Annotated in this window: 54 protein-coding genes and 1 pseudogene (2 of these 55 only partly in view); 27 read left to right on the top strand and 28 right to left on the bottom strand. The window is 73.2% G+C overall.

All coding sequences use genetic code 11. The features are described from left to right. Positions 1-447: the 5' portion of an alpha/beta fold hydrolase gene (locus IE287_RS14010; protein WP_189849346.1), read on the bottom strand. 390 nt of this gene lie to the left of the window's left edge; only the first 447 of its 837 coding nucleotides appear in the window; the start codon lies at positions 445-447; its stop codon lies off the left edge, out of view. A gap of 354 nt (positions 448-801) precedes the next feature. Here IE287_RS14010 and IE287_RS14015 point away from each other — a divergent pair, with 354 nt between their 5' ends. After that, positions 802-1,542 (top strand): GntR family transcriptional regulator, encoded by a 741-nt coding sequence (locus IE287_RS14015; RefSeq protein ID WP_189849347.1) that lies wholly within the window; start codon positions 802-804, stop codon positions 1,540-1,542. 286 nt (positions 1,543-1,828) lie between these two features. Here IE287_RS14015 and IE287_RS14020 read toward each other — a convergent pair whose 3' ends face one another. Then, the gene (locus IE287_RS14020; RefSeq protein ID WP_189849348.1) at positions 1,829-2,986 is read right to left on the bottom strand and encodes an ROK family transcriptional regulator; all 1,158 of its coding nucleotides are present in this window, start codon (positions 2,984-2,986) and stop codon (positions 1,829-1,831) included. A 189-nt stretch (positions 2,987-3,175) separates the two neighbouring features. On the opposite strand from IE287_RS14020, the gene IE287_RS14025 reads away from it, so the two are divergent. After that, positions 3,176-3,613 carry a hypothetical protein gene (locus tag IE287_RS14025; protein WP_189849349.1) on the top strand — a complete coding sequence of 146 codons (438 nt, stop codon included), beginning with the start codon at positions 3,176-3,178 and terminating at the stop codon, positions 3,611-3,613. A 99-nt stretch (positions 3,614-3,712) separates the two neighbouring features. On the opposite strand, the gene mug is transcribed toward IE287_RS14025, so the two are convergent. From mug to IE287_RS14040, 3 genes are all read right to left on the bottom strand, one after another. Next, positions 3,713-4,222, bottom strand: coding sequence for a G/U mismatch-specific DNA glycosylase (mug, locus tag IE287_RS14030; protein WP_189849350.1), 510 nt, complete (start codon positions 4,220-4,222; stop codon positions 3,713-3,715). Between the two features lie 62 nt (positions 4,223-4,284). After that, complete coding sequence (purB, locus tag IE287_RS14035; protein WP_189849351.1) at positions 4,285-5,727, bottom strand: adenylosuccinate lyase; 1,443 nt, start codon at positions 5,725-5,727, stop codon at positions 4,285-4,287. A 98-nt stretch (positions 5,728-5,825) separates the two neighbouring features. Further along, positions 5,826-6,608, bottom strand: coding sequence for an SGNH/GDSL hydrolase family protein (locus IE287_RS14040; RefSeq protein WP_189849352.1), 783 nt, complete (start codon positions 6,606-6,608; stop codon positions 5,826-5,828). A gap of 64 nt (positions 6,609-6,672) precedes the next feature. Here IE287_RS14040 and IE287_RS14045 point away from each other — a divergent pair, with 64 nt between their 5' ends. Next, complete coding sequence (locus IE287_RS14045; protein ID WP_189849353.1) at positions 6,673-7,692, top strand: maleylpyruvate isomerase N-terminal domain-containing protein; 1,020 nt, start codon at positions 6,673-6,675, stop codon at positions 7,690-7,692. A gap of 242 nt (positions 7,693-7,934) precedes the next feature. Here IE287_RS14045 and IE287_RS14050 read toward each other — a convergent pair whose 3' ends face one another. The 7 genes from IE287_RS14050 to bioB form a co-directional block, all read right to left on the bottom strand. Next, a complete protein-coding gene (locus IE287_RS14050; RefSeq protein ID WP_189849354.1) occupies positions 7,935-8,954 on the bottom strand; it encodes a hemolysin family protein in 1,020 nt (339 codons plus the stop codon). Next, on the bottom strand, positions 8,951-10,291 hold the full coding sequence (locus tag IE287_RS14055; protein ID WP_189849355.1) for a hemolysin family protein: 1,341 nt from the start codon (positions 10,289-10,291) through the stop codon (positions 8,951-8,953). Before IE287_RS14055 ends, IE287_RS14050 begins: the two co-directional genes overlap by 4 nt. Positions 10,292-10,518: 227 nt before the next feature. Continuing rightward, positions 10,519-10,944, bottom strand: coding sequence for a GNAT family N-acetyltransferase (locus IE287_RS14060; RefSeq protein ID WP_229883478.1), 426 nt, complete (start codon positions 10,942-10,944; stop codon positions 10,519-10,521). 80 nt (positions 10,945-11,024) lie between these two features. Then, the gene (locus IE287_RS14065; RefSeq protein ID WP_189849357.1) at positions 11,025-11,369 is read right to left on the bottom strand and encodes a VOC family protein; all 345 of its coding nucleotides are present in this window, start codon (positions 11,367-11,369) and stop codon (positions 11,025-11,027) included. A gap of 143 nt (positions 11,370-11,512) precedes the next feature. Further along, on the bottom strand, positions 11,513-12,250 hold the full coding sequence (gene bioD / locus IE287_RS14070; RefSeq protein ID WP_189849358.1) for a dethiobiotin synthase: 738 nt from the start codon (positions 12,248-12,250) through the stop codon (positions 11,513-11,515). 64 nt (positions 12,251-12,314) lie between these two features. Further along, positions 12,315-13,595 (bottom strand): adenosylmethionine--8-amino-7-oxononanoate transaminase, encoded by a 1,281-nt coding sequence (locus IE287_RS14075; protein ID WP_189849542.1) that lies wholly within the window; start codon positions 13,593-13,595, stop codon positions 12,315-12,317. A 2-nt stretch (positions 13,596-13,597) separates the two neighbouring features. After that, a complete protein-coding gene (gene bioB / locus IE287_RS14080) occupies positions 13,598-14,869 on the bottom strand; it encodes a biotin synthase BioB (RefSeq protein WP_189849359.1) in 1,272 nt (423 codons plus the stop codon). A gap of 156 nt (positions 14,870-15,025) precedes the next feature. On the opposite strand from bioB, the gene IE287_RS14085 reads away from it, so the two are divergent. Next, positions 15,026-16,231: an 8-amino-7-oxononanoate synthase gene (locus IE287_RS14085; protein ID WP_189849360.1), complete on the top strand. Its 1,206-nt coding sequence runs from the start codon at positions 15,026-15,028 to the stop codon at positions 16,229-16,231. 432 nt (positions 16,232-16,663) lie between these two features. Further along, the gene (locus tag IE287_RS14090) at positions 16,664-17,101 is read left to right on the top strand and encodes an ATP-binding protein (RefSeq protein ID WP_189849361.1); all 438 of its coding nucleotides are present in this window, start codon (positions 16,664-16,666) and stop codon (positions 17,099-17,101) included. Between the two features lie 695 nt (positions 17,102-17,796). Here the strand turns inward: IE287_RS14090 and IE287_RS14095 are convergent. From IE287_RS14095 to IE287_RS14105, 3 genes are all read right to left on the bottom strand, one after another. Then, entirely contained in the window at positions 17,797-18,273 is a 477-nt protein-coding gene (locus IE287_RS14095; protein ID WP_189849362.1) for a C40 family peptidase, read from the bottom strand. Positions 18,274-18,797: 524 nt separating this feature from the next. Further along, complete coding sequence (locus tag IE287_RS14100; RefSeq protein WP_189849363.1) at positions 18,798-19,103, bottom strand: hypothetical protein; 306 nt, start codon at positions 19,101-19,103, stop codon at positions 18,798-18,800. Between the two features lie 7 nt (positions 19,104-19,110). After that, a complete protein-coding gene (locus IE287_RS14105; protein ID WP_189849364.1) occupies positions 19,111-19,734 on the bottom strand; it encodes an ATP-dependent Clp protease proteolytic subunit in 624 nt (207 codons plus the stop codon). Between the two features lie 58 nt (positions 19,735-19,792). Between IE287_RS14105 and IE287_RS14110 the strand changes: the two genes are divergently transcribed. Then, positions 19,793-20,092, top strand: a complete 300-nt coding sequence (locus IE287_RS14110) for a type II toxin-antitoxin system Phd/YefM family antitoxin (RefSeq protein WP_189849365.1) — start codon at positions 19,793-19,795, stop codon at positions 20,090-20,092. A gap of 339 nt (positions 20,093-20,431) precedes the next feature. Here the strand turns inward: IE287_RS14110 and IE287_RS14115 are convergent, their stop codons facing one another. Next, entirely contained in the window at positions 20,432-21,499 is a 1,068-nt protein-coding gene (locus IE287_RS14115; RefSeq protein WP_229883479.1) for an ABC transporter permease, read from the bottom strand. Positions 21,500-21,782: 283 nt separating this feature from the next. Between IE287_RS14115 and IE287_RS14120 the strand changes: the two genes are divergently transcribed. The 8 genes and pseudogenes from IE287_RS14120 (at position 21,783) to IE287_RS14155 (ending at position 28,825) form a co-directional block, all read left to right on the top strand. Then, positions 21,783-22,415 carry a TetR/AcrR family transcriptional regulator gene (locus tag IE287_RS14120; protein WP_189849366.1) on the top strand — a complete coding sequence of 211 codons (633 nt, stop codon included), beginning with the start codon at positions 21,783-21,785 and terminating at the stop codon, positions 22,413-22,415. 162 nt (positions 22,416-22,577) lie between these two features. After that, the gene (locus tag IE287_RS14125) at positions 22,578-22,880 is read left to right on the top strand and encodes an urease subunit gamma (RefSeq protein WP_189849367.1); all 303 of its coding nucleotides are present in this window, start codon (positions 22,578-22,580) and stop codon (positions 22,878-22,880) included. A gap of 15 nt (positions 22,881-22,895) precedes the next feature. Further along, positions 22,896-23,288: an urease subunit beta gene (locus IE287_RS14130; RefSeq protein WP_229883480.1), complete on the top strand. Its 393-nt coding sequence runs from the start codon at positions 22,896-22,898 to the stop codon at positions 23,286-23,288. Then, positions 23,281-24,977: pseudogene (locus IE287_RS14135) on the top strand (urease subunit alpha). Before IE287_RS14130 ends, IE287_RS14135 begins: the two are co-directional and overlap by 8 nt. Continuing rightward, positions 24,977-25,645: an urease accessory protein UreF gene (locus IE287_RS14140; protein ID WP_189849368.1), complete on the top strand. Its 669-nt coding sequence runs from the start codon at positions 24,977-24,979 to the stop codon at positions 25,643-25,645. The pseudogene IE287_RS14135 and the gene IE287_RS14140 overlap by 1 nt, the downstream one beginning before the upstream one ends. 15 nt (positions 25,646-25,660) lie before the next feature. Beyond that, positions 25,661-26,356, top strand: coding sequence for an urease accessory protein UreG (gene ureG / locus IE287_RS14145; protein ID WP_189849369.1), 696 nt, complete (start codon positions 25,661-25,663; stop codon positions 26,354-26,356). Then, positions 26,353-27,099: an urease accessory protein UreD gene (locus IE287_RS14150; protein ID WP_189849370.1), complete on the top strand. Its 747-nt coding sequence runs from the start codon at positions 26,353-26,355 to the stop codon at positions 27,097-27,099. Before ureG ends, IE287_RS14150 begins: the two co-directional genes overlap by 4 nt. 139 nt (positions 27,100-27,238) lie before the next feature. Continuing rightward, complete coding sequence (locus IE287_RS14155; protein ID WP_229883481.1) at positions 27,239-28,825, top strand: alpha/beta hydrolase; 1,587 nt, start codon at positions 27,239-27,241, stop codon at positions 28,823-28,825. A gap of 51 nt (positions 28,826-28,876) precedes the next feature. Here the strand turns inward: IE287_RS14155 and IE287_RS14160 are convergent, their stop codons facing one another. Continuing rightward, the gene (locus IE287_RS14160) at positions 28,877-29,554 is read right to left on the bottom strand and encodes a lysophospholipid acyltransferase family protein (RefSeq protein WP_189849371.1); all 678 of its coding nucleotides are present in this window, start codon (positions 29,552-29,554) and stop codon (positions 28,877-28,879) included. 95 nt (positions 29,555-29,649) lie between these two features. On the opposite strand from IE287_RS14160, the gene IE287_RS14165 reads away from it, so the two are divergent. Further along, complete coding sequence (locus IE287_RS14165) at positions 29,650-30,651, top strand: DUF3048 domain-containing protein (protein ID WP_189849372.1); 1,002 nt, start codon at positions 29,650-29,652, stop codon at positions 30,649-30,651. 143 nt (positions 30,652-30,794) lie between these two features. Here the strand turns inward: IE287_RS14165 and IE287_RS14170 are convergent, their stop codons facing one another. The 5 genes from IE287_RS14170 to IE287_RS14190 form a co-directional block, all read right to left on the bottom strand. Next, positions 30,795-31,010 (bottom strand): hypothetical protein, encoded by a 216-nt coding sequence (locus IE287_RS14170; RefSeq protein WP_189849373.1) that lies wholly within the window; start codon positions 31,008-31,010, stop codon positions 30,795-30,797. Positions 31,011-31,171: 161 nt separating this feature from the next. Next, positions 31,172-32,119 carry a cytochrome c oxidase assembly protein gene (locus IE287_RS14175; RefSeq protein ID WP_189849374.1) on the bottom strand — a complete coding sequence of 316 codons (948 nt, stop codon included), beginning with the start codon at positions 32,117-32,119 and terminating at the stop codon, positions 31,172-31,174. Between the two features lie 172 nt (positions 32,120-32,291). Next, positions 32,292-33,320, bottom strand: a complete 1,029-nt coding sequence (locus tag IE287_RS14180) for a 6-phosphofructokinase (protein WP_189849375.1) — start codon at positions 33,318-33,320, stop codon at positions 32,292-32,294. Positions 33,321-33,508: 188 nt separating this feature from the next. Beyond that, positions 33,509-34,237, bottom strand: a complete 729-nt coding sequence (locus tag IE287_RS14185) for a type 1 glutamine amidotransferase (RefSeq protein WP_189849376.1) — start codon at positions 34,235-34,237, stop codon at positions 33,509-33,511. A 31-nt stretch (positions 34,238-34,268) separates the two neighbouring features. Then, positions 34,269-35,516 carry a Mur ligase family protein gene (locus tag IE287_RS14190; protein WP_189849377.1) on the bottom strand — a complete coding sequence of 416 codons (1,248 nt, stop codon included), beginning with the start codon at positions 35,514-35,516 and terminating at the stop codon, positions 34,269-34,271. A gap of 124 nt (positions 35,517-35,640) precedes the next feature. Here IE287_RS14190 and def point away from each other — a divergent pair, with 124 nt between their 5' ends. Continuing rightward, on the top strand, positions 35,641-36,207 hold the full coding sequence (def, locus tag IE287_RS14195; RefSeq protein WP_189849378.1) for a peptide deformylase: 567 nt from the start codon (positions 35,641-35,643) through the stop codon (positions 36,205-36,207). A gap of 134 nt (positions 36,208-36,341) precedes the next feature. Here the strand turns inward: def and IE287_RS14200 are convergent, their stop codons facing one another. Then, positions 36,342-36,989, bottom strand: coding sequence for a TetR/AcrR family transcriptional regulator (locus IE287_RS14200; RefSeq protein ID WP_189849379.1), 648 nt, complete (start codon positions 36,987-36,989; stop codon positions 36,342-36,344). 172 nt (positions 36,990-37,161) lie between these two features. Between IE287_RS14200 and IE287_RS14205 the strand changes: the two genes are divergently transcribed. Then, entirely contained in the window at positions 37,162-38,379 is a 1,218-nt protein-coding gene (locus tag IE287_RS14205) for an acyl-CoA dehydrogenase family protein (RefSeq protein ID WP_189849380.1), read from the top strand. A gap of 56 nt (positions 38,380-38,435) precedes the next feature. Here IE287_RS14205 and IE287_RS14210 read toward each other — a convergent pair whose 3' ends face one another. Next, on the bottom strand, positions 38,436-38,921 hold the full coding sequence (locus tag IE287_RS14210; RefSeq protein ID WP_189849381.1) for a VOC family protein: 486 nt from the start codon (positions 38,919-38,921) through the stop codon (positions 38,436-38,438). Positions 38,922-39,062: 141 nt separating this feature from the next. Here IE287_RS14210 and IE287_RS14215 point away from each other — a divergent pair, with 141 nt between their 5' ends. Next, entirely contained in the window at positions 39,063-40,436 is a 1,374-nt protein-coding gene (locus tag IE287_RS14215) for a cytochrome P450 (protein WP_189849382.1), read from the top strand. Here IE287_RS14215 and IE287_RS14220 read toward each other — a convergent pair. From IE287_RS14220 to IE287_RS14235, 4 genes are all read right to left on the bottom strand, one after another. After that, on the bottom strand, positions 40,433-41,665 hold the full coding sequence (locus IE287_RS14220; protein WP_189849383.1) for a PucR family transcriptional regulator: 1,233 nt from the start codon (positions 41,663-41,665) through the stop codon (positions 40,433-40,435). The genes IE287_RS14215 and IE287_RS14220 overlap by 4 nt on opposite strands. 215 nt (positions 41,666-41,880) lie before the next feature. Next, a complete protein-coding gene (locus IE287_RS14225; protein WP_189849384.1) occupies positions 41,881-42,825 on the bottom strand; it encodes a hypothetical protein in 945 nt (314 codons plus the stop codon). Positions 42,826-42,911: 86 nt separating this feature from the next. Further along, positions 42,912-44,576 (bottom strand): DUF6801 domain-containing protein, encoded by a 1,665-nt coding sequence (locus IE287_RS14230; RefSeq protein WP_189849385.1) that lies wholly within the window; start codon positions 44,574-44,576, stop codon positions 42,912-42,914. 90 nt (positions 44,577-44,666) lie between these two features. Next, positions 44,667-45,296: a hypothetical protein gene (locus IE287_RS14235; protein WP_189849386.1), complete on the bottom strand. Its 630-nt coding sequence runs from the start codon at positions 45,294-45,296 to the stop codon at positions 44,667-44,669. Positions 45,297-45,911: 615 nt separating this feature from the next. On the opposite strand from IE287_RS14235, the gene IE287_RS14240 reads away from it, so the two are divergent. The 9 genes in view from IE287_RS14240 to IE287_RS14280 are tightly spaced (at most 5 nt apart) and all read left to right on the top strand, a layout consistent with a single transcriptional unit that may run on beyond the window. After that, positions 45,912-46,925 (top strand): ABC transporter ATP-binding protein, encoded by a 1,014-nt coding sequence (locus IE287_RS14240; protein WP_189849387.1) that lies wholly within the window; start codon positions 45,912-45,914, stop codon positions 46,923-46,925. Further along, a complete protein-coding gene (locus tag IE287_RS14245; RefSeq protein WP_189849388.1) occupies positions 46,922-47,683 on the top strand; it encodes an MlaE family ABC transporter permease in 762 nt (253 codons plus the stop codon). Before IE287_RS14240 ends, IE287_RS14245 begins: the two co-directional genes overlap by 4 nt. 5 nt (positions 47,684-47,688) lie before the next feature. Beyond that, a complete protein-coding gene (locus tag IE287_RS14250) occupies positions 47,689-48,495 on the top strand; it encodes an MlaE family ABC transporter permease (protein ID WP_189849389.1) in 807 nt (268 codons plus the stop codon). Between the two features lies 1 nt (position 48,496). Further along, positions 48,497-49,750 (top strand): MCE family protein, encoded by a 1,254-nt coding sequence (locus IE287_RS14255; protein WP_189849390.1) that lies wholly within the window; start codon positions 48,497-48,499, stop codon positions 49,748-49,750. Further along, complete coding sequence (locus IE287_RS14260) at positions 49,747-50,802, top strand: MCE family protein (RefSeq protein ID WP_189849391.1); 1,056 nt, start codon at positions 49,747-49,749, stop codon at positions 50,800-50,802. The genes IE287_RS14255 and IE287_RS14260 overlap by 4 nt, the downstream gene beginning before the upstream one ends. Beyond that, positions 50,799-51,845, top strand: coding sequence for an MCE family protein (locus tag IE287_RS14265; protein ID WP_189849392.1), 1,047 nt, complete (start codon positions 50,799-50,801; stop codon positions 51,843-51,845). Before IE287_RS14260 ends, IE287_RS14265 begins: the two co-directional genes overlap by 4 nt. Then, positions 51,842-52,879, top strand: coding sequence for an MCE family protein (locus IE287_RS14270; protein WP_189849393.1), 1,038 nt, complete (start codon positions 51,842-51,844; stop codon positions 52,877-52,879). Before IE287_RS14265 ends, IE287_RS14270 begins: the two co-directional genes overlap by 4 nt. Next, on the top strand, positions 52,876-54,147 hold the full coding sequence (locus tag IE287_RS14275) for an MCE family protein (RefSeq protein ID WP_189849394.1): 1,272 nt from the start codon (positions 52,876-52,878) through the stop codon (positions 54,145-54,147). The genes IE287_RS14270 and IE287_RS14275 overlap by 4 nt, the downstream gene beginning before the upstream one ends. Further along, positions 54,144-55,108, top strand: the 5' portion of a protein-coding gene (locus IE287_RS14280; RefSeq protein WP_189849395.1) for an MCE family protein. It continues 304 nt past the right edge of the window; only the first 965 of its 1,269 coding nucleotides appear in the window; it begins with the start codon at positions 54,144-54,146; the stop codon falls past the right edge of the window. Before IE287_RS14275 ends, IE287_RS14280 begins: the two co-directional genes overlap by 4 nt.

Raw genomic sequence — 55,108 nt, forward strand, 5'->3', positions numbered from 1 at the left:
CGCGCCGCGCAGGGCGCGCAGCGTGCCGAAGGCGTACCGGCGCTCGCTCTCGGTCCAGAAGCCGGCGGGGGAGAGGGCGGTGACCGAGCGGACGGCCTTCTCGCGGCCGAGCTGGAGGGCGAGCAGTCCGCCGAGCGAGTTGCCCGCCACGTGGGGCCGCTCGACACCGAGGGCCGCGCAGAAGGCGGCGAGCGCGGGCGTGACGGTCGTCAGGTCGTAGGCGCAGTCCGGCGGCAGTCCGTCGGAGGCGCCGAAGCCGGGGAGGTCGACGGCGATGACGTCGCGTTCGGTGGCGAGGACGCCGAGGACCGGCTCCCATGCCTGCCAATGGTGTCCGATGCCGTGGAGCAGGAGCAGCGGCTCGCCCGCTCCCCGGCGCTCGTACGCCAGGGACGTGGCGCGGCGACCCTGCGGGGTCTCGAACTCGAACGTGATCCGTGCGGGCATGGAGGCTCCCTCGTACATCCTCTTAGATGTTCTGTCAGCAAGAATTACTGGTCGGTAGGTACGAGTTCAAGAGCCCTGCGGAAAGTGGGGCCGCCGGATCTCGGCCGTCCTCCCCCGCAGCCCGAAGCCCCGCCCCCGGAACCGGTGGGCGGGGCTTCGGGCTGCTCGCGCCTCACGAAGGTGCGAACGTCCTGTGAACGATCAAGGTCAGAGGGTCACATTTCCGGACGTTCGACGGAGGATTGGTCTTGACCAAGGGGGTGGCTCGCCTTATGGTCGCAGAGTTAGTGCAGGAACCTTTAATAAACAAGGGCGCGGAAACGCCGCGGGACACGGCGAATTGCGGAGGACAGGGTGGGGACCACGCAGCTGGAATCGGTCCAGGAACCGAAGTACCAGCACCTCAAGACGGTAATCGGCGAAGCTCTCGACTCCGACTTCGCGGTCGGCGAGATCCTGCCCAACGAGCGCGAGCTCGCGGCCCGCTTCGGCGTCGCCCGAGCCACGCTCCGGCAGGCACTGGAGCAGCTGGAGCTCGAAGGACGCCTTCAGCGCCGGCGCGGCGTCGGTACCACGGTCGCGCCTCCGCGCGTGGGCGTCGACGTCTCGACCACGCAGCAGGCATGGCCCGGCGTCGGCGACGACGCCTGGGAGGCCCAGGACTCCGTCCTCGGTACGGCGCCCGCCGCCGTCACGCGCCAGCTGGAGACCCCGGTCGGCGAGGACGTGCACATCGTGCGCCGGGTGCGGCTCGGCCAGGGCCAGGCCGTCGCCGCCGAACTCCTGTACGTGCCCGCGGCCTCGGTCGCCGGGCTCGGCGCCGTCGACGCCCTTGCCGGACCCGCGGGCGCCCGCGCCGTGCTGCGCGAGCTCCAGCACCTCGCCCTCGACGGCCAGGACCGCTCGGTCGAGCTGGGATCCGCGCGCGCGGACGACGCCAAGGAGCTGGACCGCCTGCCGGGATCGCCGGTGCTGGTCGTCACGACCCGCTACCTCTCGGGCGGTCGTACCGCGGCCGTCTCCGTCGCCACCTACCGGGCCGACACCTGCCGCCTCACCTTCGGCGACTCCGTCGACCTGGCGATGGCCTCCTGACCCGCACCGCCGCGACCGGCCCCTGAGGGCCGCCGGAGCGCAGCCCGAAGACCCGGCCTCCCGAGGCCGGGTCTTCCGCATTCCGTACGCATGCCTTCCGCATTCCGTGCGCGTCCCATGCGCGTCCCGTGCGCAGGGCCTCGCGCAGAGGGCGAGGCCGACGCACCCGGAGCCGGTGCGTGACGTTCTGAGCACGGAGCACGGCGAAGGGCCGTGGCGGCCTTGCGCCGGCCGGTGTGCGCTGCCCGGGGTCGTGACACCCGAGCCGGGGCGGTACCGCTCCGGTCTAGCGCCGGGCCGTCACGCTGCCCTCGACGGCGAACAGCTGCTCCTCGACGTGGTCGAGGGCGAGCCGCAGCGCGCCCGTGCCGACGGCGGCCTCGCCGAGCAGCGAGAGGACCACGCGCGGCGGGCGGAGGCAGAAACGCGCCAGTTCCTCGCGGAGCGGCTGGAGCACCCCGTCCAGGCCGGCCGCCCAGCCGCCGACCACCACCAACTCGGGATCGAGTGCCAGGACGAGGGCGCCGACGTCGTGCACCAGCCTCTGGATGAACCGCTCCACGGCCGCCTCGGCCCGCGCGTCACCCTTCCTCGCCAGCGCGAAGACCTCCGCCACCGCCTGCTCGTCGAGCGGGTGCAGGGGTTCGTCGGTCGTCGACAGCAGGTGTTCCGGCGTGACGCCGCGGCCCAGCAGGTGCAGCGCACCGATCTCGCCCGCCGCGCCGCCGTAACCGCGGTGCAGCCGGCCGCCGATCAGCGAACCGGCGCCGGGGCTCAGCCCGGCGAGGACGAAGACGATGTCGTCGGAGTCGGTCGCGGCGCCCTTCCAGTGCTCGGCGACGGCGGCCGCGTTGGCGTCGTTCTCGACGATCACGGGGCAGCGGAAGGAGCGGCGCAGGCGCTCGCCGAGCGCGAGACCCGTCCAGCCGGGCAGTGCGGTGCCGAGCCGCACCGTCCCGTCGGCCTCCACGATGCCGGGGGTGCCGACGCCGACGGCCCGCAGGTTCGACCGGGGCACGCCGGCCCGGCGCAGCACGTCGGCGACGACCGTACGCACCTTGTCCAGGCGCTCGTCCTCGGGAGCGGTCTCCGCGACCTCGCGCGCGCCGGCGCCGATGATCCGGCCGTCGAGGCCGGAGAGGAGGGCGGCGACGCGGTGCGGGCCGATCTCGATCCCGAGGAGGTGGCCGGCCTCGGCGCGGAAGCGGAACCTCCGGGCGGGGCGGCCCTGGCGCCGGGCCTCGCCCTCCTCGGGCGCGGTCTCGACGACGAGACCGCCCTCGATGAGACCCTCGACGACGCCCTCGACGGTCGGCCGGGACAGGCCCGTGATCCGGGTCAGATCGGTGAGCGTCCGCGCGTCGGAGCCGCGCAGCGCATGGAGTACCACCGCGGAATTGATCCGCCGCAGTAGAGACGGATCCCCGCCGGTCAGCCGCCCCACCGTGTGTCCTCCCAGCTCGTGCCCGTCTCAGCCGGATGGTACTCAATGGTTCCGGAAGCGGCGAGGGCCGCCCCCGGCCCGTGTCCGGGCCGTGTCCGCGCCGAGACCCGCGGCGGCCCGGCGCCTCCCGGGTGCCGACGGCGAACTGACGTGGCGCCAACTGTCGGTGGTGACCGCTTCACTGGATCCATGACCACGTCACGCCTTTTGTCGGATCTCGACTCGTTGCGGTCGAAGGAGTTCCCGGCGGTGCCGGAGCGCTCCGGCCTCCGCGACAGCGGGCCGGGCTTCCACGTCGCCGCGCTGGCCTTCAGCGAGGACTTCTGGGAGGACGACGGCAGCCGCCGGGAGGCGGTCGAGGAGCGGTACGAGGCGGATCGGGACGGACTGGCCGCCCGGCTCGCCGTCCGCTGGGGCGAGCCGGACCGGCTCGCCCTGTGGTCGCTGCACGAACGGAGCATGTCGGGGGAGGAGCTGCCGGAGCCCTGGGCCGGCCTGTGCGCGCACGTGCCGAACCTCGTGCTGTGGCGGGTGGACGACGGATGGGTCGGACTGGGCGTCTCGCAGTGGGACAAGGAGCTGCCGTTCCAGCTCCTCGCCGTCGTCACGGACGTGGGTCCGCCGTAGGACGACCGGGGTGGGGCCACCGAAGGCAGCCACGCCCGGGAGCGGGTACCGGGGGCCGCGGACTGGGTCGGGGCCAGGGACCGGCACCGGGTCGCGGGCCTACGGGCCGGGCTGCGCGGGCGGTCGACCGGCGGCCTCGCGGAGGCGCGCGTACTCCTCGGCCATCGTCGCCGCCGTCCAGTGCGCGTTGAGGCCGCTCGGATTGGGCAGCGCCCAGACCCGCGTCGCGCCGATCGTCCGCTCCTGCGGGCCGATCGCCGCCTTGGGCTCGCCGAAGGCGGTGCGGTACGCGGTGACGCCGACGACCGCGAGCCAGCGGGGCTCCAGCCGCCGGACCTTCTCGGTGAGGAGACGGCCGCCCTCGACGTACTCCTCACGGCTCAGCTCGTCGGCGCGCGCGGTCGGCCGGGCGACCACGTTGGTGATGCCGAGGCCGTACGAGAGCAGCTCGCCCTGCTCGTCGGGGCGCAGCAGCCGCGGGGTGAAGCCGGAGAGGTGGAGCACCGGCCAGAAGCGGTTGCCGGGGCGGGCGAAGTGGTGACCGGTCGCCGCGGTCATCAGCCCCGGGTTGATGCCGCAGAAGAGAACGGCGAGGCCGCCCTCGGCCACGTCGGGGACGACGCGGTCGCGGGCGGCCTCCAGTTCCTCGCGGGTGAACCGGCGGGTCCGGGTCAGAGGATCGCCCCGGGCGTGTAGGCGGCGGCCTCCGGGTGCTGCTTGACGAGCTCCTCGATCCGGGACACCACGGTGGCGACCTGGTCGGCGGCGGCGCCGGTGAAGGAGAGCTTGTCCGCCATCAGCTCGTCGAGCTGCGCGCGGTCCAGCGGGATGCGGTCGTCGGCGGCGAGCTTGTCGAGCAGCTCGTTGCGCTCCGCGCCCTGCTCGCGCATGGCGAGGGCCGAGGCGACCGCGTTCTCCTTGATCGCCTCGTGGGCGAGCTCACGGCCGACGCCGGCGCGGACCGAGGCCATGAGGACCTTGGTGGTGGCGAGGAAGGGGAGGTAGCGGTCGAGCTCGCGGGCGACGACGGCCGGGAAGGCGCCGAACTCGTCGAGCACGGTGAGGAAGGTCTCCAGCAGGCCGTCGAGCGCGAAGAACGCGTCCGGCAGGGCCACGCGGCGGACCACGGAGCAGGAGACGTCGCCCTCGTTCCACTGGTCGCCCGCGAGCTCGCCGGTCATCGAGGCGTAGCCGCGCAGGATGACCATGAGGCCGTTGACGCGCTCGCAGGAGCGGGTGTTCATCTTGTGCGGCATCGCGGAGGAGCCGACCTGGCCGGGCTTGAAGCCCTCGGTGACCAGCTCGTGGCCGGCCATCAGGCGGATCGTCTTGGCGATCGACGACGGGCCTGCGGCCAGCTGCACCAGGGCGGTGACCACGTCGTAGTCGAGCGAGCGGGGGTAGACCTGACCGACCGAGGTGAAGGCGTGCGCGAAGCCGAGGTGACCGGCGATCCGCTGCTCCAGCTCGGCGAGCTTGCCGGCGTCGCCGCCGAGCAGGTCGAGCATGTCCTGGGCGGTGCCGACCGGGCCCTTGATGCCGCGCAGCGGGTAGCGGCCGAGCAGCTCCTCCAGGCGGGTGAACGCCACGAGCAGCTCGTCCGCGGTGGTCGCGAAGCGCTTGCCGAGCGTGGTGGCCTGCGCGGCGACGTTGTGCGAACGCCCAGCCATGACCAGCTCGCCGTACTCGGCGGACAGCTTGCCGAGGCGGGTCAGGACGGCGACCGTGCGGTCCCGCACCAGCTCCAGGGAGAGGCGGATCTGGAGCTGCTCGACGTTCTCCGTGAGGTCGCGCGAGGTCATGCCCTTGTGCACGTGCTCATGGCCGGCGAGGGCGTTGAACTCCTCGATGCGGGCCTTCACGTCGTGCCGGGTGACCTTCTCGCGCTCGGCGATGGAACCGAGGTCGACCTGGTCGAGGACGCGCTCGTAGTCGGCGATCGCCGCGTCCGGAACCTCGATCCCGAGGTCCTTCTGGGCACGCAGCACGGCGAGCCACAGCTGGCGCTCCAGCTTGACCTTCTGCTCGGGGGACCAGAGGACGGCGAGCTCCGCGGAGGCGTAGCGGCCGGCCAGGACGTTGGGGATACGGGGCTTCACAGTCGCAGCAGTCACGTGTCGAGAGTTTACTGGTGATTTCTGCAGGCCAGCGCCGTGGCCCGGGCTGGACTTTGCTACGAGACGCAGGTCACGCGGCGGGTGCCCGCCGCTGGTCAGACCTCGGACCGCGTCTCGTACGGCAGCAGCTCGGGACGCTTCGGCGGGCGGCCGTCGCCGGAGGAGCGGCCGGTGAGGCGGCGGCCGATCCAGGGGCCCAGGTGCTCCCGGGCGAAGCGGGCGTCCGCGGTGCGGCGCGTCATCCAGCCGGGTCGCGCGGTGGCGGGCAGCGGCTCCTGCCAGTCGTGCTCCCGGGCGAGTCCCAGGGTCTGCCACACCGCCTCGGCCACCCGCCGGTGACCGTCGGCGGTGAGGTGCAGCCGGTCCACGTCCCACATGCGGGGATCGGCCAGGACGGGCGCGCCGTACAGGTCGACGACGAGGGCGCCGTGCCGGGCGGCGAGCTCGTCGATGTGGGCGAAGAGCTCCTCCATCCGGGGGCGGAAACGATCCAGCACCGGACCGTTCCGGCCGGGGCTGCGCATCAGGACGAGCTGTCCGCAGGAAGGTGTGAGGTGTTCCACGGCCTCGGTCAGGAGGTCCTTCACCCGCACCATGTCGACCTTGGGGCGGAGGGTGTCGTTGAGGCCGCCGACGAGGGTCACCACGTCGGCCTTCATCCCTGCGGCCAGGGCGACTTGCTCCTCGACGATCTGTCCGATGAGCTTCCCGCGCACCGCGAGGTTCGCGTAGCGGAAGCCCGGCGTGCGGGCCGCGAGCCGGCCGGCGAGGACGTCGGCCCACCCCCGGTAGGAACCGTCGGGCCTCAGGTCCGACATACCCTCGGTGAAGCTGTCTCCGACGGCGACGAGACTGTTGTACGTGGCATTGATCTCCATGGCGGACCCGATCATACCGTGCGGTATGCGCGGGTGCCGTGGAGAACCCGGGAGGGGAAACCCGATGAGCGACGCGCTCCTGAACGCCCTGGCCGAAGCACTGGCCGGGCTGGTGACCGCGGTCGAGACCAGCGACGAGGACATCCTCGACCCCGACACCGCCGTGGAGTGGCTGGAAGGGACCGGGCACGTCCTCGCCGGACTCGGAGCCGCGGACCGGCAGGCCCTCGACGGGCTCTTCCGCGCGGCCGCGATGCGCCGTCCACCCGGTGCCGGGCGCGAGGAGCTGCTCCTCGTCTCCGCCGGCTTCGGGCTCGACGAGGACACCCACCTCGCCGCCGTCGACGCCGTCGCCGACCACGCCCGGCGGTACGCGGACACCGTCCGCGGCGCCGACCCGGCGACGCCCGTCCCGGCCTGCCCCGGCTGGACGCTCGGCGACCTGACCCACCACCTCGGCACCGTCCACGGCTGGGCCGAGCACCTCGTGACCGCCCGTCCCGCCACGCGCGTCCGCGCCGGGGACCTCGCCCTCGACCCGCCGGGCGACCCGTCCTCGTACCGCGACTGGTTCGCCGCGCGCGCCGAGGGCTTCGCCGCCGCCGCGAGGACCGCCGACCCGGAGGCGCCGGTGTGGTCGCCGGGCGCGGACCCGCACGTGCGCCACTACCCGCGCCACGTCCTGGCCGAGACGGTCGTCCACCTCGCCGACGCCGAGATCGCGCTCACCGGCACGGCGCGGCCGATCGACCCGGGCACGGCCGCCGACGCGCTCGACCACTTCCTCACCACGGCCCCCTACATCCCCTGGATCGCCGAGCCCCTCGCCCACCTCGACCGCGACGGCGCCGTCCTGAGCCTGGTCGCGCGCGACAGCGGCGTCACGTGGACGCTGGTGCTCGGGGCGGGCGGATTCGCCTGGAGCCGGGGTGGCGGAGGCACCGAGCCGACCGCGCGCGTGACGGCGGACGCGGGCGAACTGCTGCTCCTGCTGCACCGCCGGTACGCGGCCGACGACCCGCGCTTCACCCTCACCGGAGACCGCGACCTCCTCGACGACTGGCTGGCGGCGACCGTGCTCTGACCCGCGGCGGCGGAAGCCCGCGCGACCGCAGCGCTGCGTCAACCGTCCGTAAGCCGCCACCCGCCTCCACCCACGCACTCGCCCGTACGCCGTCGAGCGCGCGCGAGCCGTCAACCGTACGCGAGCCGTCACCCTTCGCCGGAATGCGGCCGGGTCCGTCCCTCCGCGCAGAGACGCGGGGCAGGAAACGGGGAAGGGCCCCGGGATCGTGGATCCCGGGGCCCTTCCTCACGAGGGCGGCGTCACGGTGCCGCCGAGCGTCCCACCAGCTCGCGCAGGACGTCCTCCATCGTCACGAGGCCGGCGAGCTTGCCGTCCTCGTCGAGGACGGCGGCGAGGTGCGTACGGCTGCGGCGCATCGCCGTCAGCACGTCGTCCAGCGGCGTCGCCGCCCGCACGCGGGCGATCGGCCGCAGCGCCGAGACCGGGAACGGCAGGTCGCGCGGGGTGATGTCCAGGGCGTCCTTCACGTGGAGGTAGCCCAGGATCCGGCGGTCGGAGTCCACGACCGGGAAGCGGGAGAAGCCCGACTCCGCGGACAGCGCCTCCAGCTCCTCCGGCGTGGTGCCCACCTGCGCGTACATCACCTTCTCCACCGGCATGACCACGTCCCGCACCGGGCGGCGGCCCAGCTCCAGAGCGTCGTGCAGCCGCTCGGTCGCGCGGTCGTCGAGCAGGCCGGCGTCACTCGCGTCGGTGACCATCCGGGCCAGCTCGTCGTCCGAGAACGTCGCCGACACCTCGTCCTTCGCCTCCACCCGCAACAGCTTGAGCAGGGCGTTGGCGAACGCGTTGATGGTGAAGATGACCGGGCGCAGCGCGCGGGCCAGGGCCACCAGCGGCGGGCCGAGGAGCAGCGCGCTCTTGGCCGGTTCGGCGAGCGCGATGTTCTTCGGGACCATCTCGCCCAGCAGCATGTGCAGGTAGGTGGCCACGGTCAGCGCGATCACGAAGGAGATCGGGTGGACCAGGCCGTGCGGCACGCCGACGGCGTCGAAGACGGGTTCCAGCAGGTGCGCGATGGCCGGCTCGGCCACGATGCCGAGCACCAGGGTGCACAGTGTGATGCCGAGCTGCGCGGCTGCGAGCAGCGCGGAGACGTGCTCCAGACCCCAGACGACGCTGCGGGCCCGTCGGTCGCCGGCCTCGGCGAGCGGCTCGATCTGGCTGCGCCGGACCGAGATCAGCGCGAACTCGGCGCCGACGAAGAAGGCGTTCACGACGAGCGTGAGCAGACCGATCAGCAACTGGACGGCGATCATCGGCGGGCCTCCCCGGTCTCGTCCTCGTCCTGGGGGAGCGGCGCGTGCAGCAGGACGCGCGCGGCGCGGCGCCCGGAGGCGTCGACGACGTCGAGGCGCCAGCCGCCCAGTTCGACGGTGTCACCGACGGCCGGGATCCGGCCCAGGTCGGTCGCGAGGACGCCGGCGAGGGTCTCGTACGGGCCGTCCGGCACCTTCAGGCCGATGCGTTCCAACTGGTCGGTACGGGCGGCGCCGTCGGCGGACCACAGCGCGCGGCCGTCCTCGTCCTCACCCGCGCGGGCGAGGTCGGGCGTCTCGTGCGGGTCGTGCTCGTCGCGCACCTCGCCGACGACCTCCTCGACGATGTCCTCCAGGGTCGCGACGCCGGCCGTGCCGCCGTACTCGTCGATGACGACGGCCATCGTCTGCTTCCCGGACAGCCGGTCGAGCAGCTTGTCCACGGTCAGCGTCTCGGGCACGAGCAGCGGCTCGCGCGCGATGTCGCCGACGCGGCGCAGGCGCCGTTCGTCGGCCGGTATGGCGAGGACGTCCTTGATGTGCGCGATGCCCACGACCGTGTCGAGGTTGCCCCGGTAGACGGGGAAGCGGGAGAGGCCGGTGGCGCGCGTGGCGTTGGCGACGTCCTCGGCGGTGGCCTGCACCTCCAGGGCGGTCATCTGGACGCGCGGGGTCATCACGTTCTCGGCGGTCAGCTCCGCGAGGTTCAGTGTGCGAACGAACAATTCGGCCGTGTCGGCCTCCAGCGCGCCCTCCTTCGCCGAGTGGCGTGCGAGCGCCACCAGCTCCTGGGGGGAACGCGCGGAGGCGAGCTCCTCGGCCGGCTCCATGCCGAGACGGCGCAGGATGCGGTTGGCGGTGTTGTTGAGGTGGCTGATCAGCGGCTTGAAGGCGGCGGTGAACACGCGCTGGGGCGTGGCCACGACCTTGGCGACCGCGAGCGGAGAGGAGATCGCCCAGTTCTTGGGGACCAGCTCGCCGACGACCATGAGGACCACGGTCGAGACGGCGGTGCCGAGGACCAGGGCGATCGACGAGGCGACCGTGGGGGAGAGGCCGAGCGCCTCGACCGGTCCCTGGATCAGCTTGGAGATGGAGGGCTCGGAGAGCATGCCGACGACCAGGTTGGTGACGGTGATGCCGAGCTGGGCGCCGGAGAGCTGGAACGTGAGGGACCTGACGGCCTTGAGGGCACTCGCCGCACCGCGCTCGCCGCGCTCCGCGGCCGCTTCCAGCTCGCCCCGCTCGACGGTCGTCAGCGAGAACTCCGCCGCCACGAACGCGCCGCACGCGAGCGAGAGCAGCAGCGCCACCAGGAGCAGAAGCACTTCGGTCATCGGTTCACCTCCGTCCCATGATCAGTCAGGGGGGCACGGAACGCGCGATGTCGATGTCGATCGCCGGAATCGGGACCGGTGCTCGCGGAGGAGGGGGCATCGGTGCCGGAGAAGGAAGCACCAGTGCTACTGGGAGGCTCGCCCATGGGCGGACGTTCACACCTTTCGGTCGTCTCGGTCGTTTGAAGGAGATCTCATGGTAAAGGATCGGCAAAACGGCGGGTCGATCACCCCGTGACCGGCTTCACCCAGCGTCGCCACTGGTCCTGCCGCTCATACCCCGCCGCGGTCCACACATGATGGGCCCGCTCGTTCGCTTCCAGAACCATGGCGTCCACGCGCCGCCCGCCCAGCGAGGCGAACCGTTCCTCCGCCGCCTTCAGCAGGGCCTTCGAGAGACCGCGCCTCCGGTACGAGGGGAGGACCGCGAGCCGGTAGAGCGAGGCGCGCCAGCCGTCCCAGCCGGCGATCACGGAGCCCACGATCCGCTCGCCGTCCACGGCGAGGATCAGCGCCTCGGGGTCGCGGTCGAGGAGCTGCTTCACCCCGGCGACGTCGTCGGAGACGGAGGTTCCCTCGGCGGACTCGCGCCAGAAGGCGAGGACGGACTCGGCGTCTGCGGGCACGGCGGCCCGGAACTGTATGTCGATCACGGGCAGATCCCACCACGCGGGTACCGGCGCGGCCAGCACATTCCGCACCGTGGACCCCGAGGCGGCCGTCCGCGGGGACGTCATCCCGTGACGAAGCAGAACTCGTTGCCCTCCGGGTCCCGCATCACCTGGAACGACCCCTGTTCGTCGGTGACCGGACCGCCGACGCGGACCGCGCCGCGCGGCTCGGCCTCGTCGGCCGCCGCCTCCGGATCCGGCACCTCCAGGTCGAGGTGGAGCCGGTTCTTCGCGGTCTTGCCCTCGGGCACCCGCTGGAAGGCGATGCGGACGAAGCCGGGCGGTTCGACATATGCCCAATCGGGGCTCCGTTCGACGGGCTCCCCGCCGAGGAGCCCCGCCCAGAAACGGACCAGCGCGGCCGGATCACCGCAGTCGAAGACGAGCTCCTGTACCTGTGCGCGCATCCCCTCACTCTACGGAGCGAGGGGACACGACTCCACGGAGCGGAGGGACGCGGCCGCGCGGATCGACCGGACGCGGCTTGCGAGGCGGCGCGGCCGGCACGGTCCCTCGTGGCGAGGACGCGCCGACGGACTGTGCAGATGCCTCAGGCCCCGGCCTCGTGGGGGAGCGCCCGGGCGCCGTCCGCGAATCCGTCCGCGTCCCACGTGCCGCCCAGCACAGGGGCGAGCCAGCCGCCCGCCGCCGCGCGGAACGCCGCGGGGTCCAGCGCGCCGGAACCCTCCGGCACCGCACCGAGCAGCGGGGCGCCCGCCGCCTCCGGCAGATCGGCGAGATTGCACCGCGCCGCCAGGTCCGGGGCCGCCGGCCAGCTGCCGACGACCACCCCGAGCTGCTCGATCCCGCGCGCCCGCAGCGCCTCCGCCGTGAGCGCGGTCGAGTTCAGCGTCCCGAGTCCGGCCGGTACGACCACGAGGACGGGCGCGCCGAGCAGCCGGGCGACGTCGGCGAGGGTGTGGCCGTCCTGGTCGAAGCGGACGAGCAGCCCGCCCGCGCCCTCGACGAGCACCAGGTCGTGCTCCTCCGCGAGAGCCCGGGCGGCCTCCGCGACCCGCTCGGGGCCGACTGGTGCCATACCGGCGCGCCGGGCGGCCGTGTCCGGGGCGAGCGGCTCGGGGTAGCGGGCCAGCTCGGCGGCGGTCTTCGCGCCCGAGAGCCGTACCACCTCGTCCGCGTCGCCCCGCTCCGCGGGCGCGAGCCCGGTCTGCGCGGGCTTGAGGACGGCGACCGTGCGCCCGGCGGCGACGGCCGCGGCGGCGACGGCCGCCGTGACCACGGTCTTGCCGATCTCCGTCCCCGTCCCGCTGACGACGACGATGCTCATACTGTTCCTTTCCCTCCGGCGGCGCGTGCGCGTCGACCGGTTCGTCCGTCACCGTCGGGCGTGCTCAGCCCGCGGTCGCCGCCGCCCGCACCGCCGCGCAGATCCGGGCGAGGTCGGCGTCCTCCGTCACGTACGGCGGCATCGTGTAGACGAGGTCGCGGAACGGGCGCAGCCACACGCCCTCCCGGACCGCCGCCCGCGTCGCCGCCGCCATGTCGACCTCGTGGTCGAGCTGGACGACGCCGATCGCGCCGAGCACGCGCACGTCGCGCACGCCCGGCAGGTCCTCGGTGCCGGCGAGGCCGTCGCGCAGTCCGGCCTCGATCCGCTTGACCTCGCGCGCCCAGTCCTGGGAGAGCAGCAGGTCGATGGAGGCGCAGGCGACGGCGGAGGCGAGCGGGTTGCCCATGAACGTCGGCCCGTGCGCGAGCACCGGGACCTCGCCCTGGGAGATGCCGTCGGCCACTGTGCCGGTGCACAGGGTCGCCGCCATCGACAGGTAGCCGCCCGTCAGCGCCTTGCCCAGGCACATCACGTCGGGGGAGACCCCGGCCTGGTCCGCGGCGAACAGGGTGCCCGTGCGGCCGAAGCCCGTCGCGATCTCGTCGAAGACGAGGAGCACGCCGTGCGCGTCGCACGCCTCGCGCAGCACCCGCAGGTACGCGGGGTCGTGGAAGCGCATGCCGCCCGCGCCTTGCACCACCGGCTCCACGATCACCGCGGCGAGTTCGTCCGCGTGGCGCGCGACGGTGGTGCGGAGCAGTTCGGCGTACGACTCCTCGTACGCGGCCGGCGGCTCGTCCACGAAGACCTGCTGCTGGAGGACGCCGGACCACAGCTGGTGCATCCCGCCCTCGGGGTCGCACACCGACATCGGCTGCCAGGTGTCGCCGTGGTAGCCGCCGCGCCAGGTCAGCAGCCGCCGCTTGTCGGGGCGGCCGAGCGAACGCCAGTACTGCAGGCACATCTTGGCCGCGACCTCGACCGCGACGGAGCCGGAGTCGCTGAGGAAGACGTGCCGCAGCGGCTCGGGCGTGATCTCCACGAGCCGGGCGGCGAGGCGCACCGCCGGCTCGTGGGTGAGCCCGCCGAACATGACGTGACTCATCCGGTCGAGCTGACCGCGCGCGGCCTCGTTGAGCACCGGGTGGTTGTAGCCGTGCACAGCCGACCACCACGACGACATGCCGTCGATCAGCTCGGTCCGTCCCTCGGAGGGCTCGGCGAGGTGCAGACGCACACCGGACGCGGACGCGACCACGAGCGGCTCCGCACGGCCCGGCATGGGGCCGTACGGATGCCACACGTGCGCCCGGTCCAGGGCGAGGAGTTCGTCGGTGCGCATCGTCACGCGTTCGGGGCGAGGTCCGTACCGGCACCGCGGCGGCGGACCGCCACCAGGTCCGTCCGGGCCTCCGAGCCGGTCGCCGCCGCTGCGGGAACCGCCCCGGCGGTGGCCTCGGCGGGAGCCGCGTGCCCGCCGCACGGACCGCAGCCGCCGCCGGCCGTCGCGTCCTCGTGCGAGCCGCAGCCGGCCGCCGCACCGGAACCGCAGCCGCCCGCCGAGGCGTGCGAGCCGCACCCGCCGCCGGCACCCGCCGCCGCGAGGGCGTCGGCGCGGTGGGCGGGCAGCGTGGTCGTCCCGGCGCCCTCCACCTCGAAGCCGGCGTCCGCGATCATCTCCAGGTCGGCCTGACCGGCCTGGCCCTCGCTGGTGAGGTAGTCGCCGAGGAAGATCGAGTTGGCGATGTTCAGCGCCAGCGGCTGCATCGACCGCAGGTGGACCTCGCGGCCGCCCGCGATCCGCACCTCCACGTCGGGGCAGACGAAGCGGACCATGGCGAGGATCCTCAGGCACCGCTGCGGGCTGAGGTTCCACTCCTTCGCCAGGGGCGTGCCCTCGAACGGGATCAGGAAGTTGACCGGCACCGAGTCCGAGTCCAGCTCGCGCAGCGCGAACACGACGTCGACCAGGTCCTCGTCGGTCTCGCCCATGCCGGCGATCAGGCCCGAGCAGGCCGAGAGGCCCGCCGCGTGCGCCTTCTGCACGGTGTCCACCCGGTCCGCGTAGGTGTGGGTGGTGGTGATCTCGCCGTACGTGCCCTCGGAGGTGTTGAGGTTGTGGTTGTACGCGTCGGCGCCGGCCGTCTTCAGCCGCTCGGCCTGCCCGTCGGAGAGCAGACCGAGGCAGGCGCACACCTCGACGCCCTCGTTCTGCTCCTTGATCGCCTCGATGGTCCTGCCGACGCGCTCCACGTCGCGGTCCGTCGGACCGCGGCCGCTCGCCACCAGGCAGACCCGCTTGGCGCCGCCGGCGATGCCCGCCGCGGCGGCCTGGGACGCCTCGTCCGGCTTCAGCCAGGTGTACTTGAGGATGTCGGCCTTCGAGCCGAGCCGCTGCGAGCAGTACGAGCAGTCCTCCGGGCAGAGCCCGGACTTCAGGTTGACGAGGTAGTTCAGCTTCACCCGCCGCCCGAACCACTGACGGCGCACCTTGCCGGCCGCGGCCACCACATCGAGCAGGTCGTCGTCGGAGGTCGCCAGCACGGCGAGCGCTTCTTCACGGGTCGGCGTCTCGCGCCGCAGCCCCTTCTCCACCAGCGTGTTCAGCAGGTCCATAAGGGCTGATCCTTGCCTACCGCACACCCCCCGGCCAAGGAGGATCTGAACAAACGGGCCCGATCGAGGTGTGTGTATGACCACATCCCGACCTCGGCTTCCTGACGTTAGGGTCTGTGCGCTGCCTACAAAAGGTGCCGACAAAAGGAACGCCGCATGCCCCAGGTCCAGCCGACCCCGCCTCCGCGTCGCTCCGCCTTCGACTGGACCGAGGCGGAAGCCCGCCGCCGGGCCGAGGCCGGACTGGTACGGACGCTGCGGCCCCGCCCGGCCGTGTCGGAGCTGACGGACCTGGCCGGCAACGACTACCTCGGCCTCACCCGGCACCCCGAGGTCACCGCCGCGGCCGCGGAGGCGGCCCGCCGGTGGGGCGCCGGCGCGACCGGTTCGCGTCTCGTGACCGGCACGACCCGGCTGCACACCCGCCTGGAGGAGGAACTGGCCGCGTTCTGCGGCTTCGAGGCCGCCCTCGTCTTCTCCTCCGGCTACACCGCCAACCTCGCCGCGCTCACCGCGCTCGGCGGGCCGGGCGCGCTGATCGTCTCCGACGCCGCCAACCACGCCTCGATCGTGGACGGCTGCCGGCTCGCCCGCGCGGAGGCCGCCGTGGTTCCGCACGCCGATCCCGAGGCCGTGCGCAAGACGCTGGAGGCGCATCCGGGGCGGCGGGCGTTCGCGGTCAGCGACTCCGTCTTCTCCGTCGACGGCGACCGCGCTCCGCTGGAGGAACTCGCCGCCGCCTGCCGCGAACACGGTGCCGGGCTCGTCGTGGACGACGCACACGGGTTCGGGGTCCTCGGCGCGGGCGGCCGGGGCGCCCTGCACGGCGCCGGACTCGCGGGCGACGAGGACGTGGTCGCCACCCTCACCCTCTCCAAGTCGCTGGGCAGTCAGGGCGGTGCGGTCCTCGGCCCCGCCCGCGTGATCGAGCACCTGGTCAACGCGGCGCGCACGTTCATCTTCGACACCGGGCTCGCCCCGGCGGCCACCGGCGCCGCGCTCGCGAGCCTGCGGCTGATCGCCGCCGATGCGGGACTCGCCGAGCGGGCGCGCGCGGTCGCGACCGCGCTGCACCGGACGCTCACCGAGGCGGGGTTCACCTCGGCCCGGCCGGACGCGGCGGTGGTGTCGGTGCACGCGCCGGGACCGGAGGAGGCCCTGCGCTGGGCGGCCGACTGCCGGGAACAGGGCCTCTCCGTCGGCTGCTTCCGGCCGCCGTCGGTGCCGGACGGCATCTCGCGGCTGAGGCTGACCGCCCGCGCGGACCTCACGGACGCGGAGATCGAGCGGGCGGTGGCGACGATCGTGCGGACCGCGCCGCCCGGCGCGCGCCGCGAGGCACGTGCACAGGCGGACGGCTGACGCGCAGGGAAAGCGCGTGGGGGAGCGCCGGTGCCGGGCGTGTGTGCTGGGCACTTGCACGGGGCCGGGCCCCGGGGCGGTTGCGCCCGGGCTTCCAGGCGCCCAAGCTTCCGGGGGCCTGATCGGGCCTCCGAGTGAGCAGCGACCGAGCGACCAGTGACCAGTGGCCGAGTGGCCGAGTGACCGGGGAACGGGGCGAGGGGGCGGCCGTGGTGGTCCCGGACGGGCAGGGAGCCGGCCGTGGTGGCGGGGGGCGGTTCCGGGACGGCTCAAGGGTGCTTCGGGGGATCGGAGTTCGCCGCGTTCACCGCTTCGGGCGACAGAGCGGGACATATCTCGGGAGAACGCCTCACCCGGGCGCGCGATCGGTGGCAGTCTGACGCGAAGCGCGATCCGGGGCGACGGCCCCGGCGGGAAAGGGACGACGTCGCCATGGCAGATCACCAAGAAGCATCCTTCACCCTGCCGAGCGATCCCGCCGAGGTCGCCGCGGCACGCAGGTTCGTGGCGGAGGTGCTCGGCCGCTGGGGTCTGGACGGCGATGGTGACGCGGCGGACTCGATCCGGCTGATGGTCTCGGAGCTGGCGACCAACGCGGTCCAGCACACCTTTGGGCAATCGCCCACCTTCACGGTCGAGCTGCGTCTCGACCGTGAGGAGGTGCTGCGGATCGGCGTCACCGACAGCCACCCGCGATTCCCGCGCCGTCTCCCCGCCGCCGTCCAGCAGGACAACGGGCGCGGCATGTCGATCATCCGGGTCCTCGCGGCGGAGGCGGGGGGCCGGCTCTCGGTCACGCCGACGGCGGAGGGCGGCAAGACCGTGTGGATCACGCTGCCATGGGCAGCCGCACCGGTCCCCGTCTGCTGAACCCGACGGGCACCCGCACGTCCCGTCCCCCCGGCCGTCCGCCTGGCATGGCGAGTGGGCGCAGGGCGGGCCCTCTGCCACGAGGTCGGTCGTCCGCTCGGTTCGCGTGCAGGGCGGGGAGGGCCAGGAGCCGCCGGCGCAGTGACGTGCCCAGCAGCGCTGGTTCGGTTCGCCGAGCCGCCGCGCCACCCGGCGCGTCGGGTCCTCGGGGTGGGGGACGCCGACCTCGACGTCGGGACTCCGGAGCGCGAGACGCTCCTGGCAGACGCCGCAGGGAGGCAGGATGACGTACCGGCCGTCCTCCGGGTCGCGGAAGACGCAGACGGTGGCGGTCACCCGGCGGTCGAGGGTGTAGGCCTGGCAGTACGCGCCGGTCTCCTGGCAGAGGGCGACGCTCGGGTGGATGGTGTCGAGGGCGATGCTCGGGTGGATGGTGTCGAGGCCGACGCCGGTGAGGATCCGTCCGTCGTCGAGGCGGACGGCGGCGGCTCCGCCGGGCTCGCCGGGGGACCGGCGGCGGTCGGGCTGGGCGATGGCGGCGTCGGCGAGAGCTCGGTCGAGTGTCATCGGCGCGTCCTGGGAGACGCCGTGCTCCCGCGCGGCGGCGGGCGCGGTGTCTTCGCGCGGGGCGGGGCGCCTGCGGTGGGGTGCGGCGGCGCCACCGCACTCCGGGGACGGCCGCAGGCGCCGGTGGGTCAGTTCACGCGCCCGTAGTAGACCTTCGAGGACCAGATCCTGTCGAGCTTCACCCACGAGCCGGTCTTGGGCGAATGCCAGATCTTGCCGCTGCCGGCGTAGATCCCCACGTGGTAGACCCTGCCGCCCGAGTGGAAGAAGACCAGGTCGCCCTTCTGGCGGCTGGAGGCGGAGATGTGCCGGGTCTTGTTGTACTGCTGCTGCGCTGTGCGGGGCAGCGACTTGCCCGCCTTCTTGTACGCGTAGACCGTGAGACCGGAGCAGTCGAAGCGGGTGGGCCCCGCCGCGCCGTACCGGTAGGGCGCGCCCTTCTTGGACGCGGCGACGCCCAGTGCCTTCGTCGCGTGGGAGGTGGCTGCCTGGGCCTCGGGTGCCGCTCCGGGAGCGAGGAGCGTGCCGCCGACGGCGGCGAGGGTGAGAGCCGAGACGGCTCCCGCCCGGGACAGCAGGGACGGGACATGCATCTGCGCAGTCATGCGCAACCCTTCGTCAGCCGCCTGTGAAGGATGACCTGTCGGGTTCGGGCAGGCGAAGATGCCCGGCCGCGGCTGCGGCTTCACCCCAAGGGACGGCCGCGCTGGGGATTCAGCGCGGTCGACCCGTACTGCTCGGGTCCTCCACTCCTGCCGGTCCAATCCTGTCGACCAGACGTCCGGGACGGCGGCAGGACTCGGCGTCCGCCCGGACCGCCCCGCCTGGATGGCGGGGGCTTGTCGTCGTCGAGGATCTTGACCCACGACACGGGTGAAATCCGAGCGGAAACGGCGTTATGTGAGGCTCCTCACGACTGATCCATACGGGTGGACAAGAGGGTTTCGTGATCGTCGCAGGTTTGGCTGACGAGCCCCGTACCAGCGCCGGAATGTCCGATTCCGCCAAATGCGTACATCGGTTGCGCAACTTGCCCGCCTCAACTGTCGATCCCGCGAATACGCCGAACGGGGGACGGATTCTGCGTCCCGTGTCGGCCGTCCGGGGCTCGACACGACACGACGGAATGTCAACTGGCGCGCGTTCCGGGCACGGTGACGCGGGCCGCTCGCCGTTCGCCGTCCAACACCCGCAGGGCACAGGCCAATGTCTCGGCGTGGACCTCGCTCTCGCCCCGCATGTGCATGAGCGTCAGGGCCTGTCGCAGAGCTTCCACCCGCCCGGCCAGCGCCTGGGCGGCGCGCAGCGCGCCATAGGTATGCGAGGTCCTGGATGGATTGATCTTCCCCAGGAGGTCGACGACTTCGAGGTACGCGTCGATGAACTCCCCTTCGGCGCGGGTCAGGGCGGGCAGCGGCGGAAGTTCCGGCACCATCGCGGCCTCACCGGGCCGAGGCGCCGGAGGCGGCCCGGCGGTCGCTGACGATGTGGTCGACCAGGCCGTACGCGAGCGCCGCGGGCGCGTCGAGGACGGTCGGACGGTCGGTGTCCGCGGTGATCCGCTCCTCGTCCCGGCCGGTGTACGCGCAGAGCAGGCGCGTCATCACCTCGCGCAGGCGTGCCATCTCGCGCGCCTGGAGGTCCAGGTCGGAGGGCCGGCCGGTGAACGGCTCGTCCAGGACCGGCTGGCGCAGCGTGATCCGGGCGCCGGGCAGCGTCATGCGCTTGCCGGGCGCGCCCGCCGCGAGCAGGACCGCCGCCGTGGAGCCGACCTGGCCGAGGCAGGTGGTCTCCACGTCGCTCGCCAGGCTGCGCATCGTGTCGTGGATCGCGGTCGTCGCGGTGATCGAGCCGCCGGGGGAGTTGAGGTACAGCGCGATGTCCCGCCCGGGGTCGGCGTGGTCGAGGTACAGGAGCTGGGCGATCACGTCGCTCGCGGCGGCGTCGTCGACCGCGGTGCCGAGGAACACCACCCGGTTCTCCAGGAGCTTCGCGTACGGATCGAGGGTCCGGAGGCCGTACGAGGTCCGCTCCGAGAACTCCGGCAGTACGTGACGTGCGTCCAAGGGGAGCGCCTCCTTCTGTCAAAAATGTACAGGACGTACAGACCGTAAGATGAGGAGCATGACCTACGAGATCCCGGTGACGCAAGCGCGGGCGGAGCTCGCCGACCTCATCAACCGCGTGGTGTACGGCGATGAGCGCGTGGTCGTGACCCGCCACGGGAAGCCGCTCGTGGCCCTGGTCTCCGCCGCCGACCTGGAGCGACTGGAGAAGCTGGAGGCGGAGGCGCCGGAGGCGGCCGGTGATCCCGTGATCACGTCCCTCACCGGCGCGGGCGGTCTCGCCGGTCTCGGTTCCGCCACCGGTGAACAGCGCCGCTTCGGCATCGCCGCCCGCCACGGGGAGCCCGGCGCCGGCTGACGACGGGCCGTGGCGCGCCCCTCCGGCCCGAGCCGCCGGCTTCGTCCTCTTCCGACCCGAAGGCTCCGGCCCGACCCGACGGCTCCGTCCTTTCCCGCCAGGCCCCGCGTCCCTGCCGCGCCCCGCGTCCCTGCCGCGCCCCGCCCCGCGTCGCGTCCCGCGCCCCGCTCCGCGCCCCCGCGTCGCGCCGCTCGCCCCCGCGTCGCGCCGCTCCGTCCCCTCCCGTGCCGTGCCCCGTCGTCCCGGCCGGTCCGGCCTTCCTCTCCTCCGTATACGAGGAAGCCGCGTGCCCCCGTCCGCTACGTCGGGGGCACGCGGCCGTCGGTGGGCGGCGGGCGGTCAGCCCGCCGTCGCCGGAACCGGGGTCGGGTCCGGGGTCGGTACGGGGGCCGGACCGGGCCGCCGGCGGGTGCCGAGGGCCAGCGCCGTCAGGCCCGCGACGGCCCAGAGGGAGAGGACCAGGAGCGGTCCGCCCGCCGCCGCGCCGTCGAAGTACGCCACGGAGCGCAGCGCGCTGCCGCCCGCGCCGGGCGGCAGCCACTGGCCGAGGAGGCCGATCCCGGACGGCAGCAGCTCGGGGGCGCTCGCCATGCCGGAGAAGGCGTTTCCCGCCAGGATCGTGAGCACCGCGGCGAGCCCGAAGCCGGGCTTGCCGAGCAGGGTGGCGAGCCCGGCGAAGGTGGCGCCGATCGCGAGGACGGTCAGTGCCAGGACGCCGGCCTCCGCCCAGGCGTTCCCGGTCAGCACGCCGAGCCAGCCGTGCGCGAGCGCGGCGCCGGTGAGCCCGGCGAGCGCGGACGCCCCGGCGAGGGTGGCGACTGCGCGGGTTCCGCGCAGTCCGAGGAGCACTGCGGCTGCGCCGGTGGCGGCGCCCGCCAGGGCGAGCGGCAGCAGGCTGGCGCCCAGCACGGCGCCGCGCGGATCGGCCGGGGGCAGCGCGACGACGTCGGTGACCGGAACGGTCCTGTTCTCCGCGGCGGCGCCCCCGGTGACGGCCTCGCGCAGCAGGCCGGCCACGACGGGGCTGCCGGCGGAGGCGGTCAGCAGCTCCGGGCCGGCCGGAGTGACGACGACCGCTCCGTACACCTCGCGGTTCTCGACGGCGGAGCGCGCGGCGGCGGCGTCCTCGTACCGGTGGACCTCGAAGGCCCCCGCGTGCCGTTCCAGCTCGCGCGCGACCCCGTCCGCCGCGGCGACCGGGCCGGCCACGCCGACGGGCAGGTCCCGCGGCGCCATGCGGGCGGCGGGCCAGGCGAAGGTCCACAGGACGAGAGCGGCGAGGGCCGGGACGAGCAGCAGCACCGCGAGGGTCTTGCGCCCGGCGCCGGGAGCCGTGCCGGGGCCGGTGTCGGGGGTGGGGGCCGGTGCCGCGGCCGAGGCCGGGGCGGAGGCGGTGGGGGCGGGCATGACGGCCTCGATTCGCGGGTTGGTTGGGACGGGATCGCTCGGAGTGGAGCGCCGGTAGGGGCGCCGAGAGGGGCGCCGGGAGGGGCGGGGGCGCTGGAGGGCTGGAGTGCCGAAGGGGAGGGACTGGAGGGCCGGAGTGCTGAAGGCGGAGGGGCTGTAGGGCAGGGGGGCGGGACGGGGCACGGGGGACAATCAAAGAGAAGGATCGTTCGTTTTCTCCTGGCCCACTGTCCGCCGGGGTGGCGAAGTTGTCAAGAATGAATATTCGTTTTAGGTTCGGGGCATGGCCCGTGTCTCCCAGGAACACCTCGACGCCCGCCGCCGCCAGATCCTCGACGGCGCCACCCGCTGCTTCGCCCGCAACGGCTTCCACGCCACGTCCATGCAGGACGTTCTCGCCGAGGCGGGGCTCTCCGCCGGCGCGGTCTACCGCTACTTCCGGAGCAAGGACGAGCTGATCGCGGCCATCGCCGAGGAGACCTTCACCCGCATCCGCGGCGCCTTCGCGCAGGCCGCCGGGGAGAATCCGCCGCCGACGCCCGACGTGCTGATCGGGCGGGTGATGACGATCGTCCTGGAGCGCCGGATCGCCGGGGCGGAGCAGCAGGCCTTCGCCCGGCTGATCATCCAGGTGTGGGCCGAGACCCTCCGGGACGAGGCGCTGGCGAAGGCCCTCGCCCAGGGCTTCGACGGGATGCGGGAGATCTGGGCGGGGCTGGTCGACGCGTACCGGGCGAACGGCCTCGTCCCCGCCGACGTCTCCTCCGAGCACATGGCCCGCACCCTCATCGCCGCCGTGCAGGGCTTCATCGCCCAGCAGGCGCTCTTCGGCGACGTCGAGATCGACGTCCTGCAGGAGGGGCTGCGCGGGCTCATGTCGATGGGCGCCCCCGCCCCGCCCCCGCCGGTCCGATGATCATGGGATCGCAAAGCCGGAGTTAACGCGCCGGAAAAACTTCCGCCCTAACGTGCAATGTCCGGCCGTCCACCGCATCTCCGCTGTTCAACAGAGTGTTGACGGTCGGTAGGGTCCGCAGCTGTCCGGGTGCGGCCCGGTGGACGACTGTGAGGTGGAAGAGTGCAACTGAGCCCGCACGAGCAGGAGCGCCTGCTCATCCATGTGGCCGCCGACGTGGCGGAGAAGCGGCGCGCCCGCGGGGTGAAGCTCAACCACCCCGAGGCCGTCGCCCTCGTCACCGCGCACATCCTGGAAGGAGCGAGGGACGGGCGCACCGTCGCCGAACTCATGGCCTCCGGGCGCAAGGTGCTCTCCCGCGACGACGTCATGGAGGGCATCCCCGAGATGATCCACGACGTCCAGGTCGAGGCCACCTTCCCGGACGGCACCAAGCTCGTCACCGTCCACGATCCGATCGTCTGACGGGGGCCGGCACCGATGATCCCCGGAGAGATCCTGTACGCGGACGGGCCCGTGCCCCTCAACGAGGGCCGCCCCGTGACCCGCCTCACCGTCCTGAACGCCGCCGACCGGCCCGTCCAGGTCGGCTCCCACTACCACTTCGCCGAGGTCAACCCCGGTCTCGACTTCGACCGTCCGGCCGCGCGCGGCCTGCGGCTGCACATCGCCGCCGGTACGGCCGTGCGCTTCGAGCCCGGCATCCCCGTCGAGGTGGAGCTCGTGCCGATCGCCGGCCGCCGGATCGTCCCGGGCCTGCGCGGCGAGACCGCCGGCCCCCTCGACGCCACCGGCCCCGCCCCCGACACCTCCACCCCCGAGGCCCCCGCCGCCCCGTCGGCCGCGACGCCGAACGGAGCCCTCCGTGCCTGACCTCCACCGTGCCGTGTACGCCGACCTCTTCGGTCCCACCACCGGCGACCGGATCCGCCTCGCCGACACCGACCTGCTGGTGGAGATCGAGGAGGACCGCTCGGGCGGCCCCGGCCGGGCCGGCGAGGAAGCCGTCTTCGGCGGCGGCAAGGTCATCCGCGAGTCGATGGGCCAGGCCCGCACCACCCGTGCCGAAGGCGCCCCCGACACGGTGATCACCGGCGCCGTGGTCATCGACCACTGGGGCGTCGTCAAGGCGGACATCGGCATCCGCGACGGCCGCATCACCGCCCTCGGCAAGGCCGGCAACCCCGACACCATGGACGGCGTCCACCCCGGGCTCGTCATCGGCCCCGAGACCGAGATCGTCGTCGGCAACGGGCGGATCGTCACCGCCGGAGGCGTCGACACCCACGTCCACTTCATCTCGCCGACCGTCGTCGAGCAGGCCCTCGCCACCGGCATCACCACCCTGGTCGGCGGTGGCACCGGCCCCGCCGAGGGCACCAAGGCCACCACCGTCACCCCCGGCCCCTGGCACACGGCCCGGATGTTCGAGGCGCTCGACACCTTCCCGGTCAACATCGGCCTCCTGGGCAAGGGCAACACCACGTCCCGCGAGGCCATGCACTCCCAGCTGCGCGGCGGCGCGCTCGGCTTCAAGATCCACGAGGACTGGGGGGCGACCCCCGCCGTCATCGACGCCTGCCTCGGCGTCTGCGAGGAGACCGGCGCCCAGCTGGCCATCCACACCGACACGCTCAACGAGGCCGGGTTCGTCGGCGACACCCTCGCCGCCATCGCGGGCCGGACCATCCACGCGTACCACACCGAGGGCGCCGGCGGCGGGCACGCGCCCGACATCATCACCGTGGTCTCGGAACCGTACGTGCTGCCCAGCTCGACCAATCCGACCCGGCCGCACACCGTCAACACCATCGAGGAACACCTCGACATGCTGATGGTCTGCCACCACCTCAACCCGGCGGTCCCGGAGGACCTCGCCTTCGCCGAGTCCCGGATCCGGCCGTCCACCATCGCCGCCGAGGACGTCCTCCACGACCTCGGCGCCATCTCGATCATCTCCTCCGACTCCCAGGCCATGGGTCGGATCGGCGAGGTGATCCTGCGGACCTGGCAGACCGCCCACGTCATGAAGAAGCGGCGCGGCGCGCTGCCGGGCGACGGCCGCGCCGACAACCACCGGGTGCGCCGCTACGTCGCCAAGTACACGATCAACCCGGCCGTCGCGCAGGGCATGGACCACCTCGTCGGCTCGGTCGAGCCCGGCAAGCTCGCCGACCTCGTGCTGTGGGAGCCCGCCTTCTTCGGGGTGAAGCCGCTCGTGGTCCTCAAGGGCGGCCAGATCGCCTACGCGCAGATGGGCGACGCCAACGCCTCCATCCCCACGCCGCAGCCGGTGCTGCCGCGCCCCATGTTCGGCGCCCTCGGCCGGGCGGCCGCCGCCGGCTCCGTCAACTTCACGGCCGAGGCGGCGATCGAGGACGACCTGCCCCGGCGGCTCGGCCTGGCGAAGGAGTTCACCCCGATCCGCTCCACCCGCCGGGTCACCAAGGCGGACATGCGGGAGAACGACGCGCTGCCCCGTGTCGAGGTGGACGCCGACACCTTCACCGTCACGCGCCCGCTGTGGAACTGCCCATGGCCCAGCGCTACTTCCTCTTCTGATGACCGCCTCCCGCTCCGCACTCCTGGTGCTCGCCGACGGGCGCTTCCCCGCCGGCGGGCACGCCCACTCCGGCGGTGCCGAGGCCGCCGTGAAGGCCGGCCGCATCCGCGACGCCGCAGGACTGGAAGCCTTCTGCCGTGGGCGTCTGCACACCACCGGCCTCACCTCGGCGGGCCTCGCCGCCGGCGCGGCCCTCGGGCTCGACCCGTACGAGCTCGACGCCGCCGCCGACGCCCGCACCCCCTCGCCCGCGCTGCGGACCGCCGCCCGCCGGCTCGGCCGCCAGCTGATCCGGGCCGCCCGCGCCGCCTGGCCCGGACCCGAACTCGACGCGCTCGCCGCGGCCTTCCCGCGCGGCGCGCACCAGCCGGTCGTCCTCGGCGTCACCGCCCGGGCCGCCGGACTCGGCCCCGAGGACGCGGCGCACTGCTCGGCGTACGAGACCGTCGGCGGTCCCGCGACCGCCGTCGTGCGCCTCCTCGGCCTCGACCCCTACCAGGCGACCGGCGTCCTCGCCCGGCTCGCGCCGGAGATCGACGAGGTCGCCGCGCGGGCCACCGCCGCCGCCCGCGGGGGCGTCGGCGCGCTGCCCGCCGCCTCCGCACCGCTCCTCGACATCACCGCCGAACAGCACGCCGCCTGGCCCGTCCGCCTCTTCGCCTCGTAACCCCGGAGCACCCCCATGCACCTCGACCACGGCCACACCCACCACGGCGCCGTCTCCGCCGACGCCCACCGGCCCGACGGCACCCGCCGCGCGCTGCGCATCGGCCTCGGCGGACCCGTCGGATCCGGCAAGACCGCCACGGTCGCCGCGCTCTGCCGGCTGCTGCGCGACACGCTCTCGCTCGCCGTCGTCACCAACGACATCTACACGCGCGAGGACGCCGAGTTCCTGCTCCGCGAGGCCGTGCTGCCGCCGGAGCGCATCCAGGCCGTCGAGACCGGCGCCTGCCCGCACACCGCGATCCGCGACGACATCTCCGCCAACCTCGAAGCCGTCGAGGAGCTGGAGGACACCGTCGGCCCGCTCGACCTGATCCTCGTCGAGTCCGGCGGGGACAACCTCACCGCCACCTTCTCCCGGGGCCTCGTCGACGCCCAGATCTTCGTCATCGACGTCGCCGGCGGCGACGACATCCCCCGCAAGGGCGGCCCCGGCGTCACCACCGCCGACCTCCTCGTCGTCAACAAGACCGACCTCGCCCCGCACGTCGGCTCCGACCTCGGCCGGATGGCCCGCGACGCCGCGGAGCAGCGCGGCGACCTGCCCGTGGCGTTCACCTCGCTGCGCTCCGAGGAGGGCGTCGGCCCGGTCGCCGACTGGGTGCGCGAGCGGCTCGCCGCCTGGACCGCCGCGCCGGTGCCCGCCGCGTGAGCCTGCGCGCCACCGCCCGGATCGCCGCCGACGCCGACGGCTCGCTCCCGGTCCTGACGAGCGACGGGCCGCTCGCCCTGCGCCGCACCCGCGCCGCCGTCCCCGGCTGGACGCGGGTGACGGTCGTCGGCGCGATGAGCGCGCCGCTCGGCGGCGACCGGCTCGCGATCGAGACCGAGGTGCGGGACGGGGCCCGGCTCCGCGTCGACTCGGCGGCCGCCACCCTGGCCCTGCCCGGCCGCAGCCCGGAGCCCGCCGCGTACGAGCTCCGGCTCCGCGTCGGCGGGGACGCCGTCCTGCGCTGGCTGCCCGAACAGCTCGTCAGCGCCCACGGCTCCGACCTGCGGGTCCGCACCGACGTCGACCTGGCGCCGACCGCGCGCCTCGTCCTGCGGGAGGAGCAGGTCCTCGGCCGGCACGGCGAACCGCCCGGCACCCTCGTCTCCCGGCTCGCCGTCCGCCGCGCGGGCGCGCCACTGCTCGACCAGGAACTCGCGTACGGTCCCGGCGCCTCCGGCGGCTGGGACGGCGCGGCCGTGCTCGGCGGGCACCGCGCCACCGGCCAGCTGCTCGTCGTCGACCCGGCCTACGAGGGCGCGCCGCCAACGGCGCGCCCGCTCGGGGAGTCCGCGGCGCTGACCCCGCTGGCGGGTCCGGCCGTCCTGGTCACCGCGGTCGCCCCCGACGCGCTCGCCCTGCGCCGGATCCTCGACGCGGCCCTGGACGAACTCGCCCCCGAATGAGACGGATCCGGATGTACCGCTCAGCGGACTCCGGTCTCCGGTTATGGGTTCGGCAAAGAAACGTGTGTTCGGACTGACGCTGCGCCCCTCCTGAAGGAAGGATCGCCCGGACGGACGACCACCTACAGGGGGAGGACCTGTGAGACGACGCACGGCAGTGCTCGGATCCGCCGGCACGCTCATCGCCGGCACACTCGTCGCGGGCGCGCTCGCGGCTCCGGCGGCGGGCGCCGCGAGCGGGGCCCGCCACGGGCGCGACGCCGAGGCGGCCGGTGTCGCCGTCGCCGCGGCCCAGGCCGCGCGCGCCGGGATCGACTGGCAGGACTGTCCCGCCGACTGGGGCCTGGAGAAGCCGATCCAGTGCGGCTGGGTGACGGTGCCGGTCGACTACGCCGAGCCGTACGGGAAGAAGATCAAGATCGCCGTCGACCGGATCGCCGCCACCGGCACCCCGGCCGAGCGCCAGGGCGCGCTCCTCTACAACCCCGGCGGCCCCGGCGGCTCCGGCCTGCGCTTCCCGCGCCGCGTCACCACGAACAACAAGATCTGGGCGAACGCCGCGAAGGCCTACGACTTCGTCGGCTTCGACCCGCGCGGCGTCGGCAAGTCCGCCCCGATCTCCTGCGTCGACCCGACCGAGTTCGTCAAGGGCCCCAAGCCCGACCCGGTCCCCGACAGCGAGGCCGACAAGCGGGCGCAGCGCAAGCTCGCCGCCGAGTACGCCGCCGGCTGCGCCGAGAAGAGCGGCGACATGCTCCCGCACATGACGACGCCGAACACCGCGCGCGACCTCGACGTCGTCCGGGCCGCCCTCGGCGAGCGGAAGCTCAACTTCGTCGGCGTCTCCTACGGCACCTACCTCGGCGCCGTCTACGGCACCCTCTTCCCGACGCACGTCCGCCGCATGGTCCTGGACAGCGTCGTCAACCCGTCGACCCGGTCGATCTGGTACGAGGCCAACCTCGGCCAGGACATCGCCTTCGAGGGCCGGCTCACCGACTGGATGACCTGGGTCGCGAAGAACGACGCCGCCTACCACCTCGGCGACACCCTGGCCGAGGTCCGCGGGCAGTGGGACGCCCTGCGCGCCGCCGCGAAGAAGGCGCCGCTCGGCGGCAAGGTCGGACCGGCCGAGCTCATCGGCTTCTTCCAGAACGCCCCGTACTACGACTCCATGTGGGCGCCCGTCGCGGAGGCCTGGAGCGCGTACGCCGCCGGCGACCCGCAGCCGCTCGTCGACAACGCCGCCGCGGACCTCACCGACACCGCGGGCAACATCGCCGCGGAGAACGGCAACGCCGTCTACACCGCGGTCGAGTGCGCGGACGCCCCGTGGCCGACCAGCTGGAAGAAGTGGGACCGGGACAACTCCCGCCTCCACGAGCAGTACCCCTTCATGACGTGGGCGAACGCCTGGATGAACCTGCCCTGCGCGACCTGGAAGGCGCCGAGCCGCAAGCCGGTCCAGGTCGGCACGGGCAAGGGCCTGCCGCCCGTGCTCATCACCCAGGCCGAGCGCGACGCCGCCACGCCGTACGAGGGCGCTGTGGAACTGCACAAGCGGTTCAAGGGCTCGCGCCTGATCACGGAGAAGGACGCCGGCTCGCACGGCATCACCAACCTGGCCAACCCGTGCCTCAACACCAAGGTCGAGGCGTACCTGCTGACCGGCAAGGTGGACGCCACGGACCAGACGTGCGCCCCGCACGCCGCTCCGCAGCCTTAGCAGCCGAACGACCGCGGAGGGGCGTCCGCACAACGACCGCCCCTCCGCCGCTCACGCCTCGGCGGCCTTCACCACGGCCGCGTACTCGTCCACGTACTCCTGGCCCGACAGCCGCATGATCGCGTACATGATCTCGTCCGTGACCGCCCGGACCACCGCCCGCTCGTCCGCCGAGCCCGCGAAGCGCGAGAGGTCCAGCGGCTCCCCGAACCGGATCGTCACCCGGCGGATGCGCGGCACCACCCGCCCCGGCGGCTGGATCTCGAAGGTGCCGACCATCGCGCACGGCACCACCTTCACCCCGGCCGTCAGCGCCATCACCGCCACCCCGACCTTGCCCTTGTACAGGCGTCCGTCGGGCGAGCGGGTGCCCTCCGGGTAGATCCCGAGCAGCTCGTCCCGCGCCAGCACCCCCAGTCCCTCGCGGATCGCGGCCCGTCCCGCCTCCTTGCCCGAGCGGTCCACCGGGATCTGTCCGGCCGCCCGGAAGAAGGCCGCCGTCAGCCGCCCCTTCAGGCCCGGCCCGGTGAAGTACTCCTGTTTCGCCAGGAAGGTGATCCGCCGGTCGAGCACCACCGGCATGAGGAAGTGGTCGGAGAAGGAGAGGTGGTTGCCCGCGACGATCGCCGCACCCTCCTCGGGAATGTGTTCGATCCCCTCCACCCGCGGCCGGAACAGCAGTTTCAGCAGCGGTCCGAGGAGCACGTACTTCAGCAGCCGGTAGAACACCTGGGCCCCCGTTCGTCGTCCGTCACGCCCCGTTGTAACCCCCCGGCCGCCCGTGGTCCACTGGTGGGAGTGGCCCGACACACCGGGAGGCCGACATGCCAGGCGCGCGCGGACCCCGGCGTCCCGGACGCGTGCTCGCCGCGCTGCTGTGCGCGGTGACCGCGGCCGGTCTGTACGGATGCTCCGGCACGGGCCCGCCGGACCCGTCTCCGACGCCGACGCGCGCGCCCGCCACGACGGCGCCCGGCGGCGTCTCGCCCTTCACCGGGCTCCCCGCCCGCAGCGGCCCCGTCCTCGCCGTCAAGATAGACAACGTGGCGGCGGCCCGCCCCCAGACCGGCCTCGCCGCCGCCGACCTCGTCTACGTCGAACAGGTCGAGGGCGGCGTCACCCGCCTGCTCGCCGTCTACTCCTCCCGCCTCCCCGACAGCGTCGGCCCCGTCCGCAGCGCCCGCGAGTCCGACATCTCGCTCCTGCGGCCCTTCGGCACGCCGGCCCTCGCCTACTCCGGCGCCCAGACCAGGCTGACCCCGCTCCTGGAGGCCGCGCCGCTCGAACTCGTCTCCCAGGCGGACGCGCCGCGGGCCTTCCGGCGCTCCCCGGACCGCCCCGCCCCGCACAACCTCTACCTGGACCCCGAGCGCGCCCTCACCTCGGCCCCCGGTGCCTCCGACGCCCGCCCCGTCGGGCTGCGCTTCGGCGCCGCCCCCGAAGGCGGCACCGCGACCGAGGCCCGCACCGTCCGCTTCCCGGCGGCGCGCTACACCTTCACCTGGTCCGCCGCCGACCGCGGCTGGCGCGTCGCCCTCGACGGCCGCGCCGTGACCGCCACCGACTCCGGCCCGCCCGCGCCCGCCACGGTCGTGGTCCAGCGCGTGACCGTCCGCCCCTCGGCCTTCCGCGACGTCAACGGCGCCGTCTCCCCGTACACCGAGACCACCGGCTCCGGTACGGCGACGGTGCTCCGCGACGGGCGGGCGTACGAGGCCCGCTGGTCGCGCCCCGACCCGGCCGGCGGCACCGCCTTCACGACCCCCGACGGCAGCCCGCTCCCCTTCGCCCGCGGCCAGGTCTGGTTCGTCCTCGCCCCGCGCTGAAGGGCCGGACGGGCACTCCGAAAAGCCGGACGGTCCCGGACGGACCCGTCGGGCCCTCCGCGCCGAAAGGCCGGACGGGCCCCTCGGGTCCCCGGTCCGGCCGGAGCGGGCACGAGGCGGACCGTCACCCGTGGGGGTGCCGCTCAGCGCGCCGTGGGGCCCGGCCCGCCCGCGCGGGGGCGGCGCGGCACCGCGGGCGCGTCGGCGCTGTCCGCCGCCGCCATGCCGATCGTCGCGACCCCGAGTACGATCCAGCCGAACCAGAGCCAGCCGCTGCTGCCGAGCGCCACCGTGTACGCGGTGATCAGCACCAGTACGGCGCAGGTGACGTACGCCATCGCCTTCGTGGAACCGGACATCTGCCCGCCCTCCTCCCGACCGCGGCCGGAGTGCCTCCCTGCCATCGTGACTCCACGCGGGGGGCGCGCGCTACTCCCCGGACGCACCCGGCGTGCGCCGAACGGCACGAGGCCCCCGGAACACGCGGTTCCGGGGGCCTCGTCCGAGGGAGGGGGGAGGGTCAGCGGCGCGCCTGGAGCGAGGCCAGGTAGGCGTTGTACTCCGCCAGCTCCTTGTCGCCGTCCCGGTCGGCCTGCCGGTCCTTGCGGACCGCCTGCCGCTGCTCGGAGTGGTACCACTGGTAGACCAGCGCGATGAGCACCAGCACCGAGGGGATCTCGCTGAAGGCCCAGGCGATGCCGCCCGCCGCGTTCTGGTCGGCGAGCGCGTCGATGCCGAGCGAGGCCGGCGGGTTCTCGTACGCCTTCACCATCGGCTGGCTCGCCATCATCATCGCGATGCCGAAGAAGGCGTGGAACGGCATGCCCGCGAAGAGCTCCAGCATCCGCATCACGTACCCGGGCCGGTGCGGGCCCGGGTCCACGCCCATGATCGGCCAGAAGAAGATCAGGCCCACGGCGAGGAAGTGGACCATCATGCCGATGTGCCCCGGCTTCGACGCCATGAGGGTGTCGAAGAGCGAGGTGAAGTAGAGGCCGTAGAGGCTGGCGATGAACATGCTGATGGTGAAGACGGGATGCGTGATCACCCGCAGGTACCGGCTGTGCAGCAGCTTCAGCAGCAGCTCGCGCGGACCGAGCGAGCCGCGCCCGGCCACCGGCAGGGCGCGCAGCGCCAGGGTCACCGGGGCGCCGAGCAGCAGCAGGATCGGCGAGACCATGGAGATCACCATGTGCTGCACCATGTGGACGCTGAACATGACCATGCCGTAGTCGTTCAGCTTGGTGCACATCACCAGGGCGATCGTCAGCACGCCCGCGGTGAAGAGCACGGTCCGGGCGACCGGCCAGGCGTCGCCGCGCCTGCGCAGCCGGGCGACCCCCCATCCGTACAGGCCCAGCGCCGCGAGGCACCCGACGAGGAAGAAGAGGTCGGGAGAGAACTCCAGGCCCCGCCCCAGCGTGAACGGCGGCAGGTCCGTGGTCATGCCGTGCCCGCTGTGATCCATCGCTTACTCCTGGAGCCCATTGCGCGCCGAGCCCGTTTCGCGCTTGTTGTCCGCACCAGACTAGAACCGCCCCCGGTCGCGCTCGCGACCGGGGGCGGGTGTCGTGCGCAGGGGTGTCCGGAGCACGTGCAGAGTGCGCTCCGAGCGCGCCCGGAGCGTGTGCGGCGCGTGCTCAGAGCACGGACTGGGCCTCGGCGTAGCGGTCCTCGGGGACCGTCTTCAGCGTCTCCACGGCCTGCGCCAGCGGCACCATCACGATGTCGGTGCCGCGCAGCGAGGTCAGCATGCCGAACTCGCCGCGGTGCGCGGCCTCGACGGCGTGCCAGCCGAAGCGGGTGGCGAGGACGCGGTCGTACGCGGTGGGGGTGCCGCCGCGCTGGACGTGGCCGAGGATGACCGGGCGGGCCTCCTTGCCGAGGCGGCGCTCCAGCTCGACGGAGAGCTGGTTGGCGACGCCGGTGAAGCGCTCGTGGCCGTAGATGTCGGTGCCGGCGGTCTTGAAGTCCATGGAGGAGCCCTCGCGCGGCTTGGCGCCCTCGGCGACGACGACGATGGCGAACCGCTTGCCGTCCTCGAAGCGGGCGCCGACCCGGGTGGTCAGCTCGTCGATGTCGAAGGGGCGCTCCGGGACGACGACGGCGTGGGCGCCGGCGGCCATGCCCGAGTGGAGGGCTATCCAGCCGGTGTGGCGGCCCATGACCTCGACCACGAGGACGCGCTGGTGGGACTCGGCGGTGGTCTTGAGCCGGTCCAGGGCCTCGGTCGCCACGGTCACGGCGGTGTCGAAGCCGAAGGTGACGTCGGTGGAGGCGATGTCGTTGTCGATCGTCTTCGGGACGCCGACGATGGGGAGGCCGGCGTCGGAGAGGAGCTTCGCCGCCTTGAGGGTGCCCTCGCCGCCGATCGGGATGATGGCGTCGAGGCCGAGGTCGGCCACGTGGCCCCTGGCCCGCTCGACCCCGTCGACGAGGTGGGCGGGCTGGACGCGGGAGGAGCCGAGGATGGTGCCGCCGCGGGCGAGGATGCCGCCCACGGCATCGAGGTCGAGCTTCCGGTAGTCGCACTCCAGGAGGCCCTTCCACCCGTCGTGGAAGCCGATGACCTCGTCCCCGTGGTCGACGACGGCCCGGTGCACGACGGAACGGATGACGGCGTTCAGACCGGGGCAGTCTCCGCCGGAGGTGAGCACACCAATGCGCATAGCCCAAAAACCTTTGCAACGTGGGCCGACTCCCGGACCACGTCGTCCGGCTGGATCCCCGCCACCCTATCGTCGCCGGGTGGCGGGGCCGAACCCGATGTCCGCAGATTGGACACCGTATTTACTTACGAATCCAATGTGCGCTAGCCCGCTCAGAAGTGCGCTTCCCCGGGGCTCCCGACGGTCCGTCAGGCGGGCTGGGTGGCCGACGCGATGCGCTCGGCGCGCAGCGCCTCGTACCACCGGTCGTCGGTCGGCGGCAGCGCGTTGACGTCGAGGGCCAGCTTCAGCATCAGGTCCGCGATCTGCGGGTTGCGGGCCATCACGGGACCGTGCATGTAGGTGCCGAAGACGGTGTCGTTGTACGCGCCCTCGGTGCCGTCGCCGGTGCCGTTGCCGTTGCCGAAGACGGTCCGCGCGAAGGGGCGGGCCGTCGGGCCCAGGTGGGTGATGCCCTGGTGGTTCTCGAAGCCGGTCAGCTGGGGGAGGCCCAGCTGCGGGTCGATGTCGGCGAGCACGTCGCCGACGCAGCGGGCACCCTCGCCGCGGACCGTGGTCACGTCGAGCAGGCCGAGGCCCGGCTCGCGCGCCCCGAGGTCGTTGATGAACTCGTGGCCCAGGATCTGGTAGCCGGCGCAGACCGAGAAGATGATCGCGCCGTTGGAGGCGGCCCGGGAGAGGCCGCCGTCGCGGCGCAGCCGCTCGGCCGCGAGCCGCTGCGGCCGGTCCTCGCCGCCGCCGACCAGGTAGATGTCGCCGGAGGTGGGGACGGGCTGGTCGCTGCGGACGTCGACGCGCTCGACGCTGAGGCCGCGCTGGCGGGCGCGGCGCTCGACGACGAGCACGTTGCCCTGGTCGCCGTAGGTGCTGAGCAGGTCCGGGTAGACCCAGACCACACGCAGGCTGCTGTCACTCATGCTGCAACTCCTTCTGCGAGTCGGGGCGGGGTCAGTTGCCCACGCGGCGGCGGACGTCCTGGAACGCGGTGTAGTTCGCGATCAGCTCGATCTGCCCGGGCGGGGCCATGGCGACCGCCTCGTCGATCGTCTCGCAGACGCGGAAGTCGACGCCCGCGACCTCCAGGCGGACCGCCAGGTCGAGCCGGCGGTCGCCGATCACCATGATCGGGTGGCCGGCGAGGCGCCCGTAGTCGACGTCCCACAGCCAGGAGGTGTCGGTGCCGTCGGCGCCGCGCGCGTTGACCGAGAGGATCACCGGCGTCGGCGGCTGGTCGATGAGGGAGAAGGTCTCCAGCCAGCCCGCCGGGTTCTTCGCGAGCAGCAGCCGCAGCTGCCGGTTCTGGAAGGAGACGACGTCGTAGCGGCCCGCCACGGCCTGCACCTGGTACATGCGCTCCAGGGCGACCTGCGGCGGCACGCCGAAGACGGCGGCGACGGCGGCCGAGGTGGCGGCGTTCGCCTTGTTGGCGCGGCCGGGCAGCTGGAGCCGGATGGGCCAGGCCGAGCCGTGCGGGTCGAGCACGTGGTCGCCGCTGAGCGCCCAGCTCGGGGCGGGACGGCGGAAGCCGCACTCGCCGCAGAACCAGTCGTCGCCGGGGCGCTGGAGCACGCCGCCGCAGGAGGGGCACGACCAGGCGTCGTCCTTCCACTCCTGGCCGACCGCGACCCACACCACGTTGGGGGAGGAGGAGGCGGCCCACACGATCAGCGGGTCGTCGGCGTTGGCGATGACGACGGCCTTGGAGCCGTTGAGGCCCTCGCGCCACTTCTCGGCGAGCATCCGCGTCTCGGCGGCGCGGTCGAGCTGGTCGCGGGAGAGGTTGAGCAGCGCGATGGCCTTGGGGGTGGTGTCGCGGGCGACACCGGCGAGGTACTTCTCGTCGACCTCGATCACGCCGTACCGGGCGTCGCTGCCGCCGGCGAGGGCGGAGGTGATGCCCGCGGGCATGTTGGCGCCGAGGGCGTTGGAGACCACCGGGCCGCTGGCCCTGAGCGCCTCGGCGATCAGCCGGGTCGTGGTGGTCTTGCCGTTGGTGGCGGACACGAGGACGACGTCCAGGTGCTGCGCGAGCCGTCCCAGCAGGTCGGGGTCGAGCTTGAGCGCCACCCGGCCGCCGATCACCGATCCGCTGCCGCGGCCGGCCGCCCGCGACACCGCGGCGGCCGCCTTGCCAGCGGTCACGGCCAGTTTGGCGCGCGGCGTCAGCGGCTCTGGATTACCGGGGTGTCCTGACATCGTCCTTGATCCTCCTTGCGTCGGTCGGGGCTCAGCCTATCGAGAACCGGCCAGGAGCCCGAACCGCGGCACCCGGCCGACCGTATGAAATGAGGAGGTCACACCGGACCGTACCCTTACCGCCATGCGAAACCGCCCCATCCCCGGCAGCTCCGGCGTCGTCCGGACGATGACCCTGCTCGGCGATCCCGTGCTGCACGCACCCTGCGCCCCCGTCACCGAGTTCGGCCCCGGACTCGACGCCCTGGTGGAGTCCCTGTTCGCCACCATGTACGCGGCGCACGGCGTCGGTCTCGCCGCGAACCAGGTGGGCGTGGGGCTGCGGGTGTTCGTCTACGACTGCCCGGACGACGAGGAGGTGCGGCACCTCGGACACGTCGTGAACCCGCGCCTCGTCGAGGCCGACGGGGACGCCTACCGGGGCCCGGAGGGCTGTCTCTCGCTGCCGGGCCTGGAGGCGCCGGTGGCCCGCTTCGACCGCGCGGTGGTGGAGGGGGTGCGGACGGACGGCACCCCGGTGCGGATCGAGGGCACCGGTTTCTTCGCCCGCTGCCTCCTCCACGAGATGGACCACCTGGAGGGCCGGGTCTACGCGGAGCACGTCACGGGGTGGCGGAGATCACGCCTGCTGCGCGCGATCCGCAAGCGGCCGTGGGGCGCGGGCGCCGCCGTCCTGGAGGCGCGGACCTGACGGACGCAGGGGTACGGCTCCGGGGGCGGGCGTCCGGGCCGGGCCCGGCCCGGGTGCCCGGCCGGCCCCGGTGAGGAGCCGGGCGCCGGGCCGGAGCGGGCCGGTGCCTCCCGGCGGGCGTACCCGCCCGGGGTTCAGAAGCCCGGGCCGCCGGCGCGGTCGTCGGCCTCGGCGAGGCGGCCCCAGAGGAGGTCGGCGAGGGAGCGGACCAGCTCCGCGCGGGAGCAGGGGCGCTCGCCCAGCCACCAGTCGCCGGCGGCGTGCATCATGCCGACGATCCCGTGGCCCCAGATCCGGGCCTGTGCCTCGGCGGCCGGTCCGAGGTCGACGCGCTCGGCGATGACCTGGCCCAGCTCCTCGCCCATGCGCCGGAGCAGCGGGGCGGAGTGGCGGCCGACGTCGAAGCCCTGCTCGGACTGGTGGGACTCCTCGGCCGGGTGCATGAGGAAGCGGTAGACCTGGGGCATCGCCTCGATGGAGGCGAGGTAGGTGTCGAGGGTGGACTCGACCCGGCGGCGCCGGTCGGAGGGGGCGTCGAGGGCGGCCCGCAGCGAGGCGAGGAGGGCGTCGGTGTGGCGGGTGGCGAGGGCGCGGTAGAGGCCGCCCTTGTCGCCGAAGTGGCGGTAGAGGATCGGCTTGGTGATGCCGGCCTCGGCCGCGATCGCGTTCATGGATGCCTTGGGGCCGTCGCGGAGCACCACGCGGTCCGCCGCCTCCAGCAGTTCGCGCCGCCGCTGCTCGGCGGGCTTCTGCTGGTCGGTGGTCCGGTGTGCGATGTCCATAGCGTGTCTCCCCGCCCGTGCGATGACCTGAGGCTGTCGCAACGTAACACCCGACCGGTGCCGCGCGCCGAACCGTCCGGTCCGCTTCGTCCGTGCAGACCCGCAGGTTGACAGCCGTACCCGCCGGTAACAGACTGGTGTTACCGCAAGTAACGTACTGCCGGGAGGGAACATGGGCGAGTTCACGCTCGAACTCAACGACGACCAGAAGCAGGTCCGCGACTGGCTCCACGGCTTCGCCGCGGACGTCATGCGCCCGGCCGCCGCCGAGTGGGACGAGCGTGAGGAGACCCCCTGGCCGATCATCCAGGAGGCGGCCAAGCTGGGAATCTACTCCCTCGACTTCTACGCCCAGCAGTTCTTCGACCCGACCGGCCTCGGCATCCCGATGGCGATGGAGGAGCTCTTCTGGGGCGACGCGGGCATCGCGCTCTCCATCGTCGGCACCGGCCTCGCCGCCGTCGGCGTCCTCGCCAACGGCACCGAGGAGCAGATCGGCACCTGGGTCCCGCAGATGTACGGCGACGCGAACGACGTCAAGGTCGCCGCCTTCTGCTCCTCCGAGCCCGACGCCGGCTCCGACGTCGCCTCCATGCGCACCCGGGCCGTCTACGACGAGGCCAAGGACGAGTGGGTGCTCAACGGCACCAAGACCTGGGCGACCAACGGCGGCATCGCCAACGTCCACGTGGTCGTCGCCGTCGTCGACCCGGAGCTCGGCTCCAAGGGCCACGCCTCCTTCATCGTGCCGCCGGCCACCCCCGGCCTCTCCCAGGGCCAGAAGTTCCAGAAGCACGGCATCCGGGCCTCGCACACCGCCGAGGTCGTCCTGGAGGACGTCCGGATCCCCGGCTCCTGCCTCCTCGGCGGCAAGGACAAGCTCGACGAGCGCCTCGCCCGCGCCCGCGAGAAGGCGAGGTCGGGCGGCGGCGAGCGCGTGAAGAACGCCGCCATGGCCACCTTCGAGGCCTCCCGCCCGGCCGTCGGCGCGATGGCCGTCGGCACCGCCCGCGCCGCGTACGAGGTCGCCCTCGACTACGCGAGGACCCGGGTGCAGTTCGGCCGCCCCATCATCGAGAACCAGGGCGTCGCCTTCCAGCTCGCCGACATGGCCACGCAGATCGACGCGGCCCGCCTGCTGGTCTGGCGCGCCTCCTGGATGGCCACGGCCGGCAAGCCCTTCACCCACGCCGAGGGCTCCATGTCGAAGCTGTACGCGAGCGAGGTGGCCAAGTCCGTCACCGCCCAGGCGATCCAGATCCTCGGCGGCAACGGCTACACCCGTGAGTACCCGGTCGAGCGCATGCACCGCGACGCCGCCATCTACACGATCTTCGAGGGGACGAGCGAGATCCAGCGCATGGTGATCAGCCGCGCCCTCGCGAAGTAGCGCCGCCGGAGGGCCCGGTCCGGCCCCGTCCGGTCGTCCGGCGGGGCCGGCGCGGGTCACACCACGCAGAACTCGTTGCCCTCCGGGTCCTGGAGGACGACCGCGTAGTGGTCCGTCCCGTGCGGCTCGTCCATCGTGTACAGGACGGTGGCGCCGAGGGCCGTCAGGCGGGACACCTCGCCGTCGACCCGCGTGCGGCGGAGCGCGAGGGGGACGGCGCGCCCGCCGCCGACCTTCAGGTCCAGGTGGACGCGGTTCTTCGCGGTCTTGGGCTCCGGGACCCGCTGGAACCAGACCCGGGGGCCGGCCCCCGCCGGGTCGACCAGGGACTCCGGGAGGTCCCCGCCCGCGTCGCCCAGCTCCTCCTCCGGGACGCCGCAGGCCGCCCAGTAGGCCCGCCAGCTCGCGTGCCCCTCGGGCGGGGGCTCCGGCACGTACCGCAGGGCCTCCGCCCAGAAGGGGACCAGGCGGGCCGGGTCCGCGCAGTCGATCGTGAGCTGGAGGGTCAGTTCGGGGCGCTCGGCCCGCTCGTTCTCGTCCATGGCGCCGAGCCTCCCAGACGCCACCGACAATCGTCCGTATCCGGCCAACAGGCCAGATCCAGACGGTCCGTCGGCGGAAGCTACCCTCCGGTCACCTGCTGCGGGAGAATCCCCACGGCGTCGCGATCAAGGGGGAAACACATGACCACCGAAACCCGGACCGAAGCACCCGTCCTCACCGGACTGCCCGTCGTCGGATCGATGTTCGACCTGAAGAACGACTCGCTCGGCACCTTCCTGCGCGCCCGGCGCGAACACGGCGACGTCGTCCGCATCACCGCCGGCCCGCCCGGCGCCCGCGCCCACGTCTACGCCGTCTTCTCCGCCGAGGGCGCCCAGCAGGTCCTCGCCGGCGAGTCCGCCAACTTCCGCAAGGACAACGCCTTCTACCAGGAGATCCGCGAGTCCTTCGGCAACGGCCTGCTGACCAGCCAGGACGAGGACTACCTGCGCCAGCGCCGGCTCGTGCAGCCCCTCTTCACCAAGCGCCGCGTCGACGGCTACGCGGACGCCGTCGCCACCGAGGTGACCACCCTCACCGACGAGTGGGAGAAGGACGGCCGCACCTCCGTGGACGTCCTCCAGGAGTCGACCCGCCTCGCCCTGCGCGCCGTCGCCCGCATCCTCTTCGGCACCGACGTGGACTCCGCCGTCGAGGTCGTCGAGCGCTGCTTCCCCGGCGTCGGCTCCTACGTGCTCCGCCGCGGCTACTCCCCGGTCAACGTGCCCCGCGAGTGGCCGACCCCGGCCAACCGCCGGGCCGCCGCCCTGCACGAGGCGCTGTACGCGGAGTGCGACCGGATCATCGCCGAGCGGAAGTCCTCCGGGCGGGCCGACGCGGACGGCGACGACCTCCTCAGCCTCCTCATGGCGGCCGAGAGCGCCGAGGACGGCGCCTTCTCCGCCACCGAACTGCGCGAACAGGTCCTCGTCTTCCTGCTCGCCGGCCACGAGACGACCGCCACCTCGATCGGCTTCGCCCTCCATCTGCTGGCCCTCCATCCGGAGGTCCAGCGGCGCGCCCACGAGGAGGTCGACCGGGTCCTCGCGGGCCGCGCGCCCGGCGCCGCCGACCTCGACGCCCTGCCGTACGTGACGCGGGTCCTGAAGGAGGCGATGCGGCTCTTCCCGGCCGCGCCCGTCATCGGCCGGCGGGCCGTCGCCGCCACCACCGTCGGCGGGGTCGCCATCCCGGCGGGCGCCGACGTCATCGTGGCCCCGTGGGTCACCCACCGGCACCCCGCCTACTGGGACGACGCCGAGCGCTTCGACCCGGACCGCTTCACCCCCGAGGCGGAGGCCGCCCGGCCCCGGTACGCCTGGTTCCCCTTCGGCGGCGGACCCCGGGCCTGCATCGGCCAGCACTTCTCGATGCTGGAGGCGGTGATCGCGCTCGCCGCGATCCTCCAGCGCCACGGCTTCGAGGCGGTGGACACCGAGGTGCCGGTGGCCCCCGCGATCACCCTCCAGGCGGCCGGCCCGGTCCGCTGCCGGCTCGTCCCCCGGGCGGTCTAGCCGCCCCGCCCGCCGGCTCGGTCCTTCGGCGTGCGGCCGTGGAGGTGGAGCGAACGCAGCGCCGCCTCCAGGGCGAAGCGGCGGTCGGGGTCGAGGAGCCGGTCGCCGAAGTGGCCGTCGAGGTTCCGCAGGCGGTACCGGACGGTCTGGGCGTGGACGCCGAGCAGCTCGCCGACCTGTTCGGCGGGGGCCCGGGTGGAGACGTGGACGCGCAGGGTCTCGATCAGCCGGTCGCGCCGGGTGCCCGACAGTCCGTCGAGCGGGGCCAGTTCGCGCTGGGCGAGCTGGGTCATCAGGGCCGGGTCGGAGAGCAGCCACAGCGTCGTCAGGTGGTCCTCGCAGCGCACGACGGCGGTCTCCGGCACGATGCCGTCGTCGATGAGCTGGAGGATCCGCCGGGACCAGCGCAGCGAGTGCGCGGCCTGCGCGGTCGGCACGGTCAGGCCCAGCACCGCGGGCGTCCCGGCCAGCGCGGAGTCGAGCATCGCGAGGCGCTCGGCGGTCAGCGCTCCGGGCACCAGCAGGTGGGGGTGGGGCAGGCTGAGGTCGGTGAGGACGTCCCGGTCGAGCGCGCTCTGCAGGACGCCGCCGGCGGGCGGCCGGAGGGCGACCAGGGTGCATTCGGCGGGGAGCTGCCAGGAGGCCTCCTGGCAGAGCTCGGCGATGGTCGCGCGGGGCAGCGGGGGCCCGGCGACGACGAGGTGGAGCAGCTTCCTGCGGAGCGCGGCCACGTCCGAGACCGCGCGGCTCTGGACGGCGAGGTACCCCTCGCGGGAGAGCGTCTCCAGCTCGTCGACGTAGGCGAAGAGGGCGTCGGCGAAGGCCAGGATGAGGGTGGGGGAGAGGTTGTAGGTGCGCCCGATGCTCTTCGCCCGGCGCAGCGCGATGCGGGCGCCGAGGCGGTAGGCCCCTTGTAAGGTGTCGAGGTCCCGCCCCTCGTAGGCCTCCACCCGGCCGAACTGGCGCAGCAGTTCGTCGCGGAGGGTGGAGGTGGTGCCGGGATGGTCGACACGGTCCACGAAGGCCGCCAGGGCGTGTTCCACGCCCTGGCGGATGGCGTCCGAGTGGGGCCCGTTGAAGAGGTGGGCGTACACGGGGTAGGCGCGCTCGATCTCCACGCCGATCTCCTTGATGAGGCCCGGGATCTCCGGTCTCATCAGGGCGGCGAACTCCCTGGGAAGCGGATCGAGCGGCTCACCGGGCTCCGGTGACTGTGCGGTGGAGGGCATGGACCGATCCCTTGCTCTGCTACGTGACCGGTGGGGTCGCGGCGCGCGGCGCCCGCCTGGGGTGGCGGGCGCCGCGGGAGCCGTCTGGTACGTACCGATGTGGACTGCTGAAAGCTAGGACAACTGTTGTGTGCTGTACACAACTTGAGCAAGGTTCATGTCTTCCGGCGGGGCGTAGGTGGTCGAGTCGGCCGGTAATCACCCCTGGGTGGCCGTTAGTTGACGGCGGAGTGCCAGTTCCGGGAGAAGGTCCGGCCCGCTTCGGGGGCGATGACGCCGGGGGCGAACAGCCCGGTCAGGAAGGTCTGGGTGTTGTCGAGCGTGAGCCGGTTCTTGCCGGCGGCGGAGGGCAGGCCGGTCTTGAGGTTGACCGCCGCGTCGATCACGCCGAACCAGCCCAGGCCGCAGCCGCTGGCGCCGGGGACGGCGAAGCCGTCGTCGTACTGGGTGGCGCCGAGGAGGTTGAGGCGGCTCATGTCGCCTTCCTCGTTGGCGGAGCCGTCGCCGTCGAAGCGCTCCACGCCGAAGTCGGGCGCGGTGAGGTTCTTCGGGCGGAGCAGGATCGGGTTGGCCTTGGTCCCGATGTAGCAGTTGTCGCCGAGGAACGGGTTCTGCAGGCGGATGCGGACCGGGATGGTCACGATCGGCTGGTCGGTGAGGACGCCCGCGATCTGGTCGAACTGCGAGGGGGTGCCGACCGACTCCATGGTGGCGGTGATCTTGTTGAGCCTGGCGTCCGACAGCTGCCGGCAGATGTCGGTGATGAAGGGGATGTCGCTCGGACACATCAGCCCCATCAGCCCGCCGGGGACGGTGGCGGAGTCGGCGATGAGCGCGCCGCCGGCCGGCGCGACGACCGAGTTGGTGCCGTCGGTGTTCTGCACGACGCCGATCTGGAGGTTGGTCTTCCCGGTGGTGACCGTCGTGTTGCCGAGCTTGATGGAGCCGCTGAGGGAGTACGAGACGACGCACTGGGGCGAGGTGTCGAGACCGTCCGAGGCGATCATCGGGGCGGCGTCGACGGGGCAGCGGGTGGACGGCGCCCAGCCGCCGTTCAGCACCGGGGAGGCCGCGGTCGCGGTGCCCATGGAGGCGAAGGCGCCCAGCGCGGTCAGGGCGGAGACGGTGGCCAGCTTCGTACGGGCGGAGACGAGGGGCATGGCGGGGTGCCTTTCGGTGAGGGGAGCGGGGTGTACGGGGGTGCGCGGAGGTGCGGGACCCGCGGGGTGCGGGGCGGCGCGGGGGATCAGCGCTCGGGCTTGGGGACCACGTACGGCTGGCGGTCCTCGGTGCACTGCGGGTCCGCGGTGGGCAGCTCGTTGAGGATGGTGCAGGTCTGGCCCTGGATCTGCTTGACGTAGTTGCCGGGCCCGGAGATGGCGGCGGTGAGCAGCCGGTCGAGGTTCTCGCGGTCCGCGGCGCAGCCCTTGAAGGCGGGGATGGTCGCCTCGCCGGTGAGCGGACCGCCGCTGGTGAGGAGGTAGCCGACGGCGTCGGTGCCGTTGATGAGCTGGCCCTTGCCGAGCAGCGTCAGGTGGTCGCCGGGGTACTTGGCGGGCTGGGGCTCCGGGGAGCTGAGCGGCCTCTCGGTGCGGCAGGAGGGGCCGACGTCCAGGCGGGTGCCGTTGACCTTCACGTCGAGGACGCGCAGCACCAGGGGGACCCGGACGTAGGTCTCGGCGATGTTGTCGGGGAAGGCCAGGAGGACGTCGGAGTCGATGACGACGGGCCCCGCCTGCTCCAGGACCAGGGTCGCGGTGGTCGGGGCGAAGCCGAAGGTCAGGAAGGTGGCCTCGAAGGGCGGTGACTGCTTGCGCCCCTGGTAGGAGAAGTTGCCCACCGCCCGGGTGAGCAGGTGGATCCCGTCCTCCCGGAACTCCATCTCGGGCAGGCCCTGTTCGATCAGGACGCAGGAGACCGGGATGACGTTGGCGCCGTTCTGCTTGCGCACGTTGGAGTAGCCGGTGATGTAGGCCGAGAGCGACATGGGGGTCGGGTTCTCGGTGACGCACCGCGGCGCGTCCGGCCGGGCCGCCGGGGTGCCCGGCGCGTCCTCGTCGGCCGTGCCGAGGCCCCGGTCCGCCGGGAGCCCCGCGCCGGGCGGCTTCGGCCGGCCGGCCGGGCCGGGGTTCCCGGGGGCCGCCGGGTCCGGGGTGAGCGGCGGGACGGGCGGTCCCGACGAGGGGGACGGGACGGTCGGGGAGCCGGGGGAGGGCGGGGCGGACGGCGAGCCGGGGGCGGACGGCGCGGGAGGCGTGGGCGTGCCCGGTTCCGCGGTGTCCGTCCCGGCGCCGACCGGGACCGTGGCGACGACCGTGCGCCCCTCCGCCTCCGGGGCGGGGGCGCAGGCGACGGAGAGCGAGGCGGGGGTGGTGGCCCCTCCCCCGGCCGTGCTCGGGACGAGGTCGATCCCGAGGCCGCCGGCGGTGAGCGTGAGGTCGCCCGCGGCACCGGTCGTCAGGGACGGCACGTCGCCGGTGGTCGCGAGCGCGAGGGGGCCCTCGGCGGGCACGGCGACGGGCTGCGCCGTGCCGTTCCAGACGGCCTCCGCGCGCTGCTCGTGCTGGGCCACGCCGATCGAGAGGCGGGACTCGGCCCGTACGTCCGCGGCCCCGAGCGCGGTGAGGTCGGCCACGGCCGCCGCGGGGAGCTCCACCGTCGTGGTCACGCCGGCCGGCCGGATCTCCTCGCCCGCCGCCACCCGTTCGGGAAGGTCCGCGGTGATCCGCACCGTCACGGGCAGCGGACCCGAGGGCAGGGCGCAGACGTACGGCAGCGCGGCGTCGGCCTTCAGCGTGCCGACGGCGACGGCCGCCGCGGGGAGCAGGGGGGCGAGCGCCACGAACGCGGCGACGGTCGCGCCCCGCACGCGCGTGCGGGAGGAACGGGTGGTGGGCCGTGGGCCGTTCATCTGGTGCTCCGCTCGGGTCGTTCGGGAACGCGGACAGGCCGCGTCCGTCCGGCCGGGGTGGCCGGCCGGACGGACGCGGGTTCCTGCGCCTTACGGGTTGGAGCCGACGATCGTCGGGATGGAGGCGCCCGACTTGAAGAGGTACGTGCCCTTGAAGGTCGGCTTGGCGCCGACCGGGACGGCCGCGCCGCAGCCGGACGACGAGACGACGGTGAGCTCGCCCGCGACGCTGTTGACGGCGAGCGCGCCGGTGGAGTTGGTGTACGTGGCGGACGCCTTGCCCGTGACGCGGAAGTTGCAGGCGCCGACGGTCACCTTGGCGTCGACGTTGCCGACGTAGCCCTTGGTGACGCCGGTCGCCGCGGTGTAGTCCTGGGCCACGATCGTCCAGGGGGTGGTCGGGACCGCGGTGACGGTGCCCAGCACGCTGGTGCAGGGGGCGCCGGTGGCGCCGAAGGCGATCGAGGTGATCTGGCCGACGGTCGCCGGGTTGCCCGTGGTGCTGGCGCCCGTGCCCGCGCCGTTCGACTTCGTACACGTCATGGCGATGCCGTTGACGCTGAGGACGACGTTGCCGCTGTTGACGGCGGTGATGCTGGCCGGGTTCGGGCTGACGGTCCAGACCGTCGAGGGCACCGCGGAGGCGGGGCCGGCGGCGAGGGCGAACGAGGCGGAGGCGGCTCCCGCGACGACGGCCAGGTTTCTCATGGACTTCTTCATGGCTCTGGGACTCTCCTTGGGGATTGACCGGCAGAGGGTGCTTCGGTGGGGGTGCCGCGGCGTGCCGTAATGGCCGGCGACCCGACGGTCGTCCCGCCGCGAAACCTGACGTTACTTGCGGGAAACTTAGCCGAACAATGGCGCGAACCATGATTCTTTGAAGAGGGCTCATTGCCTGTCAAGGGGGTGAGCGATGGCGGGAATCTGCTTGGTTCCCGAGTGCGCAATGTCGACATTTATGATCGATCGGAGGAGGTCGGGGCGGGCTTCGGCCGGTCATCGGCGCACCTTTCTTCCGCCGATGACAAGCGCTCTCGCGGAATTGTCTCCGGCCTGATAAGCACCCCTCTCCTCGGCCGTGTTCCGCGAAAACTCCGGATCCGGTATTGCCCCGCGAGGTTACTCGGCCGTAGCGTTCCCGGGAGTCGACGCTCCATCGCAGGTCGGCGCCCTAGTCTGTCGCGCCGGAGACAAGAACGCCCCCCGGTTTTGTCTGCCCGGTGACAAACGCGGAAGCGGATCAATGATTTTGCGCCAGACCTATTGTCCGGGTGATCCAGAACGGCCTAACGTGCGCCCGCGGCGCACGCGTCACGCACGCTTGCTGGAGGTGGGATGGGAATCGAAGTAGTCGTTGAGGGGCTGACCATGTCCTTCGGCAGGCAGAACATCTGGCAGGACGTGTCGCTGACCTTGCCGGCCGGAGAGGTGAGCGTCATGCTCGGCCCGTCCGGAACCGGAAAGACCGTTTTCCTGAAATCCCTCATCGGGCTGCTCAAACCCCAGCGGGGCCGGGTCCTCATCAACGGCGTCGACATGGTCAACAGCCCCGAACGGGACATCTACGAGACCCGCAAGCTCTTCGGCCTCATGTTCCAGGACGGGGCCCTCTTCGGCTCCATGACGCTCTTCGACAACATCGCCTTCCCGCTGCGCGAGCACACCCGCAAGCGCGAGTCGGAGATCCGCCGCATCGTCATGGAGCGGATCGAACTCGTCGGCCTGCTCGGCGCCGAGGGCAAGCTCCCCGGCGAGATCAGCGGCGGCATGCGCAAGCGCGCCGGGCTGGCCCGCGCGCTCGTCCTCGACCCCCGGATCGTGCTCTGCGACGAGCCCGACTCCGGGCTCGACCCGGTCCGCACCGCGTACCTCTCCCAGCTCCTGATCGACCTCAACGCGCGGATCGACGCGACGATGCTGATCGTCACCCACAATCTCGACATCGCCGCCACCGTCCCCGACAACATGGGGATGTTCTTCCGGCGCGAGCTCGTCACCTTCGGCCCCCGGGAGGTGCTCCTCACCAGCGAGGAGCCGGTCGTCACCCAGTTCCTCGCCGGCCGCCGCGAAGGCCCCATCGGCATGTCCGAGGAGAAGGACGCGGCCACCCTCGCCGCCGAGGCCGTCGCCGCCCCCGCCGCGCGGCCGGCCGGGCCGCGCGTCATCGTCCCCCAGCTGGAGCCCTCGCCCGGACTGCCGCCCCGCGCGGCCGTCGCCCGCCGCCGCGAACGCGTCCTCGGCATGCTGGACACCCTGCCGCCCGCCGCCCGCACCGCCATCGAGGCGACCTACGCGCGCCACGCCGGCGCGCCGACCGTCCCCCTGCCGGCCACCGGCGGCGGCTCGTGACCGGCGCGCTGCGGCAGACCGGCCGCCTCTTCGCGCTCGCCGCCGAGGTGACCCGGGCCGTCTTCCGCAGGCCCTTCCAGTTCCGCGAGTTCGTCGAGCAGTTCTGGTTCGTCGCGAGCGTCACCATCCTGCCGGCGGCCCTCGTCTCCATCCCCTTCGGCGCCGTGATCGCCCTTCAGGTCGGCTCGCTCACCCAGCAGCTGGGCGCCCAGTCGTTCACCGGCGGAGCCAGCGTCCTCGCCGTCATCCAGCAGGCCAGCCCCCTCATCGTCGCCCTCCTCATCGCGGGCGCCGCCGGCTCCGCGATCTGCGCCGACCTCGGCTCCCGCAAGATCCGCGAGGAGCTCGACGCGATGGAGGTCATGGGCGTCTCGCCCGTCCAGCGCCTGGTCGTCCCGCGGGTCCTCGCCACCATGGCGGTCGCCGTCCTCCTCAACGGCATGGTCTCCGTCGTCGGCACCCTCGGCGGCTACTTCTTCAACATCGTCCTCCAGGGCGGCACCCCCGGCGCCTACCTCTCCAGCTTCTCCGCCCTCGCCCAGCTGCCCGACCTGTACATCAGCGAACTGAAGGCCCTGGTCTTCGGCTTCATCGCGGGCATCGTCGCCGCCTACCGGGGACTCAACCCCCGCGGCGGCCCCAAGGGCGTCGGCGACGCCGTCAACCAGGCCGTCGTCATCACCTTCATGCTGCTGTTCTTCGTGAACATGGTGCTGACCGGCCTCTACCTCCAGATCGTCCCGCCGAAGGGAGGCTGAGGCCGATGGCCTCCCCGTTCGTCTGGCTCGACCGGTCCGGCGACCAGCTCCTGTTCTACGTGAGGGCCCTGCTCTGGGTCCCGAGGACCCTGCGCCGCTACCTCAAGGAGGTGCAGCGGCTGCTCGCCGAGGTCGCCTTCGGCTCCGGCGGCCTCGGCGTCATCGGCGGCACCGTCGGCGTCATGATCGCGATGACGCTCTTCACCGGGACCGTCGTCGGACTCCAGGGCCACGCCGCCCTCGAACAGATCGGCACCGCCGCCTTCACCGGCTTCGTCTCCGCCTACTTCAACACCCGCGAGATCGCGCCGCTCGTCGCCGGCCTCGCCCTCTCCGCCACCGTGGGCGCCGGCTTCACCGCCCAGCTCGGCGCCATGCGGATCAACGAGGAGGTCGACGCCCTCGAAGGCATGGGCATCCGCTCCATGCCGTACCTGGTCACCACCCGCATCATCGCCGGCGTCGTCGCCATCATCCCGCTCTACGCGATCGGCCTGCTCTCCTCCTACCTCGCCTCCCGCACCGTGACGGTCCTCTTCAACGGCCAGTCCCGGGGCACCTACGACCACTACTTCAACCTCTTCCTGTCACCGACGGACGTCCTGCTGTCGATCCTCAAGGTGCTGATCTTCAGCGTGATGGTGATCGTCGCCCACTGCTACTACGGCTTCCGCGCCTCCGGCGGCCCCGCCGGCGTCGGCATCGCGGTCGGCCGCTCCGTGCGCAACGCCATCGTGCTGATCAGCGTCACCGACTTCTTCCTGTCGCTGGCCCTCTGGGGCGCGACCACGACCGTGAAGGTGGCGGGGTGAGATGAACGCTCCACGAGGACAGACCCTGCGCCGCCGGTCCGCCGGCGTCGTCTTCCTGCTGGTCCCCGCCCTGCTCGCCTGGCTGGCGGTCGCCGTCTACGACAAGAGGTTCACCGACTCCGACCCGGTCGTCGTCGAGACCGGCAGCGTCGGCAACGAGATGCACCTCGGCGCCGAGGTCAAACTGCGCGGCGTCGTCGTCGGCGAGGTCCGCGCCATCGACGCCACCGGCACCGGCGCCCGCCTCACCCTCGCCATGCGCCCCGGGGCCCTCGGCCACGTCCCCTCCGACGTCCGCGCGCAGATGCTGCCCACCACCCTCTTCGGCGAGCGGTTCGTGGCCCTCGTACCGCCCGCCAACCCCTCCCCGGAGCCGCTCGGCCCCGGAGCCGTCATCCCCGAGGACCGCTCGGGCAACGCCATCGAACTCCAGCAGGTCCTCGACGACGTCCTGCCGATGCTCACCGCCGTCCAGCCGCAGAAGCTGTCCGCCACCCTCTCGGCCGTCTCCCAGGCCCTCGAAGGACGCGGCGAGAAGCTCGGCGACACCCTCGCCCGGCTCGACGCCCACCTCAAGCGGTTCAACCCCCACCTGCCCGCCCTCACCCGGGATCTGAAACAGCTCGTGAAGGTCAGCCACCTCTACGCGGACGCCGCCCCGGACATCGTCACCGCGCTCACCGACTTCACCACCACCAGCGGCACCCTCGCCGAGCAGGAGGCGGCGCTCTCCACCACCCTCGGCGCCACCACCCGCACCGCCCAGGACCTCACCTCCTTCCTCCGCAGGAACAAGGACACGGTCATCCGGCTCAGCGCCACCGGCCGGCCCACCCTGGAGCTCCTCGCCGAGTACTCCTCGTCCTTCCCCTGCACCCTGCGCACCCTCGCCCAGTTCGTGCCCGCCATGGACAAGGCGCTCGGCAAGGGCACCGACCGCCCCGGACTCCACGTGGACGTCACCACCGTGCCCTCGCGCGGTGCCTACCTCCCCGGCCGCGACACCCCCCGGTACGGCTCCGGCGGCAGCCCCCGCTGCCATCCGGTGCCCTACCTCGGCGCCCCGGTCGCACCCGCGGCCCGCGTCTCCTCCGCCGCCGACCAGGAGCTCGGCCCCGCCAACTCCCCGCAGGAGAACGACCTCGTCACCGAACTCCTCGCCCCCGGGGCCGGGAAGCGGCCCGGCGACCTCCCCGACTGGAGCAGCCTGCTCGCCGGCCCCGCCTTCCGCGGAGCGGAGGTGACCCTCCGATGAGGACCACGAGCTCCCCCACCCGGCGCCGCGGACTGACCGGCACCGTTCTCAAGTCCCTCGCCTTCGTCCTCGTCACGGCGCTCGCCACCACCGTGCTCGGCTTCAGCATCGCCAACACCGGCGTCGGCTCCGCCACCCGCTCCTACAAGGCGCTCTTCACCGACGTCACCGGCCTCGTCGCCGGCGACTCCGTGCGCATCGCCGGCGTCGAGGTCGGCGAGGTGACCGACGTCCGCGTCGTCGAACGGCGCACCGCCCAGGTCACCTTCACCGTCCGCGAGGACCGCACCCTGCCCCGCTCCGCCACCGCCGCCGTCAAGTACCTCAACATGGTCGGGCAGCGGTACGTCTCCCTCGGCCGGGGCAGCGGCGACCTCACCGGCACCCTCGGCGACGGCGGGACCATCCCGCTCGACCGCACCACCCCCGCCCTCGACCTCACCCTCCTCTTCAACGGCTTCAAGCCGCTCTTCGAGGGCCTCTCGCCGGCCGACGTCAACGACCTCGCCGGCTCGCTCGTCCAGGTCCTCCAGGGCGAGAGCGGCACCGTCGACAGCCTGCTGCGGCACATCGGATCCCTCACCCGGACCGTCGCGGCCAAGGACAAGGTCATCGGCGACGTCGTCACCCACCTCAACACCGTCCTCACCACCCTCAACGACCGCGAGGCCGGCTTCGAGGACCTCGTCGTCACCCTCCAGAAGCTCGTCACCGGCTTCAACACCGACCGCAAACCCCTCGGCGAGGCGGTCCGGGCCATGGGCGACCTCACCACCACGACGGCCGGCCTCCTCCACGACGGACGCGCCCCCCTCAAGAAGGACATCCGCGAGCTGGGCCGGCTCTCCGGCACCCTCGGCGACCACGTCCCCGCCATCGAGCGGTTCCTCGCGAACACGCCCGGCAAGATGACCGCCCTCGCCCGTCTCTCCTCGTACGGCTCCTGGTTCAACCTCTACCTCTGCGAGGCGCGCGTGACCGGCGTCAGGACGTCCGACGGCTCGAAGCCGCCGACCGGCATCGCCGTGACCGAACCGAGGTGCCGCGGATGAGCGCCCCCCGGATCAGACCCGTCAAGGAACGCAACCCCGTCGCCGTCGCCGTCGTCGGCCTGCTCCTCCTCGGCCTCCTGGCGACCCTCGCCTACAACGTCGAACGGCTCCCGCTGGTCGGCGGCGACACCACCTACAGCGCCGACTTCACCGAGGCGGCCGGACTCGACACCGGCGACGAGGTCCGCATCGCGGGCGTCAAGGTCGGCGAGGTCACCGGCGTCGCCCTCGACGGCCCCAAGGTCAAGGTGACCTTCGAGGTCGGCGACGCCTGGGTCGGCGACCGGTCGACCGCCGCCATCGCCATCAAGACCCTGCTCGGCGAGAAGTACCTGGCCCTCGACCCGCTGGGTTCCGCGCGCCAGGACCCCGGGACCCGCATCCCGCTCTCCCGGACCACCTCCCCGTACGACGTGACCCAGGCCTTCCAGGACCTGAGCGGCACCATCGACGCCCTCGACACCGACAAGCTCGCGGAGAGCTTCCAGACGATCTCCGACACCTTCGAGAACTCCCCGCCGCACGTCCGCAGCGCCGCCGACGGCCTCTCCGCGCTGTCGAGGTCCGTCTCCAAGCGCGACACCGAACTCGCCCGGCTCCTGCGGAACAGCGAGAAGTTCACCAAGACCCTCAAGGACCGCAAGTCCAGCTTCGAGGTGCTCCTGGAGGACGGCGGCTCGCTCCTCGGCGAGCTCAGCAGGCGCCGCGACGCCATCCGCGCCCTCCTCAAGGGCAGCAGGGCGCTGGGCACCGAGCTCAGCGGCCTCGTCGGCGACAACGACCGGCAGCTCGGCCCCACCCTCAAGGCGCTCGGCCGGGTCACCGGCGTCCTGGAGAAGAACAGCGGCCAGCTGGAGAAGACCCTCGCCCTCGTCGGCCCGTACTACCGGCTCGTCGGCAACACCCTCGGCAACGGCCGCTGGTTCGACAGCTACCTGTGCGGCGTGGTGCCCCGCGGCTACCTGCCCGAGGGCTCCCCGCCCACGACCGGATGCCTGCCGCCGAAGCAGCGGGCGACGACCCAGGGGAGCGGCGGACGATGACCAGGACCAGGAAACCCCTCGTCGCCGGCCTCACCCTCGCGGTGCTCGCCGCCTGCGGCCTCGTCACCGTCCGCGCCCTCGACGACGAGGGCATCCGCGTCACCGCCTACTTCGACCGGGCCGTCGGCATCTACGCCGGCTCCGACCTGCGCGTCCTCGGCGTCCGTGTCGGCGAGGTCGAGTCCGTCGAACCCCAGGGCACCCGGGTCCGCGTCGGCCTCCGCCTCGACGAGGGCGTCAGCGTCCCCGCCGACGCCCGCGCCCTCGTCGTCGCCCCCAGCATCGTCGCCGACCGCTACGTCCAGCTCGCCCCCGCCTACAGCTCGGGCCCCGCCCTGGACGACGGCGCCGAGCTCCCCGCCTCCCGCAACCGCACCCCCGTCGAGGTCGACCAGCTGTACGCCTCGATCACCGAGCTGGCCACGGCGCTCGGCCCGGACGGCGCCAACTCCGCCGGGGCCCTCTCCCGCCTCCTCGACACCGGCGCGAAGAACCTCAAGGGCAACGGCGAGGCCATCGGCGGCTCCATCGACCGCTTCGGCAAGGCCGCCAAGACCCTCGACGGCAGCAGCGAGGAGCTGTTCACCACCCTCGGACAGCTCCAGACCTTCACCACCATGCTCAAGGAGAAGGACGGAGACGTCCGCACCGCCCAGGAACGCCTCGACGAGGTCGTCGGCTACTTCGCCGAGAACAGGGACGACCTCGCCGGCGCCCTCAAGGAACTCGGCAAGGCCCTCGCCCAGGTCAAGACCTTCATCAAGGACCACCGCGGCGAACTGAAGAAGAACGTCGACCGGCTCGTCCCCCTCACCCGGGCCCTCGCCGACCAGCGGGCCTCCCTCGCCGAGGCCCTCGACGTCGCCCCGCTCGCCGCCGGCAACTTCGTCAACGCCTACGACAAGGACACCCGCACCATCGACGGCCGCGCCAACCTCAACGAGATCAGCATGGGCGGACCGCTGCTCCCGCTGCCCGTGTCCGGAGCCGCCGCGAGCAGCGGAACGCCCAGCCCCGCAGAGGAGGAGCGGTGAGACGCCCCCGCCTGCCGTCGAGGAGGGCCGCCGGCGCCGGAGCGGCCGGCGCGGTCGCCGTCGGCCTCGGCCTGGCCGTCGCCCTCGGCGCGATCCCCTCGGTCCCCGTCCGCTTCGACGGCATCGAGGACCTGCCCCTGCCCGGCGGCGCCGACCTCGGCGCCCACCCCTACACCGTCACCGCCGAGATCGCCGACGTCCTGAGCCTCGTGCCGCAGGCCGCGGTCAAGGTCAACGACGTCGCCGTCGGACGCGTCACCGCCATCGAGCTCGACCCCGCCACCTGGTCCGCCCGCGTCACCCTGAAGATCAACGGAGACGTCCGGCTGCCCGCCGACACCGGCGCCCGGGTGGAACAGTCCAGCCTCCTCGGCGAGAAGTACGTCCAGCTCGTCGCCCCCGCCTCCGGCGGCACGGCCGGCGTCCGGCAGGCCGCCGCCGGCCGGGACACCGGCGACCGGCTCGCCGACGGCGGCGTCATCCCGCTGGCCCGCACCAGCCGCAACACCGAGGTCGAGGAGGTGTTCGGCGCCCTGTCCCTGCTGCTCAACGGCGGCGGCGTCAACCAGCTCAAGACCATCACCCGCGAACTCAACAAGGCGCTCGGCGGCCGCGAACCCGAGGTCCGCTCCATGCTCAGGCGCGTCGACACGCTGGTGACCACGCTCGACGCGCACCGCGGCGACATCACCCGGGCCCTCGACGGCCTCAACCGCCTCTCCACCACCCTCGCGGGCCGGAAGAAGGACGTGGGAACCATCCTCACCGACCTCTCGCCCGGCCTGAAGACCCTGGAGAACCAGCGCGGTTCCCTGCTCACCATGCTCCGCGCCCTGGACACCCTGTCCGGCGTCGCCGTCTCCACCGTCGAAGCGAGCAAGAAGGACATGGTCGCCGACCTCAAGGCCCTCGCCCCGACCCTGACCGCCCTCGCGGACGCCGGCGCCGACCTGCCCGACTCGCTCCAGGTCCTGCTGACGTACCCCTTCACCGACGAGGTGACGAAGGGCATCAAGGGCGACTACCTCAACACCTATCTGCACCTCGCGGCCGAGTCCGGGACCGAGATCGTCCCGCCGCTCGTCCCCCGGGCCGATCCCACACCCACCCCGACCCCCTCCCCGTCCGACCCCGGTGCGCCCACCGCGCGGCGCCAGGGTGCCGACGGCGCCCGGGACGCGCGGTCGCCCCTTCCCCTGCCCCCGGTCCGGACGGTCCCCCCGTCCGGGCCGGGCACCACGCCCGAGGACGGAGGCGAGCCCAGGTGATCACCCGTTCCGTACGCCTGAAGAACCTCGCGTTCCTCGTCATCGCCGTCACCGTCCTCGGCTTCGTCGGCGTCCGCTACGCCGACCTCGGCCGCTACGCGGGGCTCGCCGACCACTACACCGTCCGGGTCCATCTCGCCCGCACGGGAGGCCTGTTCCCCCACTCCGACGTCACCTACCGGGGCGTCTCCGTCGGACGCGTCGGCGCCATCGACCTCACCGCCGACGGCGTCGTCGCCGAACTCCGCATCAAGAAGTCGGCCCCCCGGATCCCCGCCGACGCGCGGGCCGTCGTCGCCGGGCTCTCCGCCGTCGGCGAGCAGTACGTCGACCTGCGCCCCGAGAGCGACGGCGGCCCCTACCTCGCCGACGGCGCCCGCATCGAGCAGCCCGACACCGAGGTCCCGGCCCCGGTCACCGACGTGCTCAGCAGCATGGACGACCTGACCCGCTCCGTCCCGCTCGACTCCCTCCGCACGGTCGTCGACGAACTCGGCAAGACCTTCGAGGGCCACGGCGACGACCTCCAGGTCCTCCTCGACAGCGGCAGCGCCTTCGTCCAGGCCGCCGACGACTCCCTCCCGGCCACCACCCGGCTCCTCCACGACGGCGAGGTCGTCCTGCGCACCCAGGCCGAGGAGAGCCGCGCCATCCGGGACTTCGCCACCGGCGCCCGCGACCTCGCCGCCACCCTCAAGAAGTCCGACGCCGACCTGCGGCGGCTGCTCGCCGTCACCCCCGACGCGGCCGGACAGGTCAGCGGTCTGCTGACCGACGTCGACCCGAGCCTGGGCGTCGTCCTCGCCAACCTCCTCACCACCTCGGAGCTGGCCCTCACCCGCCAGCGCGGCATCGAGGAGCTCCTCGTGAAGTACCCCGCCGCCGTCTCGGCCGGCGCGACCGCCGTCGACGGCGGCCGCCTGCGCATCGGCATGGCCGTCACCTTCTTCGCGCCACTGCC

Origin of the sequence: Streptomyces omiyaensis, from assembly GCF_014650895.1 — a bacterium.
Classification (GTDB): domain Bacteria; phylum Actinomycetota; class Actinomycetes; order Streptomycetales; family Streptomycetaceae; genus Streptomyces; species Streptomyces omiyaensis.

What these genes read in the sequence shown, in the direction of transcription:
- IE287_RS14025 (WP_189849349.1), top strand. Translation starts at nt 3,176, where the DNA reads ATGACCACGTCACGCCTTTTGTCGGATCTCGACTCGTTGCGGTCGAAG.
- IE287_RS14040 (WP_189849352.1), bottom strand. Translation starts at nt 6,608, where the DNA reads ATGGAGATCAATGCCACGTACAACAGTCTCGTCGCCGTCGGAGACAGC.
- IE287_RS14045 (WP_189849353.1), top strand. Translation starts at nt 6,673, where the DNA reads ATGAGCGACGCGCTCCTGAACGCCCTGGCCGAAGCACTGGCCGGGCTG.
- IE287_RS14050 (WP_189849354.1), bottom strand. Translation starts at nt 8,954, where the DNA reads ATGATCGCCGTCCAGTTGCTGATCGGTCTGCTCACGCTCGTCGTGAAC.
- IE287_RS14055 (WP_189849355.1), bottom strand. Translation starts at nt 10,291, where the DNA reads ATGACCGAAGTGCTTCTGCTCCTGGTGGCGCTGCTGCTCTCGCTCGCG.
- IE287_RS14065 (WP_189849357.1), bottom strand. Translation starts at nt 11,369, where the DNA reads ATGCGCGCACAGGTACAGGAGCTCGTCTTCGACTGCGGTGATCCGGCC.
- bioD (WP_189849358.1), bottom strand. Translation starts at nt 12,250, where the DNA reads ATGAGCATCGTCGTCGTCAGCGGGACGGGGACGGAGATCGGCAAGACC.
- IE287_RS14075 (WP_189849542.1), bottom strand. Translation starts at nt 13,595, where the DNA reads ATGCGCACCGACGAACTCCTCGCCCTGGACCGGGCGCACGTGTGGCAT.
- bioB (WP_189849359.1), bottom strand. Translation starts at nt 14,869, where the DNA reads ATGGACCTGCTGAACACGCTGGTGGAGAAGGGGCTGCGGCGCGAGACG.
- IE287_RS14085 (WP_189849360.1), top strand. Translation starts at nt 15,026, where the DNA reads ATGCCCCAGGTCCAGCCGACCCCGCCTCCGCGTCGCTCCGCCTTCGAC.
- IE287_RS14090 (WP_189849361.1), top strand. Translation starts at nt 16,664, where the DNA reads ATGGCAGATCACCAAGAAGCATCCTTCACCCTGCCGAGCGATCCCGCC.
- IE287_RS14095 (WP_189849362.1), bottom strand. Translation starts at nt 18,273, where the DNA reads ATGACTGCGCAGATGCATGTCCCGTCCCTGCTGTCCCGGGCGGGAGCC.
- IE287_RS14100 (WP_189849363.1), bottom strand. Translation starts at nt 19,103, where the DNA reads ATGGTGCCGGAACTTCCGCCGCTGCCCGCCCTGACCCGCGCCGAAGGG.
- IE287_RS14110 (WP_189849365.1), top strand. Translation starts at nt 19,793, where the DNA reads ATGACCTACGAGATCCCGGTGACGCAAGCGCGGGCGGAGCTCGCCGAC.
- IE287_RS14115 (WP_229883479.1), bottom strand. Translation starts at nt 21,499, where the DNA reads ATGCCCGCCCCCACCGCCTCCGCCCCGGCCTCGGCCGCGGCACCGGCC.
- IE287_RS14120 (WP_189849366.1), top strand. Translation starts at nt 21,783, where the DNA reads ATGGCCCGTGTCTCCCAGGAACACCTCGACGCCCGCCGCCGCCAGATC.
- IE287_RS14130 (WP_229883480.1), top strand. Translation starts at nt 22,896, where the DNA reads ATGATCCCCGGAGAGATCCTGTACGCGGACGGGCCCGTGCCCCTCAAC.
- IE287_RS14140 (WP_189849368.1), top strand. Translation starts at nt 24,977, where the DNA reads ATGACCGCCTCCCGCTCCGCACTCCTGGTGCTCGCCGACGGGCGCTTC.
- ureG (WP_189849369.1), top strand. Translation starts at nt 25,661, where the DNA reads ATGCACCTCGACCACGGCCACACCCACCACGGCGCCGTCTCCGCCGAC.
- IE287_RS14165 (WP_189849372.1), top strand. Translation starts at nt 29,650, where the DNA reads ATGCCAGGCGCGCGCGGACCCCGGCGTCCCGGACGCGTGCTCGCCGCG.
- IE287_RS14170 (WP_189849373.1), bottom strand. Translation starts at nt 31,010, where the DNA reads ATGTCCGGTTCCACGAAGGCGATGGCGTACGTCACCTGCGCCGTACTG.
- IE287_RS14175 (WP_189849374.1), bottom strand. Translation starts at nt 32,119, where the DNA reads ATGGATCACAGCGGGCACGGCATGACCACGGACCTGCCGCCGTTCACG.
- IE287_RS14180 (WP_189849375.1), bottom strand. Translation starts at nt 33,320, where the DNA reads ATGCGCATTGGTGTGCTCACCTCCGGCGGAGACTGCCCCGGTCTGAAC.
- IE287_RS14185 (WP_189849376.1), bottom strand. Translation starts at nt 34,237, where the DNA reads ATGAGTGACAGCAGCCTGCGTGTGGTCTGGGTCTACCCGGACCTGCTC.
- IE287_RS14190 (WP_189849377.1), bottom strand. Translation starts at nt 35,516, where the DNA reads ATGTCAGGACACCCCGGTAATCCAGAGCCGCTGACGCCGCGCGCCAAA.
- def (WP_189849378.1), top strand. Translation starts at nt 35,641, where the DNA reads ATGCGAAACCGCCCCATCCCCGGCAGCTCCGGCGTCGTCCGGACGATG.
- IE287_RS14200 (WP_189849379.1), bottom strand. Translation starts at nt 36,989, where the DNA reads ATGGACATCGCACACCGGACCACCGACCAGCAGAAGCCCGCCGAGCAG.
- IE287_RS14205 (WP_189849380.1), top strand. Translation starts at nt 37,162, where the DNA reads ATGGGCGAGTTCACGCTCGAACTCAACGACGACCAGAAGCAGGTCCGC.
- IE287_RS14210 (WP_189849381.1), bottom strand. Translation starts at nt 38,921, where the DNA reads ATGGACGAGAACGAGCGGGCCGAGCGCCCCGAACTGACCCTCCAGCTC.
- IE287_RS14215 (WP_189849382.1), top strand. Translation starts at nt 39,063, where the DNA reads ATGACCACCGAAACCCGGACCGAAGCACCCGTCCTCACCGGACTGCCC.
- IE287_RS14220 (WP_189849383.1), bottom strand. Translation starts at nt 41,665, where the DNA reads ATGCCCTCCACCGCACAGTCACCGGAGCCCGGTGAGCCGCTCGATCCG.
- IE287_RS14225 (WP_189849384.1), bottom strand. Translation starts at nt 42,825, where the DNA reads ATGCCCCTCGTCTCCGCCCGTACGAAGCTGGCCACCGTCTCCGCCCTG.
- IE287_RS14230 (WP_189849385.1), bottom strand. Translation starts at nt 44,576, where the DNA reads ATGAACGGCCCACGGCCCACCACCCGTTCCTCCCGCACGCGCGTGCGG.
- IE287_RS14235 (WP_189849386.1), bottom strand. Translation starts at nt 45,296, where the DNA reads ATGAAGAAGTCCATGAGAAACCTGGCCGTCGTCGCGGGAGCCGCCTCC.
- IE287_RS14240 (WP_189849387.1), top strand. Translation starts at nt 45,912, where the DNA reads ATGGGAATCGAAGTAGTCGTTGAGGGGCTGACCATGTCCTTCGGCAGG.
- IE287_RS14250 (WP_189849389.1), top strand. Translation starts at nt 47,689, where the DNA reads ATGGCCTCCCCGTTCGTCTGGCTCGACCGGTCCGGCGACCAGCTCCTG.
- IE287_RS14255 (WP_189849390.1), top strand. Translation starts at nt 48,497, where the DNA reads ATGAACGCTCCACGAGGACAGACCCTGCGCCGCCGGTCCGCCGGCGTC.
- IE287_RS14260 (WP_189849391.1), top strand. Translation starts at nt 49,747, where the DNA reads ATGAGGACCACGAGCTCCCCCACCCGGCGCCGCGGACTGACCGGCACC.
- IE287_RS14265 (WP_189849392.1), top strand. Translation starts at nt 50,799, where the DNA reads ATGAGCGCCCCCCGGATCAGACCCGTCAAGGAACGCAACCCCGTCGCC.
- IE287_RS14270 (WP_189849393.1), top strand. Translation starts at nt 51,842, where the DNA reads ATGACCAGGACCAGGAAACCCCTCGTCGCCGGCCTCACCCTCGCGGTG.